The following is a 57671-nucleotide window of genomic DNA, read 5'->3' as shown; positions in this document are numbered from 1 at the left end:
AAAACGGCGGGGATCACTCCGAACATGCGCAAATTCAAAGGTTCAGCCGTCTGCTTTAACTCTCAACAAGAGGCGATTGCGGGGATCGTAGGGCATAAGGTCAAAGCGGGCGACGTCGTTGTTATCCGCTACGAAGGGCCGAAAGGGGGCCCTGGGATGCAGGAGATGCTCGCCCCTACGGCCCTCATTATGGGGATGGGACTAGGAGAGAGCGTTGCCCTCATCACGGATGGACGATTTAGCGGTGCGACCCGCGGAGCCTCTATCGGTCACGTCAGCCCTGAAGCGGCAGAGGGGGGATTGATCGCTCTTATTGAAGACGGTGATGAGATCGAACTGGATGTGGATACCCATCTGTTGCAGCTTAATGTGGGGTATGAAGTGCTCGAACAGCGACGTCTTCACTGGAAACCGGTCAAAAAAGAGATTACGTCCAAATGGCTCAAACGCTACAGCCTTCTCGTCTCCAATGCTTCGAATGGAGCGGCGTTAAAAACAGAGTTATAAAAACTCATTTACCGGAGGGTTGAAACTCCGGTACGATCTTTTGCAATCCTTCCGTTACGTTCTCACTCATCATTAATTTTTCAATATTTTTTTTCAGTTCTTCAATCGGATAGAGGGTTGGACGGGCAATCATGATCGATTCAAACGCCGTTTTTTGTTCACTTTCATTAATGAGAAGTTCTTCATAGAGCTTTTCACCGGGGCGTAGACCGACACTGACGATTTCGATCGGTTGGATTGCGTAGAGACGGATCATTGTTTGTGCCAAATCTACGATCTTTACAGGTTCGCCCATATCGAGGATGAAGAGCTCTCCTCCCCGGGCAATAGCGGCGGCTTGGAGGACGAGCTGGCACGCTTCGCCGATCAGCATAAAATAACGGGTCACTTCCGGATGGGTGATCGTGAGCGGTCCCCCTGATTCGATTTGCGATTTGAATTTTGGGATAACACTGCCGCTGGAACCCAATACGTTTCCGAAACGGACCGAGACGATTTCACTGTTTCGGGGATCGATGTTTTGGGCATAGAGTTCAACAACCCGTTTGGTGGCCCCCATGATGTTGGTCGGACGGACCGCTTTGTCTGTCGAGATGATGACGATTTTGGCAACATCATGCGCAATGGAGCTGTCGATAACGTTACGGCTGCCGATAATGTTGTTCATAACGGCGGTATGGGGATTGGTTTCGCACAGGGGAACGTGTTTGTAGGCGGCGGCATGGATGACGATATCGGGGTGAGAATCGCCGATGAGGCGATCGAGGGTTTCATAATCGATGATGTTGCACAGGGTAAGGAGGGCTGAGGGGAGTTTTTCCCCGATTTGGTAGAGATTGTATTCGCTGTGATCGATTAAAATCAGCTTTGAGGCGTTAAATCGGTGGCATTGGAGGGCTATTTCAGACCCGATACTTCCCCCCGCACCGGTAATTAAAACGGTTTTCCCCCGTATAAACTCTCCGATCGTTTGGGTATCAAGATCTTTGGGATGACGGGCGAGAAGCTCTTCGATCGAGAGTTCTTCGATTTTATTGATTCTCTCATCCAATAAATGGGCACGTTTGATCTCACGAATCCCTGTATCGCTCAGGTGTTGATAGGCTTCGCGAAGGTACTCATTGGGGAGTGATCCGTCGATAATGGCGGCACGGATATTTTTGGATTTGACCAAATCTGCGATCTCCGCCATCCCCGATATTTTGATATTGTTGAGATACGAGCCGATCATGTTATGATTTTTTTCTTGTGCCGCAATAATACCGACAGGAAAATATTCATGGGAACCGTCAAGGGCGCTTTTAATAAGGTTGACGCTATTGGGAGAAATACCGATTAGAAGGGTGGCTTTAAGATGGTTATGATGCAGTCCGAATCCGAACAGCAACCGTTTTAACAGACGCAATCCCCCCAAAAAAACAAAAGAGAGAAACAGATCGATAATAATGACACTGCGGGGAAACGGAAAAAAAAGATGGGGAAACGCCGTGTGGATAAGGGCAAGCATCCCATAGGTCAGGGTCAGGGCAAACAAGAGATTTTTAGCCTCTTCGAGACCGTAAAAACGCCAAATGATGGCGTAGTTTTTAAACCGGTGGATAAAAAAGAGTTTTAAAGTGATAAGGGTGAAGGCTACGGTAGAAAACGGTTCTAAAAATTCGGAAGGAATCTCAAAATTAAAACGAAGCAGATAGGCAGCGTAGAGGGTAAAGAGTGATAAAACAATGTCGAAAAAGAGAAAAAACGCTATTCGCTTTGGATTGGTCGGATCGAGCCATCGATTCATCGCAGAGCCTTTTTCAGCAACGCGCAGACTCTTTCCACATCGTTTCGGGACATTTGTGTTCCGCTCGGAAGGCATACCCCTTTTTCAAAGAGGGCCTGAGAGGTGCCGTTTTGTACCCGTATGGCCTCTTTAAAGAGGGGCTGCAGATGCATGGGCTTCCAGAGCGGGCGGCTTTCGATATTTTCCTCTTCGAGGAGGAGTCGAACACGGGTTGGATCCGAATGTTCGAAAGTGAGAGCGCTCAGCCATCGATTCCCCTGCGTATTCGGAAGTTCGGGCATAAAGGTGATTTCGCGGATATCGGCTAAACTCTCGCGGTACCATTTGAAAATTTGCTGCCGTTTTTGGATGCGTTCGGTTAAGACTTCCATCTGGGCTACTCCGATGGCGGCAAGAATATTGCTCATGCGGTAATTGTAGCCGTAATCGGTATGCTCGTAATGGGGTGCATCGTCGCGTGCCTGGGTAGAGTAGAAACGGGCTTTGTCGATCAACTCTTGGTTGGGCGATACCAGCATTCCACCCCCCGAGGTGGTGAGGATCTTATTTCCGTTAAAACTGTAGACTCCAAAGGTTCCGAAGGTTCCGGTTTGCTTACCGTGATAGAGAGCACCGAGACTTTCAGCCGCATCTTCGATCAGTGCGATGCCGTGAAGGTCGCACAGGGCGATAATTTTTTCCAAATCGGCACATTGCCCGTAAAGGTGGGTCAGAATAAGGGCTTTCGGCTTTTTGGGGGATGCGTTGATTGCCTCTTCGATAAGCAAAGGGTTGAGATTCCAGCTCACGGTGTCACTGTCAATAAATACGGGAATGGCATTTTGGTAAAGGATGGGAGCGATGGAACCGATAAAAGTAAACGTCGATGCCAATACCACGTCACCCGCTCCGACACCGAGAACCCTCAGGGCGAGATGGAGTGCTGCTGTCGCTGAGGAGAGGGCGAGGGAATGGGGTACGCGTGTATAATCTCGGATGCTTTGCTCGAAACGATCCACCATAGGCCCCAAAGGGGCAATGTAGTTGCTTTCAAACGCTTGGGAAATGTATTCCTGCTCACGCCCGCTCATATGCGGCGGCGAGAGGAAAAGACGCGGGTTTTGCATGGTGTCATACTTTCAGTTTATAGACTTTGCTCATCGGATCAAGAATGACGGGTTCGAATAATTTCGGATCGTAACGATCAAAGACAAACATTTGAATGTATGCGGAGTTCAGATAAAAATCATCCAGAATCAAAAAGCGGCCATAACTTGCCATGAAAATGACATTGAGGCCGTCCGAAGCAAATTGCTGTTCATTGACTTGCAGTTTTTGAGTCGAATCGTAGCCCACTTGGTAAAAGCTTTTGATGGTTGCCTCTTGATTGCCGAGTTTGAGAATATTTTTATCTTTGATGATCGAGATACCGTTGCCGAGTTCAACCGTTTTATCGGTCTCTTGAATCTGTTGGGTTGCGTAAAAAAACGGCTGTTGCAGCGCGTTATCGGGATTTTTGAGATCGAGATAGCTAAAGAGGGTCACCGTAGGGAGAATGTCCATCATCCGCAGCGGCAGATACAGATAGACATCACGCGTCGCTTTCGGAAGAGATTCGGGATGAAGCTGAGCAGTCACCATGAGATCATCGACGCTTTGGGCTTGATAGCTTTTGAGCATTTCGGCAATAAGGGCACTTTTGTTACTTTCATACCCTTTTTCGGTATATTCGACACTCAAACGGGCCATAAAAGCAGCATTCTGCTGCGGTTGCGTGAGGATGTAACTGGCGGGATAGTTGACATCACCGCTGTGTTTTCCCCCATCGACGAGGGTTTTTACGTTGCTGTAATAACGGAGTGGATACCCGTAATCCCACCATCCGATGACATAGTCCTCTTCTTTGGAAAGTTCGCCGAGGTGTGTGAGCGTTGCCACCTCCTTGGTCGTCAATACGGTCGGGGTCATGTACTCTTTGATATGGAGATAGTTCGGATAAAGGGCAGCGGTTGTGAAAAAGAGCAATGCAACGGCACGGAGCCACCCTTTTTCGATCGGTCGGGTAATGAGCAGTAAAAAATATCCAAATCCGATGGCCATCGGGGCTACGGCATAGATGGTAAAGCGCAAGCCCGCAGACATCGCGATAAATCCGAGTCCTACCAGAGGAAGGGTAATTAAAAGGGGACGATAGGCGATAATCGCGAGGAGATAGCCGATGAATCCTATCGCAAACGTGACGGTATGTCCGCTGATCCGTTCGGCAAAAACCGTAAAGGGGATATTTCCCGCTTCCCGGACCGTTTGGGCGACGTTGTAAAAATGGAGTCCCCCCTCTTCGCTGGAGAGGCTTTCACGGAAAAGGTAGCTTTTGAGTTGTGCCCAGATAGGATCGACTCCCCCTGTGGCAAAATAAAGGGTCACAATCGCCCCGAACAGAGGCCAAAACCATTTTTGATCGAGTTTCGGCTGAAAGTGGAAAAAAGCGAATACGGCTATTGCCGCGGTAATGTTGATCCAAATCGGGAGTGATAAAATACCGATAATAATAAACAAAGCTATTTTATAAAAATAATGATTTTTACGTTCAAAGAGGAGGGCATAGGCTAAAGTGGTGAGCAAAAGAGCGGTATTGAGCGAATAACTCTGAGGATACCACCATTGATTCAATGCAAAAGAAAGGGTAATTGGGATGAGAAAACGGTTGCGCTGATGGGTGATCGCCAGGATAACAAAATAAATGGCGAAGAGAGGAAGCACGACGGTGAGCATATCGGTATCGTAGTACCCCGTCATGGTACGATTGTAATAGCTATTGGCAACCCCGGCGATAAGGGCACCTATAAATCCGATGCGGGTTTGACCGAGCGTATGGCCGATTAAAATAATCGGGATGACAATAAGCGAACCGATAAACGAAGGCATATAAAGGATGAGTGTTTCAAAACTGACCGGGATAATTTTAGAGAGCCACGCGGTGAGCAGTGAAATCGGCTCGTTCACGGGAGAAAGGTCGTTAGGCTGATGTGCACCGTTGAGTATATCCCGTGCCCCCTCGGCAAAAAAGTAGCCGTCATTCGTGTTGATCATCAGCTCATTGTTCCAATGAAACTGCTCCACCCCTTGTAATTCGGCTACCCAGACATAGCGCATTGAGAGAGAGAAGAGATAGGCGATAATCAGAAAAATAAAAAGTATTTTGAGGTTGGTCGTGTCTGATTTAAGTTGAAGAAATTTCATGGATAGTATGACTGCCTTCTTTATGTATTTGTGTTGTCAAAAAACGGATTTAAGTGTATCCAATCCAACCTCTAAAAACACTTTTAAGAGGTTTTAAGAACGGATGATATTCGCGGGTACCCCTACGGCGGTGCAGTTGTCCGGCAAATTGTCGATCACCACGGCACCGGCTCCGACGATGGTATTCTGGCCAACCGTAATATTTTGAAGGATAACGGAGCCTATTCCGATATGGGTAAAGTCTCCTACGCTAACCCCTCCGGCGAGGGATGCATTGGGTGAAATATGGGAATACGCGCCCAGGATACAGTCGTGTTCGATAATCGCTCCGGAATTAACGATGGTCCCTCTGGAAATCATCGCATTGGCATTAACGACGCACAGGGGCATGACAAGGCTTCCTATCCCGATCGTTGCTGAGGGGGAAATAATTGCCGAGGGATGGATAAGCGGAGGAAGGGTATGCCCTGCGAGGATGATTTTGTCCGCTATGCGTGAACGGGTACGATTGTCTCCTATCCCCAATGCAATCGCACCGTCGGTATGCAATCGCTCAAACGTCTCCCAGTTGGGAACATCGTTGGTATCCGCGTCATCAATCCAGCCTGCAATCGTGTATCCGCAGGCTAAAGCGACATCCGCAACGACACGGCCGTGTCCGCTCATCCCGTAAATGTAAATCTCTTTAGTTGGTTCCATTGAATTTTTCCATCGTCACATTTCCCTCTTGGGATATCCCCTCTTTTTTAAAGACCTTCAGGATCGTCAAAAAAATGATTTTGAGATCAAACCAAAACGAAATCTTCCGGGTATATTCGACATCATACCGAAATTTCTTTTCCCAGCTTATTGCATTGCGTCCGTTGATCTGTGCCCATCCGGTGATACCGGGCTTGACGTTGTGACGCTGTTTTTGTTCGTCATTATACAATTCCACATAGTCGACCAATAAAGGTCTCGGTCCCACAAAACTCATCTCGCCCCGTAGGACGTTCCACAGCTGAGGAAGCTCGTCGAGGCTCAGACTCCGCACGATTTTGCCGACCCCTTTAAGACGCGCAGCATCGCTGAGAAGTTCGCCGCTGCTGTCTCTGTCATCACTCATGCTCCGAAATTTATAGATGGTGAATATCTTTCCCTGCAGTCCGGGGCGTTTTTGGGCAAATATGACAGGGGTTCCGAGGGTAAGGGCAATGAGTATGGCCGTGAGGAGTATTAGCGGTGACAAGAAAATCAGGAGCAAGAGTGCCGCGAGCCGGTCGATGAGAGGTTTGATGAGGTTAACGTACACGGCGTAATCCATACACTTCAAGATGTTGATCGACAATGGTAGCCACATCGAACTCCCGAATCGCTTTTTCTCTCCCGGCACGTCCCATTTGTTCCCGTAAGATCGGATTGAGTATCAGTTTCTCAATCGCTTCCGCGAGCGCGGCCGCATTTTTCGGCGGAACCAAAAAACCGTTAACCCCGTCCTCTACTGTCTCACGGCATCCGACTGCATCGGTGGTGACGATCGGCAGACCCATACTCATTGCTTCCATCGAGGTACGCGGCAGCCCTTCACGATAGCTGGGGAGGACAAAAACGCTGCTTTGAGAAATAATATGCCGAATATTATCTTGCTGTCCTAGATAATGGAGGTGAGGTTGGTTTTTCATAAATTCTTCGGTGACGCTAAAAAGGTTCCCCCCGTCGGGTGAACCGACAAATTGAAATGTAACCTCCGGATATTTTTCGCCGAGGATCGCCGTCGCATCGATAAACTCATGAACCCCTTTATGCTTTATCGCCCGGGCGATCATCGTGACGCGGATCCATTCATCCTCTTTGGGTAAGGGCTTCCATTCATCGGTGTCGATTCCCACCCCTTTGATGATAAATACTTTTGCGGGGTCAACAATTTTTTTGGAGATCAGATAGGCCGGATCATCCTGATTGACGAACATCACCGTATCGGAGAGGTGAAAAATTCGGGCGTAGAGGAATTCGATGATTCCCCTGACGATACGGCTTTTGAGATCCTCTTCGAGATAAAAACTTCCCAACCCTTCGACGAGGTTGATGATGCGGGGGACTTTTGCCGATTTTCCCGCAATCGTTCCGTAAATATTGGGCTTGGCGGTAAAGGTGTGCAGGATATCGAGACCCAGCGGTTTAATGGCCTTGTAGATATTGTGAATGGCACCTAACTCTTTAAAGGGGTTGAGGCTGGACCGGCTAATGGTATAAGGGACGTGGCGTATGCCGTGCTCGGCAAAGGAGTTGCTTACTTCTCCATTTGGGCAAATGGCATATACGGTGTGCCCCTGCCGTACGAGCTCTAGCATGATGGGGAGGCGAAAAAGCCAGAGGTTGAGATCGAGATGAGAAAGGAAACCAAAAATCATTTTTGCTTCTCTCTTGAACACACTAGCAATACCACGAATTTTACAATATCTTTGAAGTCACTCCATGATAAAAAACGGTGGCGGAGAAGATGAATGGCTCTCAAAAATCTATTTTGCTTTAAAATGGCACCAAATACCTCTAGGATACCTATTTGCTTATGTGTCAGGATTGTTTGGTACCGGTCTAAAAAACTTTTGCTTTGAAGGATCGCGTTCTTCAGTATCGCACAATACGTGAGCCCTTTTTTTAACAGGGGAAAAAGCTTTGTCCCTTTGGGCCCGGATACATTTTTCTCATGCTGGCGATAAAGAAGGGTCGGTTGTGTCAGTAACGTGATTTTTCCTAAATAGAGTGCGACCAATGCTGTCCACCAATCATGCATAACGGCTTCTTTTGGAAAAGGAAGGGCTTGATCGATCAATGCCCGGTTAAAGATCATCGTATTTCCCGTGGCGTTATTTTGAAGCAATGCTTTGGTGTAATCGCATGGGAGATGCGGATTGATCTTTTGGTATTCCCAAAACGAATCGTGTATTTTGATTCCCTCCGCATTGCAAACGGATAAATTCGTATACACAAGAAGCGGTATGGGGGAGGGATAGCGTTGCTCCATCTGATGCAAAGCCTGTAAGCTTTTTTCGATTTTGTCAGGAAACCAAATATCATCCTGATCGCAAAACATTACGTAGGGTGCATTCGAATGTTCCATCAGCCGTTCAAAATTATGAGTTACACCGAGATTCTTATCCGTATCATCGATTACGACGATTTTATCGGGATAGCGCTGAAAGAAGTCCGTGATAATCTGTCGTGTTGCGTCGGTTGAACCGTCATCCCGAATTAACAGTCTCCACTCGTCAAACGTTTGTGCGAGGATCGAGTTGATCTGTTCGGCTAAGAAGTTTTCGCCGTTATACGTCGCGAGGAGGATGTCAATCATCATGATAACGGCCTTTTTACCTAAAGATACTAAACACTATTTTGTAGTAGATAAGTTTGAGAATATTGATTGGAAAGTCCAGAGCTTTGAGCATATGCCAAACTTTTTGATTATTGCCAATCGTTTGTGAAACTTGAAAAAGCTTTTGGATGAAAAATGTGGTGTCGTTTTTGTGAAAACCTATTTGATTATTGCCGTGCTGGCGATAAAGAATCGTCGGAATATCAATAGAGACAATAAGTCCTTTTTTGATGACGTTCAGCGCAATCCACCAGTCGTGCATGACAACTTCAAGCGGAAAGGGAAGGGATATGGCAAGGCTTTCGCGATTCATGAGTAATGTACAGCCGGTAACAAAGTTGTGAACGGCAACCTGCTCAGGGTATGTATAGAGATGAGGGAAATTTTTTTGTTCATTCCACATAGAAGAGGCCAGTCTTTTTCCGGTCTCATCGATCAGGCAAAGATCGGTATGGACGAGAACCGGAATACCGGGATGGGTTGCCGTAGTCTGCAGCATGTGCTGCATACAAATTTCAATTTTTTGGCTAAGCCAAATGTCATCTTGGTCGGACAATGCAATAAACACCCCTTTGCATTTCGAAATTGCCGTTTCAAAATTTTTAACGGTGCCGAGATTTTTTTTATTTTGAAAAATTTGAATACGGCTGTCAGTACGAGCGTATTCTTCCAAAATAGGCCAAGTGTCATCGGTAGAACAATCATCGCAAATGATGATTTCAAGATTCGTGTAGGTTTGCTTTGCAATGGAGTCGATTTGTTCGCGTAAAAATCTTTCTCCGTTGTAGGTGGCCATTGCGATTGATACAAGACTATTTTCCATAGCGCCCTACAATAAAATGAAATATACCCCGTAATACATTGATTAAACGTAAAATTTTTTGGTCATCATAAATCAATGCAAAAATAATTGCTTTGAATATCTCGAAAATTCGTTTATTGACAAAATCGGGAAAAGCATGCCGATGTGCCTGCCACATATACAAACTGTTTCGTGTGATGTAGTAAAAACGTTGCGGAGAATGGGTTCTGAACGATATCTCTTTGCCGTGTCGTCGAATAATTTTAGGTTCGCCCAGCTCATGATTAAGGAGAATATTTTGAAACTGAAGAATTGAAAAGCCTAATTTTTTTGCTTTAAGACAATAGTCGTGATCAACACCATCAATAAAAAGTTTTTCTTTAAATCCTCCAATTTCTGGATACGTTGAAAGATTAAGAAGATTACCCGATGTCATTACAATAAGTTGAGAAGTGCTTTCACACTGTTGGTTATTGATAGCGTTTAGGCCAACAAAGTCGTGTGAAGGTGAAAAAATAGCAATCTTTTCTTTTGATTTATAGTGTTGAAAACATGCAAGAAAAGCAATAATCATCTCATTGGAAAAGCTGCTGTCTTGATCCATCGTCAAAAGCCATTGATATCCAGCTTCGATTGCTTTTATAGCAGCAAGATTAAGAGCATTGGCAATCCCTTGATTACCATCATTGTCTAAATATTGAATTTTTGCTATTTTTGATAATTTAGTTACGATAGTAGGATCTTTTTGCTCAGAGTTATCTACAACGTAAAGAAGATCGATATGATTGATGTAAGAAAAAATATTTGTCAATACGGATAAATCAGGATTGTATAAAACAACTACTCCACAAATTTTTTTCATCCGATAATATCCAATAAAAAATTTTTTAGATACAGATAGTTTTTATGTGGATAAAGTATTTTGTGGTATTTCAATCCTAAGAAGAATGTTTTTATATGTATTTGATTATCGAGATAGTTGTCAAAATAAAGCATTGCGTCATCAATAATTAAAGAGTGTTCACGGATACAGTCTATGTTCTTAATTGCATGTAGATTTTGTTTTTGCTTTCGATATACTGTTGCTCTATGAAAATCAGTATTTTTCAATCGATTAATAACATTATGATAAATATCTCGTAAGAGTGAGGGCTTGCGATTGGATCCTATACCTGTATTCTGTTCACTATGCTGCCGATATCGAGTTAATGATTTTTTTGTATAACAAATTTTTTTATCTTTTGCAGCACATATTGCTAGCCACCAGTCATGGTAAGCAATGTTTTCAGGAAAAGGTAATGCTGTTTTAAGTAACTCTTTTTTTAGGAGTATTGTACATCCTGTAACCACATTTTTAAAAAGTAAACTTTTGATATCTAGTAAATCTCCACTATCTTTTTTCCATTGTAAACTCAGGACGTTATCTTGATCATCAATGATTGAACAATCGCTGTGGATTAAGGAATTAGGGCCTATTTCACTAATTAGTATTTCCAGTTTGTTTTTTTCCCATATATCGTCTTGATCCGCTAGAGCAATATATTGTCCATTACAAAATGACAGAGCTTTTTCAAAGTTTTTTACAAAACCTATATTCGCCATGTTCAAAAAAAATTTAATACGATCATCTTTTTTGGCATATGTTGATAAAATATCTTGTGTTTTATCTTTCGATGCATCATCGCAAATGATAATTTCAAAATTCTGATGTGTCTGAGCTAATATGGATTCAAGCTGTCTAGGCAAAAATTTTTCACCATTACAGGTAGCCATTGCTATCGAAACGAAATGGTTGCTCATATATTAGTGTCTTTAATACAATGATCAAGTAATGTGTAAATTTTTCCGCACCCCTCTATCGTACTGAGCCGATGTGCAATGACAATCAAGGTTTTAGTCTCACTTATTTTATAGATTTCTTCCATAATCTTTGCTTCGGTATCGGTGTCAAGTGCACTGGTCGCTTCATCCAAAACCAGAATTTCCGGCTCAGAGTAAAGGGCGCGGGCAATGGCGATCCGTTGACGCTGGCCGCCGCTGAGTTTGATTCCGCCATCGCCGACCATGGTATGGAGGCCGTCGTGATCCGTTTCTAAAAAGTCCAGAATATTCGCTTGACGCAGCACGTGTCTAATTTTTTCTTCATCGACTTTACGTCCAAATGCGACGTTTTGGACGACAGTGCCGTCAAAGAGATAGATGGTTTGGGGAATGTAGCCGATTTTACTGCGCCATGCTTTGATGTTGCTTTCATTTAAAGGTACCCCATCGACCGTAATGGTGCCGTGTTTAGGACGGTAGAGGCCGATGATGAGGTCTATAAGGGTCGATTTGCCGCTGCCGCTTTCGCCGATGAAAGCGATTTTCTCCCCTTTGTGAATTGTGAAGTTGATGTCACTCAAGACAGGTTTGGACTCGTCGTATTCGAAGCTGATATGATCAAGCTGTAGGGATTGGTTAAAAAGGATAGGGGTGTCTTGCAGTTTTTCCGCATCATACATTAAATCGTTGTGGATAATATCGAGAGAACTTTTGTAAAAAAGGATTTGATTGTAGCCGCTGAGGATACGGTTGGCAGAGGGCATTAGGCGATATAGTCCCAATATAAACATCGAGATCAGGGGTAAGGCTCCGGAGATATCCGCTTGGTATTTTAAGACGAGATAGATGACCATAAAGATAATAATTCCAAACCCAAGTGCTTCCAAAAAAAGTCTGGGAAAATGGGCAAGGGTCTCATTCCGGATATTAGCTGACGCATAGCCCGAACTGGCGTGGTCGAATTTTTCGAGAACCGATTCGGTATTGGAGGTGAGTTTCATCATTTTGAAATTACCGAGAGAGCTTTGGATGATCTCATAAAACTTCTTTTGGTGTTTTTCGCGCCGGATACCCGATTTTTTGATGGCACGAGAGACGGTTGTGACCAAAAGAACGGCGTTGACGATGAGAATGATACTGATGAGAAGGGTGATTTTCCAGTTAATGATGAGCATGATGGCATAAATGAAAATCACGACAAACATTTCGCTGAGCATGAGCAGCAGACCGGAAATGAGATTGGTCATATTCTGCGCTTCATTGATGATCGCTTTACTAAGATCCGCACTGTTTTTATCGATAAAAGAACGATAGCTCATTCCCAGATAGTTTTCGAAAAGACGGTAGGCGAGGAGATGGTACCGCCCTTTGGAAAACTTTGCCAGAAGGTAAAAATAGCCAAGATTGAGAAGCGAACGTAAAAAGTAAAAGAGCAAAAGAGCAATACCCAGGGCTACGACAAAATCGATCTCGTTTTTAAAATGAAAAAAACGGTAAAGTGATTCGATATAGGGAGTCGAATGGATGGTGGAAAAATCACCGGCGATGGTGATAAAGGGGAGAATGACCCCAACCCCGATCATCTCGACAAGGGAAACGGCAATCGAGATGAAAATTAAAAGTAAAAGGAATTTTTTGTCGTGTCGTGTCAGGATAGAAAAAAGTTTAGTAAAAAAAAGACTCATTTTTCCCCTGTATGATTACAATGTATTTCCGGGTTATGATAGCGTATAATTGCGAAAAAAAAGGTTTGATGTGTGCGGTGTATTCGGGATTATCGGTGATTACTCTCCTCTCAAAGCGCGTGATGCGCTAGAGAGGTTGAGCCATCGTGGACGGGATCATTGCGGTGTGGTAGAACGAGCTGGGTTCTTTCTCGCCCATCAGCGTCTTTCCATAACTGACATCCATAGCAGATCTCATCAGCCGATGCGTCGCGGCACTCTTCTGATCAGCTTTAACGGAGAAATTTATAACCATCATGAAGTGCGAGAACGCTTGTGTATTTCGCACTGGGAAACATCGAGCGATACCGAAATAGTATTGGCCGCGTATGAAAGATGGGGAATCGGGTGTGTGGAATACTTATCCGGGATGTTCGCGTTTGCCCTAATGGATGGGGATAAGCTCTACCTCGTACGGGATCGCTTCGGAAAAAAGCCCCTTTTCTATCATCAGGGGAAAGATATCTTTGTATTTGCTTCGGAGATCAAAGCGATTAAGCCTTTTTTATCCTCAGTTAAAATGAACGAAGAGGCGTTGCACTCCTATCTCTCTTTTTTGGCACCTTCCCCGCCCCATACGTTTTATCAAGGGGTTGAAAAGCTTGAGAGTGGGGAATGGCTCTGCTTTGAGCAGGGTAAAATCACCAAACACCGCTACTATGATCTATTCACTATAGCCTCTTCGGTGATAACAGATTCGATGGATGCATTGCAGCGGATCGAAGCTGAACTTCATCGCTCCATTGCCGTGCGTCTCGATACGGAAGTACCGACTGCGGCTCTTCTCTCCGGGGGGGTGGACAGTGCGATGATTTGTGCGGTTGCTGCACGTCAAGGTAAAAAGCTCCCTGTTTTTACCCTGGGGTATGATGAGTACGGCAGTTATGATGAACGTGTAAATGCCCGCAAAACGGCTGAATATTTAGATCTGAATCATACTGAGGTGGTTATTTCACAAGATGATTTTCATGAATCGCTTGATGCATTACTGACACACATGGATGAACCGCTCAACGATCCTGCGGCATTGCCGCTCTATTTGCTGATGAAAAAAATCGGCTCAGAGGGATACAACGTTGTTTTGAGCGGGGAAGGTTCGGATGAGTTATTTTTAGGATATCGGCAATATTTCGAATATCTTGATATCGAAAAGGCGGCCTCGTTGCATCACAAAAACTGGCTGAAAAAGTATTTTCATGCCCATTTTTCGATGAACCGGGAGTGGGAATGGTACAAGCGGGTTTTTGACGATACGCTGTTGTTTCGGACTTCGGGGGAAAAATTTACCGATTTGCAGCAAAACAGGCTTTTTCGTCGCAATATTCGGGATAACGAATCGTTGCGATTTTTGCAGAGCTACCGTCAATCGTTTGAAGGTGCACATCGTGACCCAAGTTTATGGTACAGCATGATTGATTTGAAACTCTTTGTCGGAGAACATTTTCTGACAAAGCTTGATCGGGTTTCGATGGCCCATACCATCGAAGCGCGGACACCGTTTTTGGATCATCAGTTGGCTGAGACAGTCTTATCGGTTGATCCGGCTCTCCGTATCGGAACGGGGTCAACCAAAACGCTTCTTAAGCAGATTGCCCGCAACTATCTTAGTGATGAAATCATTGATCGTCGTAAAAAAGGATTTGCAAACCCCTATATGGAATGGCTGATTGCTTCTGGGCGCATTGAGCTGATACGGGAAGTGAATGAGAAAACGGGGCTATTTTATCCCGAAGTGATTGAAGAATATTTAGACTTAGCGCGTCGAGGAAAATTTAAACAACATGTGTGGGGACTTTACGTCCTCAGCCATTGGATAAAGCGGGAGTTGTTGTGATATGTCGTCATACCAGGGCGTAAAGCGTTAAAAAAAAACGATAACTGCTTATCATTTTTAGATTGGATCAATGTATGTAACACCGATGTCACTGAAACCAGCTAGATTCCCGTCTTCACGGGAATGACGGAGAGTAGAATTATTTTTTCTCCATCAACAATGCCAGTTCCAATGTTCCGCTCACATAGTTGGCAAAAAAGCTCATTATCCCTTCATCTTTTTCATTAAAATCGCCATTGTATTTGTTCAGCATCTGAATGACCCCGATAACCTCCTGACGGGAGTTGAAAATAGGAACGGCGAGAATATTGCGGGTGACAAAGCCGCTTTTTTCATCGATTTTAGCTAAAAAACGGCCATCTTCATACGGATGATTGACTAACTGGGTCGTTTTCGAACGTACGGTTTCCCCAACAATCCCCGAATCGATTCCGATGGCGATACGCCCAATCCCATCACTCAATTTTGTCCAGAGCATACCTCCGTTTTGATCTACAATGAAGATAGAACACCGCTCCGCATTGACAATTGCTTTAGCCTCTTCGGAGATACTGGGCAAAGCCTCTTCAATATGTTCGAGGGCACTGAGCCGTTTGCCGAAATCGGCAATCCGTTTATAGATTTCCAAACTCATTCTTCCTCCTTGTTCAGAAGCGAAGCTTCATCATCGAAAAGCATGGCAAGTTCGAGATAGCCGCTGATATAGTGTGCAAAAAAAATCATAAATCTGACATCCTCCCGTGAAAAACCTCCGGGTTTGTTGAGGAGTTGAAATACACCGATCACATTGCGTGATGAGTTAAAAACCGGGATAGAAGCGATATTTTCAGTAACGAACCCCGTCTTTTGATCGATGGTGTGCAAAAATCGAGGGTCGTCATACGGATCATTCACCAAAATAGGTTTGGCCTCTTTGAGTGTATGCCCTACGATGCCGTCGTCTTGATGGACCATGAGTTTCTCTACCCCGTCAGCCAACGTTGTCCAGAGCATTTTAAGTTTTGGGTTGTAGATAAAAATAGAGCACCGTTCGGCACCGCTAACCTGTTTAGCGTATTCCGATATCATGGGAAGCCCCTCGGAGAGGGTCGGACGTTTCAACAAAGAGCGTCCGAATTCGGACAATGCGGCGTACGAAGTGGTAGATATCATTCAATTACCTCTTGGGTGAGTTCACGAAAACGTAAATCGTATCCATTTAAAGCTAAAAAGTAAATCAACATAGAGGAAAAATGGGGAAGAAGAAATCTCCCGCACAGGGGAGAGGAAGGATGAAACTTAGAGGTTGTTCTCTTTTTTGTATTCGATAACCATGGCATATGCTTCGTCTTTAAGCAATAATTTCTCTTTTTTGAGTTTTTCAAGCTCAAGATCACTCAACGGAATTTCGCCGTTTTCAGCTTTGGTAATTTGGTTGTCAAGATCGTTGTGACGATCAAAAATTTTCAAAAAGTGGGCATTTGCCGCATCATTTTGTTTCATATGGGTGATTACATCGCGGTATTCGTGCAACATTAAGTGTCCTTGCGTGGAAATTTATCGCAATTGTACCACTAGTTAATTTAAAATCCGCGGAAGGGTTATCCCCTCTTGTCCCTGATACTTACCGCTTTTATCTTTATAACTGGTTTCACACATCTCATCTCCTTGTAAAAAGAGGACTTGCGCTATCCCTTCATTGGCATAAATTTTTGCCGGAAGAGGGGTAGTATTGGAGATTTCGATCGTAATATGACCCTCGAATTCAGGTTCAAAAGGGGTGACGTTCACAATAATGCCGCAGCGGGCATAGGTTGATTTACCCAAACAGATAGCGAGGACGTCACGAGGAATTTTAAAATATTCGACGGTTCGTGCCAAAGCAAAAGAGTTTGGCGGGACGATACAGACATCTCCAACGAAATCAACGACATTCATATCATCGAAGTGTTTCGGATCGACAACTGTGGAGTTTAAATTGGTGAAAATTTTAAATTCATTCGTCACGCGGATATCGTAACCGTATGAACTAAGGCCATAACTGACGACGCCAACCCCCACCTGATCCTCACAAAATGGGGAAATCATCCCCTCCTTTAATGCCATTTCTCGAATCCATCCGTCGCTTTTGAGACCCATCTTCATATCCGTTGTTAATTTTATTTGTGGTAGTATAACACATCTATTAACCTACTTTTAGGAGCATTTTCCGATGGATATGAAACAAATCAAAGCACTTTTGCAAGAGTTTGACGCAAGTACTCTTTCAAAATTAAAAATTACTCAAGATGCTTTTTCGATTGAACTTGAAAAAAATATCGGTGTCGTGAGCGCACCGGTAATGGCAGCTCCGATTGCGGTAGCAGCAGCTTCGGTTGCACAACCGGCTGCGGTAGAAACTGCAGTTCCTGCGGTGGCAGTTCAGACCGGTGATATGATCGTTTCTCCGATGGTCGGGACATTTTATTCTGCCCCTTCTCCTGATTCGGCTCCATTTGTAAAAGTGGGTGACCGTGTTAAGAAAGGGCAGGTGATTGCTGTTTTGGAAGCGATGAAAATTATGAATGAGCTTGAAGCAGAATTTGATTGTGAAATACTTAATGTATTGGTATCGGATGCTCAGGCTGTTGAATACGATATGCCACTTTTTTCTGTTAAGAAGCTCTAAGTCATGGCGGAAATCAAACGTATTTTAGTCGCGAATCGCGGTGAAATCGCGCTTCGTGCCATCCGTACAATCAAAGAGATGGGTAAAGAAGCGGTAGCGGTCTATTCAACTGCCGATAAAGAGGCTTCGTATCTCAAATTGGCTGACGCTGCAATTTGCATCGGCGCAGCTCCTAGTTCTCAAAGTTATCTCAATATTCCTGCTATCATCGCAGCGGCTGAAATCAGTCAATGTGATGCGGTATTTCCGGGATACGGGTTTTTGTCTGAAAATCAACATTTCGTAGAAATTTGTACCCATCACGGGATAAAATTCATCGGACCGACTCCTGAAGTGATGGTGATGATGTCCGATAAATCAAAAGCCAAAGAGGTTATGATCGCGGCAGGTGTTCCGGTTGTTCCGGGATCTGACGGCGCTATCAAAGATATCGCGGAAGCAAAAGTTCGTGCCAAAGAGGTTGGTTATCCGGTTATCCTTAAAGCGGCAGCCGGCGGCGGCGGACGCGGGATGCGTGTGGTTGAAGATGAGAGTTACATCGAAAACGCATTTTTGGCCGCAGAAGCGGAAGCCATCGGGGCATTCGGCGATGGAACCATTTACATGGAAAAATTCATCAAAAATCCTCGTCATATCGAAGTACAAGTGATTGCCGACAGTCACGGAAATGTACTTCATATCGGTGAGCGTGACTGTTCGATGCAGCGTCGTCACCAAAAATTGATCGAAGAGTCTCCGGCTGTCGCTTTGACCCCTGAAATTCGTGCCGAATTACATGCTTCGGCAGTCCGTGCCACCAAGTATATTAAATATGAAGGGGCTGGGACATTCGAATACCTTCTCGATGCTGATAAAAAGTTCTATTTTATGGAGATGAATACCCGTCTTCAGGTAGAGCACTGTGTCTCCGAGATGGTAAGCGGACTCGATTTGATTGAGATGATGATCCGTGTAGCTGAGGGTGAAGCTCTCCCTGCTCAAGAGAGCGTTGTCCTTACTGGTCATTCCATCGAGTGCCGTATTACGGCCGAAGATCCGATCAAATTTTTGCCGTGTCCAGGAAAAATCACTCAGTGGATTGCTCCGGGCGGGCGTAATGTGCGCGTTGACTCACATGCACACGGGGGATATATTGTTCCTCCAACCTATGATTCGATGATCGGGAAGCTGATTGTATACGGTAAAGATCGTAACGATGCCATCGCACGGATGCACCGTGCATTGAGTGAATTTACGATTACCGGTATTAAAACAACCATCCCTTTTCACATGAAAATGATGAAAAATCCCGATTTCATCAACAATAACTTCGATACCAAATACCTCGAAAAATACAACGGCTAAGAGCTGTTGTATCCGTTGCTATAGCCCTTCTTCATTATTCACTTTACGCAAATTTTACATTAATGCGATATTCTATTGTAGGAAAAATATGACAATGAAAAGGTACTTATGAATCATCTTAGTATTGCGCAGAAAGTACATGTTCCGCTGATTGCATCGATTATAATCGGGTTTATTGTGGTTGTGATCAATTATTGGATTTCACTGGATCAGATTCGTGAAGATATTTATGCTTCTCAATCCAAAGAGATGACGACGATCTTTGATGAGGCGATAGAGGCTAAAAACAGTGTCGGCATTACGAATGCCATCAGTATTGCAAAAAACAGTGCCATTGTTAATGGCCTTGCCAGTGGTGATCGTGAGGAGACTCTTAAAAATCTAAAATCCCTTTCAAAAGAGTATAAAGAACATACCAAATTCGGAAACATTAAAATCCATGTCCATGATCGCAATGTCCACAGTTTTATTCGTGTATGGAAACCTGAAAAGTTCGGTGATGATTTGAGCGGTTTTCGCAAAACGATTCTTGCGGTTAAAGAGACTCAAAAACCTCTTGTGGCCATTGAAATTGGAGTGGCCGGATTAGAGCTTCGCGGTATTGCACCGGTTATCTCCGGCGGAGAGTATGTGGGGTCGGTTGAGTTTATGCAGGGGCTTAATTCGGTTATCAAAGATATGCGCAAGAATTTCGGAACCGAGTTAGTCATAGCGCTGGATAATCGTTATTTGGAGAATGCGAAAGAGCTTCAAAAAGCTCAGCAAGTAGGTAAAAACTTTACACTGGCTGTCAAAGAAGATGTCGTTGACAAGGAATTTTTGGCTGAATTGAACGAAGCTGAATTTGACCCGAAAGCCGGCTCATTTACGACTGAAAACTACTACGTAATGCCGATAATGATTAAAGATTACTCCGGTGAAGCGGTTGGATACGCGTTTTCGGCCAAAAAGCTTGAAACAGTCGAAAACCTGATTAGCCAAGCGGAAGATTCCTTATTGCGTCAAGTGGTTATTATGACGCTTATGGATGCCATTATCCTTATATTACTCATCGTCATTATCCGCCGTGTTGTGACGGAACCGATAAAAAATCTTGACATGATTGCGCAAGAATTAGCCAGTGGAGATGCTGATTTAAGCAAGCGTTTGCGCATTACATCGAATGATGAAATCGGAAAAGCGGCAATGAGCTTTAATATTTTCATTGACAAAGTTGAAAAGATTGCCAGGGTAGCCGAAGAGCGGGCTGAAGAAGCGATGCGTTCAAAAGCAAAATCTGAAGAGCAGATGGAAAAAAATGAGATGTCCTTGACCTTGGCACGCCAAATGATTCAAGGCTCCGTTCATAATGCCGGAAGCCTTAGGAACTCATTGGAAGGCAACATTAAGAATCTCCATAGCGTGAACAGCTTGAATTATGATACCGGAGAGGTTGTCGATAATGTGAGTGCTCAAACCGATGAGATTATGGCGAGTATGTCAAAAATTACGGAAATGATTAATGATTCCCGTGCCAATTCAGAACAACTCAACCATAATGTAAGTGAAATATCCAATGTTATTACTTTGATTAAAGATATCTCCGATCAAACCAACTTGTTGGCGCTCAATGCGGCAATCGAAGCGGCACGAGCGGGTGAGCACGGTCGCGGGTTTGCCGTCGTTGCCGACGAAGTACGAAAACTGGCGGAGCGTACCCAAAAAGCGACGAGCGAAGTGGAGGCGAATATCAGCGTTCTGAAACAAAATTCGGTCGGAATGCTGGAAAATAGCGAGCGGGTTGAAGAGTATGCTTCCGATTCATCCCAAAAACTCGATCAATTTAAAACGGTTTTGGCCCAATTAATCCGCAATGTCGAACAAATCAAAGATGATAATCAGTCTATCAGTTATGAGATATTTACCAACATGGCAAAAATTGATCACATGATTTTCAAAAATAATGCCTATGCTGCCGGTTTCGAAGGAAAAGTCAGTCATGAATTCAATGATCATCACGCATGTGCACTCGGAAAATGGTATGAGAGCGGTGATGGAAAAACGATATTTTCTTCAACGGCCGCCTATGCAAAAATGTTAGAACCGCATAAAAAAGTGCACGAAGAGGTTAAAAAAGCGATGCAGTTGTTGAATGATGATCCGATCCGTCATGCAAAAGCGATTGCAGCTTGTTTTGAAGAAGCGGAACGCGCAAGCGTTGCCCTTTTCGATATTCTAAATGAGATGGTGGCTTCTTAAGCCGCCCCTTGAACGTTTTTCAAGGAAGTCGTAAAATTTTAATGTCCGCGCTGAGCCGCAATTTCGTAAAATAGTCATTCAGAACCTGGTTGCGTTTATCGCCGATAATGGCATTTGCGATTTGGGGGCGTACGGAATCCAAACTTTCAGTGATGATGTTTTGTTTATCCCGCATGTAAAAACTCATAAACCCGTTTTTTCCGTTGGGGAGAATGGGACTAAAGCTTCCGTTGGGTGTTTTATTGAGAATCTGAGCCAACTGAGGATTGATTTTACCGAACGGAATATTTTCTTCTTTCGTCTGAATTGCTTCCATATGGCGCATCGGATCAGAAATTTGAGCTGCTAATGTCTCTTGAGAAGCTGAAAAATAAGTGGTTACGTCAAAACTTTCCGGACGTGAAAATTCATCCAAATGGAGCTGATAGTATTCGGCTTCTTCCTCCGCCGTGGGCTGACCCATTTTTGAAAAAGCGATAGCACTATAGAGTTTTTGCCCTTTGATCGTCTCTTCTACCTTGGCTTTAAGATCTTTTTCGCTGAGACCTCGAACATTTTGCATGGCATTAAGAAACTGTTCCATTGTAAGATTGTTTTGCGACGCCATGCGGTTTAATTCTTCGTTGATTTCCGTTGACGTAACGGTAATCTTTTTCTCTTCGGCTTCGAGTTGTTCCAGTTTTTTGCGGATTAACGTATCGGTACTCTGCGTAGCATTCGTACCGCTTTGTTTCATCTCTTGGCTCACCTCATAAAGGGTAATAGGACTGTTTTTGACCAATACGGCCACTCCGCCGATGGGGGCACTCCATAAAAAAGTGGCTAATAAAGTCGAAAGGGTTAAAGAACGCATCGATGCTCCTTGGTAAAGTTTCCTATTTTACCCGCTTTTAACATAGCCTCAACTAAAATTGCGCAATTGCATCCAAGAAGGATTTTACGATGGTAGTAACCAGATTTGCCCCAAGCCCGACAGGGTATCTTCACATCGGCGGATTACGCACGGCTCTGCTCAGTTATCTCTGGGCACGGCGTAACGGCGGAAAGTTTTTGCTCCGTATTGAAGATACCGATTTTAGCCGCAATGATGAAGCCGCGGCGCGTGCCATTGTCGAAGCGTTTAAATGGGTCGGATTAGAGCACGACGGAGAGATCGAATACCAATCGAGCCGTTTGGGAATCTACCAAGAGTACGCCAAAAAACTTTTGGATTCGGGTAAAGCCTACAAATGTTATATGTCCAAAGATGAGCTGGATGCCTTGCGCGAAGAGCAGACGGCCCGTAAAGAGCGTCCTAAATACGACAACCGTTACCGGGATTTTACAGGGGAAGCTCCTGAGGGGCGCGAAGCGGTTATCCGGATCAAAGCTCCGTTGGAAGGGTCGATTACGGTACATGACGGTGTTAAAGGGGATGTGGTTTTCAATGTTGCCGATATTCTGGATGATTTTATTATCGCCCGTGCCGATGGTACCCCTACGTATAACTTTGTCGTTGCGGTAGATGATGCATTAATGGGAGTTACCGACGTAATCCGCGGAGACGATCACCTCTCTAACACCCCAAAACAAATCGTGGTATATGAGGCCCTCGGTTTTCCGATCCCCCGTTTTTTCCATGTACCGATGATTCACAATCACGAAGGGAAAAAGCTCTCCAAACGTGACGGGGCAACCGACGTGATGATGTACAAGCAAATGGGGTATACCCCCGAAGCATTGCTTAATTTCCTTGTTCGTTTGGGATGGAGCCACGGAGATCAGGAGATTTTTTCGATGGCGGAGATGCTGGAGCTTTTCGATCCGAGCGACATCAACCGCTCCGCATCGGTTTATAATGTTGAGAAGCTCGATTGGCTCAACAGCCACTACCTCAAAAATATGTCCAACGATAAACTGTGCGAACTCTTGGAGTTTCACGGTGTGATGCTCATCAGTCATGATAAGCGTGAAATCCTCCTGGATGCTCTCAAAGAACGGGCAAAAACGTTGGTGGAGATGGCGAATCTTATCGGTGAAATTTTGGTTCGTCCCGCTGAGTTTGATGAAGCGGCATTGAAAAAAGGGTACAAAGAGGAGAGTAAAGCGATTTTAGAAGCTTTTGCCGAGGCACTCAAAAACAGCGGTGAGCTCCATTTGCCAACCGATTATCACCATGTGATGGAAGCGGTCGTGGCACAACTCGAAATCGGATTCGGGAAAATCGGTCAGCCATTGCGTATCGCGTTGATGGGAAAACTCAGCGGTCCGGGACTCGATACCGTTATGGCGATCATCGGCGTGGATGAGACGTTGGCACGCATCGAAGCACTTTTAAATCACTAATACCTAATCTTTCCGAGAGAGGGGTTTAATCCCCTCTCTTTCGCCTCTCTCACAAATCTTTTATACCCTTTTTCCTCTTTCGCACCCACTTTGTAACTGATAAATTTTAAATAATGGGTGATTTGCGACGGAGAGAGTCCGCTTTGATGAGACGCTTCCATCAGCATATAATAAGGAATTTTCACCTTTTTGGAGACAAATGCGCGGCTGAGTCGTCTCAGTTCATCGGTGTGGTAGTGGGTACACAGCAGGGCAAAGACAAACGGCAATCTTGTTCGTTCATACCACACTTTCCCAAGATCGGTATGTTCTCCGCCGCTGTAATAGTAGCGAAGTGCCTTATCACCGATCAGCACCTCACCGTGAATATCGAGGAGACGGGCAAGGAGATTGGAGGTTGCAGAATCGGTATCGGCTTTATCGGGATTGGGAAGTGATAAAACGCTCAATACTTCTTGTTTAGCGACAATTCCTACACCGAAATGACGGCAGTTTTGCGCAGTGATACTGGAGATAAACGCCGCGTCGATTCGACGCATGGCAAAATCGCGATTGAGTGCCGAAGGGACCCCTTTGTGGTAATAGAGGCTTTGGTGGAAACGGGTGCTGCGTGCATAGCGTTTGATAAAAACGTGAAAGGGGAGGAGATTTAAAAAATCTATTTTTCCGAAAATCACACATTCTCCCTCGTAAATAAGAGTTGTATTATACTTAACCCAAAGTAAATAAGGGAGGGAAAGGGCTCTTTTGCTATAATCTCATCTATATGAATATGAGGATATCGCGATGGTAACCGTAGAATTTTTAGGACCAATTCAAAAGGCCCCGTTAACATTGGAAGCGTCATCTTTACGTGATGTTGCTGGAGCATTAAAAAGTGACAGTGAATTAGCACAGTGGCTTGAGAACTGTGCAGTGGCGGTCAATGATACGCTGGTAGCATCACTTGATACACCGTTGAAAGATGGGGACAAAGTATCTCTCCTTCCTCCGGTTTGTGGCGGATGAGCATGTTGGAACTCTATACGGGAGCGTTAAACGTCCCTGAAATCATAACGCGCTGGTATGCGGAGGAGACGGACTATAACTACGGAGCGTATATCCCCTTTATCGGGACGGTTCGGGAGGAAGACGGGATTGACGGCCTTAGTTTTGACGTGTATGAACCGATTCTGAACGGATGGTTCGAGGCGTGGCAAACTAAGGCGGAAGCTCTCGGTGCAAAGCTCAAAATGGCACATAGTCGGGGTGATGTTTTGGTACATGAAAGCTCGTATATCGCGGCGGTTTTTTCACCGAAACGGCGTGTGGCGCTGGAGACGATTGAGCGGTTTGTCGAGGATTTTAAAGCCTCCGCACCCATCTGGAAGTACGATCTGAAAAACGGAGCGAGAATTTACGCACGTGAGCGTTCAACTCCGATTAGCGGTGCGGGACTGTTAGGGAGCGATGCATGATCTCGTATGAAACTTCTCAAAATATGATCACTCTTTTGAGTATGGGTAAGATCCGAAGTGAGCGGGTCTTTTTGACCTCTGCCTTGGGCCGTATTTTGGCGGAAGATATTATCGCTGATAGAGACTATCCGAGTCATCCGACCTCGGCAATGGATGGGTATGCGGTACTGCACAGCGATTTTGGCGAGTTTGAATCACTCGAAATTTTGGGGGATAATCCTGCCGGTGCCGATGAAATCGGCGGTGTCATGAGCGGAACGTGTATCAAGACGTTTACCGGTTCGCTGATGCCCAAAGGCTCCGATACCCTGATCCCGATCGAAAACGTCCGTGTTGAGGGTGAGCAGATTGTCATCGAAAAAAGGGTTCCGGCCGGTTTTGCCGTCCGTCCTGTCGGTGAGAGTTATCGGGAGGGAGAAATTCTCATCGCCAAGGGGACGAAACTCGGATTCGCCGAGATCGGTGTTTTAGCGGGGATCAATCGGGTGATGATCCGTGTTGCTCAGCGTCCAAAAGTCGCCATTATCGCGACCGGAAGTGAAATCCTTGATATCGGTGAAAGCTCGCGCCATGCGGGGCAGATCCGAAGTTCCAACAGCTATACCCTCCAAGCGCTCGTCGATGCTCTCGGAGGTGAGAGCGTTCAAATGGGAATTGTCGGGGATGATAAAAGTGCCATTATGGAACGGTTCGAAGAGGCGATCCACTCGTGCGATATTATCGTCAGTACGGGTGGGGTGAGTGTCGGGGATTACGATTTCGTCAAACACATCGTCCCGCGCCTCGGTGCTGAAGTGATTTTCAAAGGGGTCAATATCAAACCGGGACAGCATGTGATGGTGGCACAGCGGGGGGAGAAATTTATTGTCTCCTTACCGGGATTTGCCTACTCCTCAACCGTCACATTTATCCTCTATGCCGCACCCCTTATGGCCCGGATGATGGGGATTGAAAACCCGTATGAGGTCATCGAAGCGACCCTCAAAGTGCCGTTTGCCAAACGTTCGAATAAAAGCGAATTTACCGCATGTAATTTGACGTTTGAAGAGGGGCGCTATTGGGTCGATTTCGAGGGTAAAAAAACGGGAAGTTCGGCGATTCTCACCAATTTGCTCGGCAATACGGGACTGATGATCTGCGGAGAAGAGGATGGGGACTTGGAATCGGGGACACTGGTAAGAGTCATAAAACTTTAATTCTCGTCATCCTGAACTTGATTCAGGATCTTAGATTGCGGATCAAGTCCGCAATGACCAATTATTTAACGATTTTCGCTTTAATTTCTTCTTCTTCAACCTTATCTTTACGGTATTTAACCGCAACAATATTTTCGGTCTCATTGATATACCACTCCGCGATATGCTCATGCTCCAAGTTATTTAATTTCTCCATATCTACATGATCTACTGAGATATAAAGATGCGAATAGCGGTGAGGATTTGACATTTTAAATGTCCACAACAGCCACAATGTACTTACAACGATCAAACCGATAGCCAGTGTCTCACGGTCGGAGTATTGTAGCGCGATACCGGCAACAGCTCCCCCGATAAAGGTCATGAAGTAAGCAACACCGTTGGCAATCCCGAGAGCCGCCCCTTTTTGATGGACGCGGGCATACTTGGAGATCATGGACTGTACCAACGGTTCCATCATATTAAACGCCATGAAGAAGCTGATAACCCCTACGACAAATTCCCAGCTTTTCGTCGCAAACCCCATCAGGGTAAAGGCGACGATAAAAAGGACGATCGAGAGTAAAAAGATCTCACGCGGCTTGTTGTATTTTTCACCAAATACCGCTGCGGGTCCCATTGCGAGAAGGCCGAGAACCATAGCGGGAAGATAAACCTGCCACAACTCTTTGGCTTCCCATTTGAATACACCTGCAGTGTCCAAAAGCAAGATCGGGATCAGGACGAAGGCGACCGTCATCAGCCCTTTTTGCATGCCGTTCGTGATAATCATGCTGAGCAAATTAGGATCTTTTAGAATATCTGCAGTAGTAGTGGTTGAATGGTAGATATGGCGGATGCGCGGAGGGGTAGGTACCTTCGTAAATAAAATGAGCATGGCTAAAATCGATAAAACTGCCGTAATCCAAAAAAGCGATACCGTACCGAAGTAGGCACTGATCACCGGACCGAGAGCCATGGCGAGAGCGAAACTGATCGCGATGGTTCCTCCCATAAGGGCCATCGCTTTTCCACGCGCCTCTTCATGAACCAAGTCGCTGATCATGGCCGGGATAACGGCACCGATGGCTCCGGCACCTTGTAGAAAACGTCCTGCCATCAGGGTATAGATATCGGTACTGACGGCACAGATGATAGAACCGACCAAGAAAATGATTAATCCGACAAGAAGGGTCGGTTTACGTCCGATTTTATCACTCATGACACCAAAAGGGACTTGGAAAATTGCTTGAGTCAAGGCATATCCGCCGACAATGACCCCGACTAAAAAGGGGGTGGCTCCTTCGATATTCAGAGCATACGCAGAGAGTACCGGAAGAACGAGAAAGAGACCGAAAAACCGCAGCGATAAAATCGCGGAAAGGGGGAGAACCGTTTTAAACACGTTGTCACCTTAAATGAGCTAAAATTTCCGCCATTATAGTACATCTTGTGATGAGGTGAATACGTGAAAGAATATTACTAAGACTAATCTAAGGATACCCGTATGAAAGTTGTGTTGGCCACGTCGAATAAAGGGAAAGTGCGTGAAATTATTGAATTGCTCCACGATCGGGAGGTATTTCCCTATACCGATTTGATGGAGGGATTTGAGATTGTTGAAGACGGGGAAACTTTCAAAGAAAATGCACTGATCAAAGCGCGTGCCGTCTATGCGGCGTTAGGGGATACTGAGGCGATTGTGATCGCGGATGACAGCGGCATCAGTGTGGATGTACTGGATGGTGCTCCGGGGATTTACAGCGCCCGTTACGGCGGTGAGGGGGCGAGTGATCGGGATAATCTCCTAAAGTTGGTGGAGGCGTTAAAGGAAAAAGGAGTCGATTCTTCTCCCGCTCACTATACGGCGGCAATCGCTATTGTTTCGAAGGAGGGAGAGAGCTGTGTGCACGGATGGATGTACGGGGACGTGATTACTGAATTGCGTGGTGAAAACGGATTCGGATACGATCCGGTCTTTATTCCGAGCGGATACACGCAAACGTTGGGAGAATTACCGAATGATGTGAAAAAAGGGCTTTCGCACCGTTCCAAAGCATTGGAACTAGCGAAAATTTTGATCGATCAGATTAAGTTCTTACGTTCTCACGCCGGAAGCATTGCCACCAAATAAAAGAAGATTACTCCGACAACGATTCGGTAAATCGCAAACGGGGTAAACGTGTGACGGCTGACGAAAGCGACGAAAAGTTTGACCGTTGCGAGGGCAAATACAAATGCCGTTATAAACGCTATCGTGAGCATAAAATAATCATCCACGACCATTTCGTTACGATGCTTAATCAGATCGTAGGCCGTAGCGATGATCATTGTGGGGATAGCGAGGAGAAACGAAAACTCTGCTGCACTTTTTCGGCTGAGCCCCATCACCAATCCGCCGATAAGGGTGGCACCGGATCGGCTGGTACCCGGGATCATCGAGAGGCTTTGAAAGACACCGATAGTAAAAGCTTCTTTGAAACTCAGCTCGCTGATATCTTTTCCCGCATCGATGGGTTTATCACGTCGAAGATACTCAAAAATGAGAAAGACGATCCCCCCCGCAATCAGCATAATACTAACCGTTTCAACGCCGAATAAGGCTTTGATCTGCTTATAAAATAAAAATCCCAAAGCACCTGCCGGTAAAAAAGCGACACCGATTTTAAGCCACAACATTTTGTCTTTCAGTAACCGTTGAGCATATAAAAAGAGGACGGCGAGGATACTTCCCAGCTGGATGGAGACTTCAAATGCTTTATGGGCGTTGGTCTGCTCCAAACCCAAAAGTTGTGAAGCTAAAATCAGATGCCCCGTCGAGGAGATGGGGAGAAATTCGGTTACCCCTTCGAGTGCCCCGAGAATCAATGCGTCAAATAATGTCATAGCAAAGCTCTTTTTTTGGTGCAATTGTACCATAGCCTCTCCCCTTAAACCTCCCCTAACCTCAACTAGGATAAAATGCGCGGATTTATGACACTTTCCATTAAGGAATTTTTGAATGTTACTTTTTACCCCCGGACCTACCCCGGTACCTGAATCGGTACGTATCGCTATGGCAGGTGAGACGCTTCACCACCGTACCCCTGAGTTTGAAGCGATTTTTGAGCGTACACGCGCATTGTTGTTTGAACTGCTTGGGATGGACGAAGTACTGATGCTTGCATCCTCCGGTACTGGTGCGATGGAAGGGGCCGTGATCAATCTTGCCCACTCAAAACTTCTCTCAATCAATTCGGGAAAATTCGGTGAGCGTTTCGGCAAAATTGCCGTGGCACACGGGATTGCGAATGTTGAGATTAAACACGAATGGGATACTCCGGCTACGGTAGAGGAAGTTCAAGCGGCATTGAATGCCAACCCGGACGTGGATGCGATTGCGATTCAAATCTGCGAAAGCGCGGGCGGTCTTCGTCACCGTGTAGAAGCTATTGCGGCGGCAGTGAAAGCCCATAACCCATTGATCATGGTCATTGCCGATGGCATTACAGCCGTGGGCGTCGAAAAAATCGACGTTACGAACATCGACTGCTTGATCTCAGGGAGCCAAAAAGCGTTGATGCTCCCTCCGGGACTCGCGATTATGGGTCTCTCCAATGCGGCGATTGAGAAAATCGGAAGCGGCAAAGGGTATTACTTCAACCTTGCCACTGAGATTAAAAATCAGCGCAAAAATACGACGGCATGGACAGCGGCAACGACGATCACTATCGGATTAGAGTCTATTTTGAACCGTATCAAAGCCGAAGGCGGTTTGGATAAACTCTACGCCGATACGGCGCGCCGTGCGCAAGCGACTCGCGAAGCGATGAAGGCAATCGGTCTTTCTATTTATCCAACAGCTCCTGCTGATTCGATGACGACGGTAGGGGACGCGGAAGCGAAAAAAATCCGCTCAACCCTCAAAGCGTTCGATATAAACGTCGCCGGTGGACAAGATCATATCAAAGATTCGATTTTCCGTATCAACCATATGGGGCTTATCTCTCCGTATGAAGCGTGTTGGGCAGCTAACGCGGTGGAATTGGCACTCGATAAAATGGGTCGCCGCGCATATGACGGAACCGCAAACCGCGTGTTTAATACCGTCTATTTCGGACTCTAAACCAATGGTATTTGAACACGAAATTCCGGAAGGATCAAAGCTTTACTTTGCGGCAACGGCGAAGACGAAGCGTACCATTGAAACTAAAGCGAGTACCTTGCTCAGTGATGCCGGATTTGAAGAGATTTTAACACCGCTTTTTTCGTATCACCAGCATATGAGCGTCTGTGATCAGCGCGAATTGATTCGTGTCAACGACAGTGAAAATCATCCGATCAGTCTCCGTGCCGATTCTACGATTGATGTGGTCCGTATCGTCAACAAGCGTCTGGGCGGGAATACGGAACATAAAAAATGGTTCTATATTCAGCCGGTTTACCGTTATCCTGCTGATGAGCAGTACCAAATCGGAGTCGAGATCATCGATGAGCCGAATCTTTCCGTAGCACTTACCCAAGCGACACGGATTTTGAACGTATTGGAAATGACGCCGCTATTACAAATCTCCAACATCAATATCCCTCGACTTTTGAGCGACATGTTGGATTTGAATTTGGATGATTTTCGTCATGTGAATATTGAGAAGTTTTTGTCCCTTAAAATCGACTGGTTGACCCGATTGGTCTATATGCAGCACGCCGATGAGATTGATGCCGTTGCCGCAATCGTCCCAGATGCAATCAAGCCGGAGCTTTTGAAAATCAAAGAGCTTTGTGAGGGGTTAGAATATCCGAATGTGGTTATAGCCCCTTTGTATTACGCTAAAATGCTCTACTATGACGAGCTTTTTTTCCGTGTTATCGAAGGTAACGAAGTCTATGCAATGGGCGGACGCTACAAAAGCGACGAGACCGTTTCCGTCGGATTCGCCATTTACACCGATGCGTTGATTGACGCATTACACCAATAAACTAAAGTAGGATTATTTATGAAAGCGGATTTAATAGTAGGGATTCAGTGGGGAGACGAAGGAAAAGGGAAAATCGTTGATTTACTCGCGCAAAAGTACGATTGTGTCGCCCGTTATCAAGGGGGGCATAATGCCGGTCATACCATCGTCGTTGATGGCAAAACCCATGCTCTTCACCTTATCCCATCGGGGATTTTGAACCCGAAAGCGGTCAATATCATCGGTAACGGTGTTGTTGTTTCACCCGAAGCACTCATTAAAGAGATGAAACAGTTTGACAATCTTCTCGGACGATTGTTTGTGAGCGAATCGGCCCATATGATTTTAACGTTTCACGCGCTGATCGATCAGGCTAAAGAGATTCTTCGCGGTGAAAAAGCGATCGGTACGACGGGGCGCGGTATCGGGCCGGCCTACAGCGAGAAAATCGCCCGTGCCGGCTTTCGTTTGGGTGAATTGCGTGATATTGAAACGCTTTCGACTCGCGTTATGGACTATTTTGCCGAAAACAAAGCGATTTTTGAAGCGATGAAAATTGCCTTGCCATCACGCGAAGAGTTAGTGGCTGAACTAAACGGTTATGCCGAAAAATTGGTACCGTTTTTAGCCAATACGACGCAGATGGCATGGAAAATGATGGACGAAGGGAAGAAAATCCTTCTCGAAGGGGCTCAGGGAACGATGCTCGACATCGACCACGGTACTTATCCGTATGTTACCAGCTCATCAACGATTTCAGCGGGTGCATGTACCGGTCTTGGGGTAAACCCGAAAGACATCGGTAAAGTAACGGGGATTGTAAAAGCGTACTGTACCCGTGTCGGAAACGGCCCTTTCCCGACGGAAGATCATGGTGAGATCGGTGAGCGCCTCCGCAAAGCGGGGCACGAGTTCGGAACGACAACCGGACGTCCTCGCCGATGCGGTTGGTTTGACGCTGTAGCGTGCCGCTACGCAAGCCGTTTGAACGGATGTGATGATCTCTCTATTATGAAACTTGACGTACTCGACGGATTTGATGAAATCCAAGTGTGTGTGGGATATGAAGTGAACGGTGAAGTGATCGATTATCTGCCGCTTGATTTGGAAAATGTTAAACCGGTTTACAAAACATTTCCGGGTTGGGATAAAACAGAAGGGGTGCGTCGTTTTGAAGATCTTCCCATCACAGCACAACAGTATCTTCGTGCGATTGAAGAGTTGACCCAAACCAAAATCGGTATGATTTCTACCTCGCCGGATCGAAACGATACCATTTTAATTTGAACGCCAACGGAACAAAGTCCCGCTTGGCTACGCTTGCCGCTATGGCACTAAAGCTTGCCTCATAATGAGGCAGAGGTAACGGAAATATGAAATCAAAATATGAACCGTTGGTCAAACTCAAAAAAAAGAGTCTTGATACTGCTGAACGTGCTCTCATTGGTGCTAATAATGCCCTTTCTTCTGCCTCTGATAAGCTTAACCGTGCTTATGAAGAGCTCTCCCATATGACATTGCCGACACAAGGTTCGGTCGGCGAATTTACCCAGGCAACGGCGATGATCCACGCACAACACCAAACAATTGAATACTGTCAGCAAACGTTGCAAACGGCTCAGCATCGTCAGATACAAATGAGAGAACGTTTTAAAGAAGCGATGATTGATTACGAGAAGTTTAAATATTTAGAAGTTCAGGAAATGAACGCCCATCTCAAACAGATCAAAGAACAAGAGGCTAAAATGCTTGATGAGATCGGTACTATGACCTATAAAAGAGAGACTGTATGAATATTATCTGGGGTATAACGCTGCTGGGTGCTGCATTGCTTTACGGTGCACCGGCTACGAAATCGTATGAATGTACAAAGATTTTTGAAGACCGCAAAAATGAGTTATTGGTCGAGCTTGAACGGATTGATGAGCAGAAACAATCGCTGGATGCGCTGAAAAAAGCTACAGAAGATCTTTTACGTAAAAAAGAGGCACTGGTCAAAGGGAAAGATACCAAAGTTGATCAAAAACTTTCAGAGATCAAAGCAAAAGAAGTCTCCATTAAAAAAATGTTGGATGAGAATAAAAAAGTTTTAGAAGAGATCAAACAATTGAAATCGGATAAGGTTTCTCAAGCATTTTTGAAAATGAAACCGGCTGCAGCAGGACAAATCCTTTCTCAAATGAGCGCATCCGATGCCTCTGAGATTTTAATGACACTCAACAGTAAAGTTGTCGGTCAAATATTGGCAAAGATGGATCCCAAAAAAGGGTCTGAAATTACCGAGAAAATGCGTAAACTTCCCGAGTCTACTAAATAGAATGCCAAAGAAATAAAATCTCTTTGGCTACGCATGAGGCTGTGGCACTGAAGCTTGTCTCATTCTGAGAGAGATTGATTCTATCCCTTTGTATCTCTAAGCGATTTGAGAGGTATTTTAGAGTAAAATGCAAAAAATTTCACTCAGGGCTGGCAATGAAGGTTTCACTGACACACGTACCCCACATCGCGACACGAATTGCTGTCGATCTTAGCCGCAGCGGTTTGGTAACCATGACCAAAGGGCTCGAGAGTACCGCCAAAGAGGCTGAAAAGGTTTTGACTGCCAACATTAAAAAAGAGATCGCTTTGGAAGAGAAAGTCAAAGAGATCGTCAATGCCAATGAAGAGCAGATTGATTTCTACCTCGCCGATGAGCGACAACTCTTTTTCATGATCAAAAAGAAACTGGCACCTGAATATGGTGTTGTCCTTTCGTATGAAGAGCGTTATTCCGATATTGCACACCAGATCCTTGATGCTCTTTATGAAGAAGATTTGATAAACTATGATGTGAGTGAAAACCGTATTAAAAATATTATTTACGATGCGATTACCGGTTCTATTGCCGATTCAAGTGAAATTGAATCAGCGGTATTTCAAAAACTAAAAAGCTACAAGCGCAATCTGATTCCGGGAACCGATGAATACGAGATTGTGTATGAAAAATTGTATAAAGATGAATTGGTGCGAAGGGGGATGGCATAATGCGTGATGTTTGGATTTATCTGGAAAACGGGACGTATTTAAGTGCGAAAAGTTTTGGTGCCGATACGACAGCCGTAGGGGAAATTGTTTTTAATACCTCCATGAGCGGTTATCAGGAAATTATTACCGACCCTTCCTATGCGGGCCAGTTTGTCACGTTTACGATGCCCGAAATCGGAAACGTCGGAGTAAATGACGAAGATATGGAGAGCAGCCGTGCTCACTGCAAAGGGATCATTGTCCGTCAGTACCAAAGTAACTACTCTTCGTTCCGCGCCCAAGAAGCGCTGCACACCTTTTTAGAAAAACACGGCATTATCGGGATCACGGATATCGATACCCGCTATATCACCAAAATGCTCCGAACCGAAGGGGCGATGATGATGATCGCTTCGACGCAGGTAAGTGACAAAGACGAACTCAAAAAAATGCTGGAGAGTTCACCCCGTATCGAAGAGATTAACTATATCGAGGAAGTGAGCACCAAAACGTCGTATGTTCATCGCAACGGCATTTATGATCCGTTCAACTTCCGCTATAACGATGCACCTGACCCAAAAGCGAAGATTGCGGCAATTGATTTCGGGGTTAAACGTAACATTCTCAACGAACTTACCGAAGCCGGGTTGGAAGTTGAAGTTCTTCCCAATACCTTTAGTGCGGATGATCTGATTGCCCGTTACGATGCCAAAGAGATTGACGGTGTTTTCCTCTCCAACGGTCCGGGGGATCCTTTGGTATTGAAACGCGAACAAGAAGAGATCAAAAAACTCATTGCTCGCCGTATTCCGTTATTTGGAATCTGCTTGGGGCATCAGCTTCTCAGCATTGCACACGGATACGATACGCATAAACTTAAATTCGGCCATCACGGCGGAAACCATCCGGTTAAAAATGTCCAAACGGGAATGGTAGAGATTACGGCTCAAAACCATAATTATAATGTTCCTGAATCGGTGCGTGAAATTGCGACGGTAACCCATATTAACCTTTTTGACAACACCATTGAGGGATTGCGCTACAACAGCGGCCATGTTTTTTCGGTTCAACACCATCCTGAATCAAGCCCGGGCCCTAAAGAGAGCCGATACATTTTCAGCGAGTTTCTTCAACTTCTTCAACGCTAAGTCAAAATTGGGGGATCCCATTTCCTCCAATGACCGGTGAACGATCTTCAAAGTGTTACTTTTCTACTCCTAATTCTGTAAATAATCTTAAATTTATCGTTAAGTTTCAATAGTGAGAAAAACATTTAAAAATTTAAGAATCCTTAAATACTCAGATTGCTATCATTAGAGTGTCTAATAGCCTACTTTTGTTACAAAAGTGTTAAGGGCACCTCTTATTTCATCGGTCCTGTGTGAAATAAAAGGTGCCCTAATAGGCTCTTATGCTTTGAATCTTTAAGGAGGTCGTTAATGGAGAATCGTCCATTGGAGTATGATTACACGGTCGCTAAGATGTTTATGCTTACAACCGTGTTACTCGGTATCGTTGGGATGCTGGTCGGCGTTATTTTGGCGTGGGAGCTTGCATTTCCTGCTGTTAACACGATGGCAGGTGAAGGATTGGCAGAATATACCAATTTTAGCCGTTTGCGTCCATTGCACACCGATGCGGTAATCTTCGGTTTTACCCTCAGTGGTATTTGGGCTACATGGTATTATGTAGGTCAACGTGTATTGAAAGTATCGATGGCAGAATCAAAATTTTTGATGGCCCTCGGTAAATTACATTTTTGGTTATATCTATTGGTAGTTGTTGCCGTTGTCGGCTCATTATTGCTTGGTATCACTACGTCAAAAGAGTATGCTGAATTCGAATGGCCTATTGATATCGCGGTTGTTGCGGTATGGGTTATTTGGGGTATGGGTCTTTTTGGTTTGATCGGTATTCGTCGTGAAAAATCATTGTATATCTCTATCTGGTATTACATCGCTACTTTCTTGGGTATCGCTATGTTGTATCTTTTCAACAATATGGCTATTCCAACGTATTTCGCGTCAGGCGGAGTCGGTGCATGGTATCACTCGGTTTCAATGTACTCCGGTACAAATGATGCGTTGGTACAATGGTGGTATGGACACAATGCGGTTGCGTTCGGATTTACTGTACCTATCGTTGCAATGATCTACTATTTCCTTCCAAAAGAATCAGGACAAGCGGTTTATTCGTATAAATTGTCTCTTCTTGCTTTCTGGGGATTGATGTTTGTATATCTATGGGCTGGCGGACACCACTTGTTGTTCTCGACTGTACCGGATTGGATGCAAACGATGGGTTCTGTATTCTCGGTTGTATTGATTCTTCCTTCATGGGGTTCTGCGATCAATATGCTTTTGACAATGAAGGGTGAATGGCAGCAAGTAGCATCGAGTCCGTTGATCAAATTTATGATCTTGGCTTCTACGTTCTACATGTTCTCTACACTTGAAGGTCCGATCCAAGCGATCAAATCGGTCAATGCATTGGCTCACTTTACAGACTGGATCGTCGGTCACGTACATGACGGTGTTCTTGGTTGGGTTGCATTCATGATTATGGCTGCATTGTTCCACATGGCACCACGTGTATTTAAACGTGAGATTTATTCTAAATCATTGATGAATACACAATTCTGGATTCAAACTCTCGGTGTTGTATTGTATTTCACCTCTATGTGGATCGCAGGTATTACACAAGGTATGATGTGGCGTGCTCATGATGAATTCGGTAACCTTGCTTACTCATTCATCGATACGGTAACCGTATTGCATCCGTATTACACTATCCGTGCGGTTGGTGGTACATTGTATCTCTTAGGTATGTTCTTGTTCGCGTACAACATGTACAAAACAATGACAAGCTCTCGCCGTGTTGAAGAGAGTGAACTTCAAAACGCATCGCCTATGGGCGCTTAATAAGGAGGGGAAAAATGTTTCACTGGTTAGAAAAACACCCGTTCTTTTTCGCGGTAGCTGTCTTTGTTGTAATTTCGTTTGCAGGTCTTATTGAGATTCTGCCAAATTTTGCTCAAGCGTCTCGTCCGGTTATCGGCACGAAACCTTACAGCACACTTGAATTGGCTGGTCGTCACGTTTACATCAAAAATAGCTGTAACGCGTGTCACTCACAATTGGTTCGTCCGTTTAAATCAGAAACGGATCGTTACGGACACTACAGCTTGAGCGGTGAATATGCGTATGACCGTCCATTCCTTTGGGGTTCAAAACGTACTGGTCCGGATTTGATGCGTGTAGGTAACTACCGTACAACGGATTGGCATGAAAATCACATGAAAGATCCTGCAGCGGTTGTTCCGGGTTCAATCATGCCGGCATATCGCTGGATGTTCAAAAATACAGCGGATATCGACACTGCTTATGCAGAACAAGTAACCGTAAATAAAGTATTTGCGGTTCCATACAACACTGAAATTCCAATGGCAGACGGCACAAAAGCAACTGTTGCATTGGCAGCGACATTGGATGAAGCAAAAGCTTCTGCTTTGGAAGAAGCAAAAGCAATTGCGGCAGATATGAAAGATCAAGACGTTAAAGATGCGGTAGCAGCAGGTCAAGTTCCTGAAATCGTCGCACTTATTGCGTATCTTAACAGTTTGAAATAAGGGGTTCAGCGTGGATATCGGTACGATTCAGGCGTATGCTTACTTTTTCTTCACAGGGTTCTTGGTTGTGGTATTGTATGCGTACATCTACCACCTCTACAGTTCACAGTGGAAAGGGAAGCGCGATTATGAAAAGTATGGAAATATCGCGCTCCATGACGAGATTACCGATCAACCGATCGAAACGGTCTCGAAAAACGATGATAAAAAAGTAGGAGGCATAAATGAATAAGACAGTACTTGCTGCTATCATAGTTGTAATTGCAATGCTTGGCTTTACTTACGCTGCTGTCGGAATGGCTGGCGGAATGGGTGGAGAAGGTGACTGGGTTAACAAACTTGCGATCGTTGGTGCTGCAGTCATAGTTATTGTTGCAGCATTTGTTGTGACAAAATATGTCCGTCAAATGCAAAACGACCGTGCAGGCGGTAAACTTGCGGACGAAAACTGGGATGGAATCGGAGAATATAAAAACGAACTTCCTTTTGGATGGGCGATTATTTTCTTGGGCCTTACCATTTGGGCGATCTGGTATTTCCTTGCGGGATATCCGGTTAATGCGTATTCACAAATCGGTGAATATAATGAAGAAGTAGCGGCTCATGACGCAAAATTCGAAGCGGAACATGCTAATATGGATGAAGAAACACTCAAAGAGATGGGTGGATCAATCTTTATTGTACAATGTGCTCCATGTCACGGTCTTCAAGCGGACGGTATCGACGGTAAAGCGGCGAACTTGAATGTACGTTTGGAAGAAGCAACGGTTAAACACGTTATCAATAACGGGTCAAACAATCAACTTCTCGGTATGGAAATGCCGATGCCGGATCGTAATGGATTACTGAATGCTAACACCGGTGCATTGATTACTGATGCCGAGATTGATGCCGTTGCTAAATATGTAGCTGGCGGAATGAAAAGTACTGAAGGTGCTGATGTGTTTGCCGGAACCTGTGCGGCTTGTCACGGACCGGATGGTAAAGGTATCGATATGGTCGGACCAAGCATTGCTGAGTTTAACCCAACGTTGGTTGCCAATGTTCTTAAACATGGTAAAAAAGGTTCAATCGGTGCAATGCCTGCATTCAACAACTTGACAGAAGCTCAAGTTAAAGCGCTTGGTGCTTATGTCACCGATCTTAGCAAATAAGGAGATCCAGAATGGAAAATCGTAGTATTTTTGCATTGGACGGTATCACTGGAATGTTGATCGCGACTGTGTTGCTCCTCTCTATCCTTGCCGGTTTAACCGTGTGGGGTCTTGGAGTGCAACAAGGCAGTGCAGCGAACTTCTACCAAGTAGAAAATGAAAAAGACATCAAGATGATTAGCGTTGATAATGCTAAACATGTTGTTGATGTTAAATAAGGAGTTTAGGATGGCAAGTATCATGGATAAACTCATCACAATCGCTTTAGTGGTTTCTGCAGCGGTCACGTTGTGGGCGGTTATTACACCAAACCACTTATACGTCGGATAAGGGTAGCGTTTGTTACTCTCACGAGGGCTGGCGGCCCTCATCCTCATATTCTCTTTTACCCTTTCTCTCAATGCCGAATATTTATATAAAGATGACGTTGTCAAAAATCCTCAATTCGCGGAACAAATCAATGCAATCGGTACGGAACTTAAAGCTAAAACCGGCGTATCGCTTTATTTGGTGATGGTGCGTGATCTAGAGGAAAACCAAACTATCGCTGATTTCGAAAAACAACTGGCATCTGAATTAAAAGAGCCCGCTGTCATTATGACGTTTATCGAACTCAAACAAAAAGTGGATATTTTAGCGCGGCCCGTCTCTTTATACGAATATTTTAACAAAGCTCAAGTATTAAGTCCGAATGCAACCTTTATCGGTTCCGTTGTCAGTGCGGTGATGTTTGCACGCAGTTACGATGAAGCCAAAGAACTTATCAGTAATCGCGGCGGAACTATTTTGCCGATTTTGGCTGAGCGTGCCAAAGGGGATGAAATTGTTTCAAAATATTCCGTTGCCATGTTTAACGGATATGCCGATGTGGCAGAGCAGATTGCGGCGCATCACGATGTCACCTTAAGTTCATCTGCGGGCAGTGGAAGTAAAAACTTTATCGATATTCTCCGTGTAATCTTTTACGGTATCATTCTTTATGCTATCATCGTCTATGTGCGAGGAAGATATTTTCGTAAAAAAGAGGATTCTTTAAATGTTTAAAAACCCCGGAACGAAATGGCCGATTATCATTGCACTCTCCATTGTCGGTATTATTGGTGCGTGTGTGGTGACGATCAAAGTTGCTCTGAATAATCCGGTCGAGATGTCCAATTACGGGATGCAAAATTACCATGAATATGATGATAACGTTAATGATATCATCGAAGCAAAGATCGCTTTTGACCAAAATTATACGGTATCGTTTTTAACGCCGCAAATTACCGAAAAAGGTTCTGTAATTGAGTATAAAGTGAGTGATAAAGAGGGAAAAGTGATCAATGACGCTAAAATAGAGGTGATCCTTACCCGTCCCGATCTTAAAGAATACGATATGAATTTAAGTAATCCAGCGGTAAAAAACGGTACATACACCTTTAATTCCGTAGATCTCCCTAAAGCAGGGCGATGGGACATTATGGCAAAAGTGTCTGTCGGGAATCTCCAACGCTACTATAACCTCAAAGCCGATACCCGCAATCCGAATACTTTCGAATTTTAAGATACAGATGTATCTCTTCTCCTCTTTAGGGGAAATCCACTACAATGCCCTCATCCAACCTATAAGATCGTGGTTTTGCCCCGGTTGCGTTCAAAAATAGAGCTATAAGAACTCTAATGAATAAAAATCTAGGAAAGTCATGAATGAATAAAGAATGTATCGTCTATCCCACTGCTCGTTGTGTCAGGGATGCGGTGAGTACCGCTGCTGAGAGTTTTCTCCCCTCTATCATGACAATGGGGGAGTTTCTATCCCGGGCATATGTGTCGGTGGGAAAAGTCGTTCCGGATGAGGATCTGCGGCTTTTAGCTATGCATGAGGCAAGCGATTTTTCGGCTTTTAACGCACTCAATATCGAGCGCAACTTTTTCAGTTTTATTCAAAATTCGGAGTATCTGTTCCGTTTTTTTGAAGAGCTCTCTTCGGAACAAGTCTCGGTAGAAACACTCCAGTCCGTCGATGTTTATGGGGAGTATGAGGAACATATTGCCATTCTTAAGCGATTGCGCGAGCGGTATGGCGAAATATGCAAGCGTGAAGGGTGGGCGGATAGGATATTCAGCGCTGAAAATACGGTTATTCAATACGATTTTCTCCATAATTTTGAAAAAATTACTATTATGGTTGAGGGGTATTTGAGCCGTTATGAGATTGCACTTTTACGGGAGTGTACGAACCAAGTCGATATTATCCTGCTCTATAATACAACGGCGTATAACCGTAAAATGACAGCACGGCTTGAGGAGATGGGATTTGAGCTCAAAGAGGGGATGGAATATCGGTTATCGCTACATGATATACGGATAATCGACGAAAAGGCACTGTCGGCTAATCGTGCGGTGACGTGCGAAGTATTTCATACGCGGCTTGCGCAAATCGGATTTATTAAAGCTTCAATCGAGAGGTTTGTCGAAGAGGGGATCGCACCGGAAAAGATTGCGGTCATCTTGCCCGATGAGGCGGCGGCATCAATGATAAAAGAGTTCGATACGGAAGGTAATTTCAACTTCGCCATGGGGGAGCCGTTTGCTAACAGCGCACTTTACCGCGAGTTGGAGAGTATTACCCTCTATCTGGATGAGTCTACGGTCCTCAATCGTGCCCGTATCCAAAACATCAAAACATCAATACTCGATTGGTTCCGAGTCCAGAACCCAAAAGCCTTTCACTTTTCACAGCTTGAAGCTTTAGTCCTCTTGCTGGAGGGGCATGAGGAGGCGTCAATCGAAATGCTCCGCGATGAGCTGCACCGCTTCGGTCATCTTTCCCATGCCCTTGAAAAAATGGATTTTCGAGCGGTATTTCGGATATTTATGAACCGTCTGCGTCAGCAAAGTATCGATGACGTAGGGGGAGGGAAGATCACCGTTATGGGATTATTGGAGACGCGCGGTGTGGCGTATGAAGGGGTGGTTATCATCGATTTTAACGAAGGGTATGTCCCCCATAAAAGTGAAAAAGATCTCTTTTTAAATACCAAAACGCGCGAATATGCAGGATTGCCGAGTGCGCATGATCGTGAATCACTCCAAAAACATTACTATTCAATCCTGTTTAACCGAGCCTCGAAAGTGGTGATCGGATGCGTCCAAAATGCGGAGTCGGTTCCGTCGAGATTTTTACTCCAGTTAGGTATCAAGAGTATACCCTCCGTATACCGTTATGAAGAGGTGCTCTTTCCTGCACCGAGTTTCAAAGAGCGTTATGTCGGCCATTATGAGAGTGAATACGATTTTACGGCCTCTCCTTTGTCGGCGAGCGGGATTAAAAGCTTTTTGACCTGCCGGCGACAGTTTTATTACCGTTACTGTGCACGTATCCGAGAGCATGAACTGCCGCGTGATCTGTCGCAGGAACGGGATATCGGTAATGCGCTGCACAGTACCCTGGAGACTCTTTTTACTCAGCAAGATCGGTTTGCATCCGCAATACAAATCAAAGAGGCCCTTCGCACTCTATGGGAAGAGAAGAAAACGGATGACCCGCTGGAACGCCATATGAAACGGCTATGGCTTGATAAACTGGATCCTTTTTATGCTCACGAGGCGTTTCGTTTTGCTGCGGGCTCGCGGGTTCTCTATACGGAAAAAGAGGCGAGTGTGAGGGTGGAGGGGATAACCCTGAGCGGGCGGATCGATCGGATCGATGAAAACGGCGGTGAGCTTGAAGTGATCGATTATAAAAGCGGAAAATTTCCCGATACCGATAAAGAGCCCAAAGAGGGGGATGTTGATTATCAACTCAGTGTGTATGCCCTTCTCGCCGGAGAGCTGGGGCGTGTAGCGCGATGCGGATATTATGATCTGGGTAGAGGTGAGCTCAAATATGAGCAGTTTTTGGAAGCAAAAATAACGAAACTGAAAGAACTGTTGGCTTTTCTTGCCTCCCAAAAAATATGGGTATGGGAGATGTGCGAGGATTTAAGCCGTTGCCGTATTTGTCCATATGTCTATCTGTGTCATCGGGAGGCGATGCGTGGAATTTGAACCGTTTTTAGCTTTTGAAGCGAGTGCGGGGAGCGGGAAAACATTTAACCTTGTCGTTCGCTATTTGAGTCTCCTCTTTATGGGGGAATCCCCATCGTCTATCGTTGCATTGACCTTTACGAATAAAGCGGCCAATGAGATGTTGGAACGGGTCATACTCACGCTTGAAGAGCTGCCGCGGCGGAGTGAACTTGCCCAAATCGCACGTCTCAGCGGACTCGATGAAGCCACTATTTTAGAAGAGCGTCCAAAGGTGCTTTCCCGATTTCTCCGTTCTGATATCCAAATCTCTACGATTGATAAATTTTTCGGTCGCATTTTACGAAAATTTGCCCTTAATGCAGGGTTGATGCCCACCTTTAAAACGGTTCAAAATCACCATGAAGTCAAGTTGTTGGAGCGGTTTTTAAACGAAGTAGAGGTATCGCATTCTGCGGAGGCCCTGGTGCATCTGTCGATTTTGAGCGATAAGCGGCTGAGTGACCTGTTTGGGCTTCTTTCGGGATTGTATTCCAAATACAAGGAACTCGATTTGGAAGCGTATGAGGGGGTCGTGGCTCCGGAAGATTCCATCGAGGATGCCATGAGGCTGGCACAGGAACTCTCAACGCTTGTTCTGTCTAAGCCGCTGAGTGATCGTGCCCGCAAAACGATGCAGTGTGAGAGTTTTGAAGGATTGTTGGAAAAGACATGGCTATTGAAGCCGAGTTTGGAGTATTGGGATTTTAAAAAAATCTATGAACCCAAAATGGATGAACTCCTCCACGCACTGCAAAATGCGGTTGCTTCTCAGATGCGCCGCCGGGAAGTACTCTATTTTAAAGAGTTGTTTTGGATTTTAAAACTGTACATCAAAAGCCGTCACGCAATGGTACAGCAAAGCAATGAACTTAGTTTCGATGATATCACTCTGAACGTCCATACGCTGTTACGGGAAAAACTGGAGAGCGAATTTCTCTATTTCCGCCTTGATTCGCGCCTTAAACATCTTCTCCTCGATGAGTTCCAAGATACCAGCGTGATCCAGTTCGATATCCTACGGCCGCTGATCGAAGAGATCCGTTCCGGTGTGGGAGTGAATGAGGGGGGAAGTTTTTTCTTCGTCGGAGATGTTAAACAGTCGATTTACCGTTTTCGCGGCGGGGTGAGTGCCCTTTTTCATCAAGTCGCCGAATTGTTCGATGTGCGGGTAGAACCGTTACGGGTTAATTACCGCTCCCGCAGTGAGATTGTCAATTTCGTCAACCGTTCTTTTGAGGGGAGGATTCCGGGATACATTCCTCAAATGTCTCCCGAAGCGTATGCGGGAGGATATGTTGAAGTGGTAAGTACCGCCGATCTCCTCGATACATTAAGTGTACGTGTCGCATGGCTTCTTGAAAAAGGGGTTATTCCTGAGGAGATCGCGATTTTGACGGCAACCAACAAAGACGGTAGTGCGGTGGAGGAGCGGCTGAGTGAGTGCGGCTACGAAGTGGTTACCGAAACTACGGCGCGGCTGGTGGCACAACGGAGTGTCCGCGCGATCATCGAGTATCTGCGTTATGGCTATTTTGGCGAGTCGATTTACCGTTTCAATTGTGCGGCACTGCTCGGTATTGACTACAAGCAGATCGAGCGTACACATATCACGGATGTGAATACGGCGGTAATTGCGTTTGTCCGAAGGTACGGGATTGCCGATAAAAGTGCGTTGATGTTTATCGAAATAGTGGGGGGATACCGTGATATCGAAGAGGTAGTCTATGAGATCGATCGGCTTGATACCTCTTCACCCCAAAGTGACCTCAAAGGGATTCGGATTATGACGGTCCATAAATCCAAAGGGCTGGAGTTTGAACACGTCATTGTTCTCGATAGGCTTGGAAATGCACGATCCCATAATGATCCTATTGTCTATGAATATACAGGGGCACAGCTGCGGGGATTGCACTATCGGATAAAAGGGCGTGAAACACTTGATCCGCTTTACGAAAAAGCACTTGAGGCAGAAAAAAAGGCCTCGGATGAGGATCAGCTGAATGCTTTGTATGTCGCATTGACCCGGGCCGTTGAATCGCTTATGGTGATTCGTAAAGAGAAAAACTCGTGGTTTTCTCCTTTGGAATTGCTCCCTTTCCGAAGTGGCGAGTTGCGGGTTAAAGAAGGTAACGCGAAGGTTCTCATTCCCCTTCAACCCCCCAGATTCAAAGCCCTTCAGTTCGGGCGGCAGGAGGAGACACTTCGTTCTCCTAAAGAGGCTACGCATGATTATGCTGCGGTCCAATTTGGATTGGCTCTGCATTATACGCTGGAGATGATGGGGGATTTTACCACTGTATCATTGGAAATTGCGCTTGAATCGACACGTAACCGCTATGGTTCCGTGCTGCATTCAGAAGTGATAAAAGAGATAGAAATACGTTCAAGACGTTTGATCGAAGATGAGACCTTTTGTCGCCTTACGCAGGGAGAATGGCGTAAAGAGCAGATGATACGCCATAATGGTTCCTTGGGGGTGCTTGATCTGTTGGTCCGGCGCGATGAGGGGTGGGTGATTATTGATTATAAAAGCGGCCGTGAAGAGGAAGAAAAACACCAAGATCAGGTGAAGCGGTATATGGAAGCGATACATACATTGACCGGCGATAAGGTTCAGGGATATTTGTGCTATATCCTGGAGGAGCGGATCGAATGGAAAGAGTGCTTATAGAAAACTTAATTTAAGTATATTATAAGTTTATATTGGTACAATTGCGCCACTATTTATAGAGACTTTAAAAGGAGACTCAAGATGAAATTTACTAAAATTGCTTCACCTGAGCAAATCGACCGTAAATGGGTTTTGATCGATGCGGAAGGGAAAACTTTCGGTCGTTTGATGACGGATGTTGCTACTCGTCTTCGTGGAAAAGATAAACCTTATTTTACCCCAAATGTTGACTGTGGTGACTTCGTTGTTATCGTTAACGCGTCTAAAATTGTTATCAACGGTAACGGTAAATTGGCAACAAAAGCGTATCACACACACAGCGGTTACTTCGGTAGCGTTAAAAGTGAAAAATTGACAGAGCTTTTGGCTACTAACCCAGAAAAACTCTTCAAACTTGCAGCTCGCGGTATGCTTCCTAAAACAAAATTAGGTCGTGCGATGTTGAAAAAACTAAAAGTCTATGCAGGTGCTGAACACCCACACTCTGCACAGATCGCTAAGTAAGGATAAACCATGGCAAAAACGTATGCAACCGGCAGAAGAAAATCTTCGATCGCTAAAGTATGGCTTGCTCCGGGTACAGGTAAAATCACTGTAAACGGTCTTTCACTCGATGCATGGCTCGGTGGTCTTGAAGCAAAAAAATTGCGTGTTACTCAACCGCTTTCTTTGACAAAACAAGACACATCAGTTGACATCACTGCGACAACCACCGGCGGTGGTTTCTCAGGACAATCCGATGCACTTCGCCACGGTATCTCACGTGCTCTTTGTACGTTCGATCCTGCATTCCGTGCAGTATTGAAACCGTTTGGTATGCTTACTCGTGACTCACGTATCGTTGAACGTAAGAAACCGGGTAAACGCAAAGCGCGCCGTTCTCCTCAATTCTCAAAACGTTAATCGTTTTTCTCTCCTCTTGGAGAGAGAATTTTCCTTACTTTTTTCTCCCAAAAAATCCATTTTTTATTTATTAAGTAGCCTATCAGCTCCTACCCAATATGATTGCCCGTTAATGTACGAATCAAAGGGGACTTTTTATGTTTTTCAACAGTGCAAAAATTGCAAGATTGGAAGCGGACAATGCGGCTTTACAGCAACAATTAAATGACTTTCGTCACCAAAATGCTCAGCTAGAGGACGAGTTGTCGTTGTTCCGTTCGAATAGTGAAATGGAACGTTCTCAAAATAGCAAAAATAAAGCGATCGCTGAACTCTACAATGTTTTGCTTGAAGCGTATGAGGATGGGATGCGTTTTGTCCAGAATATCGTAACCAACAACGTTAAGAGTTTGGATGAAGTAAACCAGCTAAACGAAATAACCACAGCCAAATCGAGTGAAATTTCAGCAAAAACCGATGAAGTTATGACGTCAATGCAAAAAATTGAAGAACTTACGGGCGGATTGCAAGGGGAAACCCAAACGCTTAACAATAACGTACAATCCATCTCTGAAATCATTAATCTGATCAAGGATATTTCGGATCAAACCAACCTTCTGGCTCTGAATGCCGCCATCGAAGCGGCACGTGCGGGTGAACATGGACGGGGATTTGCCGTCGTCGCCGATGAAGTGCGTAAGTTGGCCGAGCGTACGCAAAAAGCGACGTTGGAAGTGGAAGTGAATATCAATGTATTAAAACAAAGCTCGTCAGGGATGATGGACACCAGTGAGGTGTTTACGGCCGAGGCGCGTCACGCGATTGAAATTTTGAGTGATTTCGAAGATCGGCTGGAGGAAGTGGGCAATAATGCACACGCTATTGCGGACAAATCTAAAACGGTAGCGGACAGTATCCATATCACCAATGGAAAAATTGATCATATCCTCCTTAAACTTGAAGCGTATGAGGCATTGGTTACGAACAAGGGCACATCGATTCCTGATGAAAACAGCTGCCGCTTCGGTCAATGGTACGGTGGGGTGAGAAACACACTGATTCGTAACAATAAAGCGATGAGCGATATCGAGCAGCATCATAAACTGGTTCACCAAGGGGTTAAATCGGCCATAGAACTCTTCGCGGAGGGTAAAGATTGGGACAAAGCGATCGGTATTATGAAAAATGTTGAACATTCCAGCAAATCCGCCTTTGAAACGCTTTTGGATTCACTCCATCGTTAGAGAGGGAAAGAAGATCAAAAATCATTTGATCATGCTCAATGTCATAATCTTTTAGCTCGATCACTTCATCAAAACTGTTTTTCCTATCCCAGCCGCGCATAGTGTCAAATCGCCACGAGAAGCTCGGCTTCTCATGATTTTCTCATCCATTGTTCTTATAATACTAAAATAAGAATCTGATTATGCGAGGTAAACCATGAAAGTCATTCCACTGCTTTCTCTCGTTTTTGTCTCTTTTGCTTTGCAAGGAGCAATGGGCTCTTCGGTAGAAATTCCGGTACGAGAACATATAAAATATACGTTTGGGAATCATAATGATCATCCTGTCCAAAAGCAGGAAGAAGAGCGTTATCTCCAATCTTTGGCTCCGATGCAAAGCGAAGAGATACGCAGCCGTTTCGTACAGCAAGGGTATACGATAAGTCATATACAATTGCGTGATATCACTTCTGAACTTGTGTATGAAATTTATGCTACGGATACGGCGAAAAATCGGATAAAAATGTATGCGGATCCGAAAACGGGATCAATTTTAAAAACGGAAAAAAATCAATGAAATATCTCATTTTAGGTATGTGGGTAACGCCGATTTTAAGTTACGCAATGAGTTTTAATACATTAACGGAACGTGCTTATGACGTATCGGGCGAAATGATACAAAAAGCCGGTTACGCGAATGCAATTCCGTATGAAAAGGCATCTGCACTGGCACACGATCCTCTGCGTATAGAGGGATCGGCCCGTAAAATCCGTGGAGATGACCCCGTCGATTCCGGGATGGAATATGGGGCAATGGTCGATTTCTCAGTCAAGATGCCGGGTTTTCGAAATGCCCAAGGAAGAGAGTATGACCTCCTATCATCGATGGCTGAACATGAGATAAAATCGGAGCAGGGACGCATACAGGTAGCGTTGAAACGCGATTGGCTGTTGGCAGAGCTGGAGAGGGAGAAAGTGAAAATCCTGACCCAGAAATTGGCGTTATCACGAGATGCTTACACGATCGGAAGCAAAAAAAATCAGGCCGGTCGGATGTCGCAGATGGAGCTGCTCCGGCTTGAGACCGAACGCCATAATGCCGAACAAGAGTATGCTGCAGCAAGGATGGAGTATGAACATGCACAGCATCGTTTGAAAGAAGCCATTATGAGCCATGAAGAAGTGGTTGTGGATGATCTGTCGTTTGCGTTTGTCAGTAAGGAGCAGGTGCATGAGCGCATTGATAAAGCGCTGATGATCCAGACGTTGAATCTGCGTATTGAAGAACTCGACGCGCAGATAGAGACCACACGGCGTTCGACTTTCGAATCGCTCTCCATGGGGATCGGAATGACCCGGGAGCCGACACAAAACAGTGCCGATTTTCGTGTGAGCATCCCCTTGTCGTGGAGTGAAAAAAATGAAAAGAAAATTGCGGCACTTATGAGCGAACGGAGTGCACTTGTCCAGCGCAGGGATGTGAGCACTCAGAGGTTGCGATTGAGTGTGGATGCTTTATCAGACCATCTGGCCGAGCGCGAACAGCGGATCAAAGAGATCGTATCTACAGAAAAACAGTATGAAACACTGTTTACGATGGCGCATAAAGGGCTTGAGGGAGGCGTTGTTACGCAGTTTGAATATCTGTCAACCAAAAATGCATTTTACGATCACCGTTTACGTGCACTGGAACTCAAACGCAGCTATATCGAAGAGATGAGTACAATTGAAGAGAAAATAGGGGGGATTTTGTAATGAAGCGGAGTGTATTACTGCTACTAATAACAGCAACGGCAGCGATGGCGCAAATCACAATGAGTGAAGCGCAAATGAAAAAATTGGGGATAACAACACAGAATCTCCAGGTCAGAAGTACAGCCCTCATTGGGCCGCTCATCGCGAAAATCGATTATGATGAAGATAAGTCCAAAAGCTATTTTCTCGATCAAGAAGCCTCCATTACTGCCCTCAATGTCCGGCAGGGTGATCGTGTCCAAAAAGGGCAAACCTTGTGCTCTATCGCATCTCCTTCATTGATAGCAAAGAGTTTTGAGTTGGGAGAGCTCCGCAACCGCTATCGGGCGATGCAAAACAACGCCGCAAAAGATGCAACACTCTACAAAGAGGGGGTGATTTCGTATCGCGATTACCAAACCAGCGCACTCGAAGCCTCCAGCCTACGTTCTCGTATTTCTGCGCTGGAGAGCCAATTTAGCATCGCAGGGGTTCGTCCCGGCACAAACGGTACCTTAAACGTCATTTCTCAAAAAACCGGAATCGTCACCGATGCCCCTCTCGCCGTAGCTGAGAGAATCACTCCGTATCAGCCCTATTTTAGAATTTCAGACTCGAATGCTATGGTGGCGATGATTAACGTCTCTCCCAGCCTCATTTCATCGATTTCTAAAGGAGACACCGTTCTTTCCAAGGATAATAGCCGTCCCATCGGGACGATTCTTTCTGTCTCCCCCTCCATAAGCGGTTCAACGAACTCCGCGATTGCCATTGCCCGTGTTCGTGATCCGCAGCTGCGTGCAGGGACAACGGTCGGAATGTTTGTTTCTGCCTCAAAGCCCACCACCTCTATTTTAATCCCTTCTCAGGCATTGGCTCAGTTTGGCGGAAAAACCATCTGTTTTGTCCGAAATTCGAAAGGCTTTATAGCCCAAGAACTTCGGGTTTCAGCAACGACTAAAGAGGGAATTTTGGTACGACAGAAGGGAATTGATGCCAATACCAAAGTTGCTATCAGCGGGTTAGTGATTCTAAAAGGCGCAATGAGCGGATTGGGTTTTGAGTAATGTTGCGCTCCATTATCGAGTTTTCACTCAAACAGCGGATTGTTATTTTACTGATGGCCTTCGCGATCCTCATCGCAGGGGTCTATTCGTTTCTTAAGATCCCTATCGATGCATTCCCCGATATCTCTTCAACGCAGGTAAAAATCATCCTCAAAGCTCCGGGGATGACTCCCGAAGAGGTAGAAACCAGAGTCGTTCGCCCATTGGAAGCAGAGCTGATGGGGCTGGAAAACCAGAGTATGCTCAAAAGTACCTCCAAATACGGTATTGCCGATATTACGATCGATTTCAAAGACGGAACCGATGTTTACCGCGCCCGTGCACAGGTCTCTGAAAAGCTCTCATCCGCGATGAGCTCACTCCCCACAGGGGTCAACGGAGGGATGGCACCCATCACGACTCCGCTGGGTGAGATGTTTATGTTCACCATCGAGGGAAATATCTCTCAGCAAGCCAAACGCGAATTGCTCGATTTTACCATCCGTCCCGCGCTGCGCGGAGCCAAAGGGGTTGCCGATATCAATGCTCTGGGGGGTGAAGCGCGTACCATCACCCTCGTTCCCGATGTCAGTGCTATGGGACGATTAGGGATCACCATCTCTACGCTTGAGCAAGCACTTTCCGAAAATCTCAAAAACGACGGTGCGGGGAGGCTTGACCGGGGCGATGAGGGGTATCTCGTCAAGGTGCAAAGCGGCGTCCAAAGTAAAGAAGAGATCGGAAACATCACGATCCACTCCCATAACGGTCCTATACGGATCAGCGATTTTTGTGCCGTTACCGAAGAGTCGCGCACCCGGATGGGATTCGTGACCAAAGACGGCATCGGAGAGACAACCGAGGGACTTGTCATGGCACTGCGCGGAGCAAACGCCAAAGAGAGTATTATCGATATCAAAGAACGTCTTAAACTTTTAGAACCTACCCTTCCTAAAGGGGTCACGATCGTCCCTTTTTACGATCGCAGCGAACTCACCCAAAAAGCGGTTGATACCGTCTCCAAAGCCCTCACCGAAGCGGTTGTATTGGTCGTCATCCTCTTACTCCTCTTTTTAGGAGACGTGCGTGCAGCCATCAGCGTAGCGGTGATCCTCCCGTTGGCGCTCTCCATCGCCTTTATCCTCATGCGCTACTTTGGAATCACCGCCAATCTCATGAGTTTGGGCGGCTTGGCCATTGCGGTGGGGATACTGGTAGATTCGGCGGTCGTGGTTGTCGAAAACACCTTTGCGGCATTGGGTGAAAAAGATCAAAAACTCCCCAAACTCCACCTCGTTTATCGCGCCACCAAAGAGGTCAGTGTTTCGGTATTCAGCGGATTGCTCATCATCTCCGTCGTCTTTTTACCGCTACTTTCACTGGAAGGGTTAGAGGGAAAACTCTTTGCTCCGGTTGCGATGACGATCGTCTTTGCACTGATGGGCTCACTGCTCCTTTCACTGACGGTCATTCCCGTCGTGGCTTCGTTGCTGCTCAAATCAACGCCGCACCATGAGACACGGATCGATTTGTTTTTTGCCCGTCTTTACAAACCGTTGCTCTCCTTTGCCCTTAATCGAACCAAAACACTCTTTATTGGGGCGATTATTTTCCTCATACTCAGTTTTTCCCTCTTTACGCTGGTGGGTAAAACCTTTATGCCTACTCTCGATGAGGGGGATATCATTCTAGCCGTCGAGCCTATCCCTTCTATCTCGCTCGAAGCGTCCAAAGAGCTCAACCTCGCCATTCAAAAAGAGCTGTTGAAAAACATTCCGGAGATCAAAACCATCGTCGCTCGTACCGGGACGGATGAGATGGGTCTGGATCCGATGACGCTCAACCAAACCGATACCTTTTTGATCCTCAAACCTAAAGAGGAGTGGAAAGCGGCTTCCAAAGAGGAGATACTCCACAATATTACCCTGGCGCTCAAACCTTTTACAGGGGTAGGATTTAGCTTTACCCAACCCATCGATATGCGTATCTCTGAGATGCTTACCGGCTCGCGCGGCGATTTGGCCATCAAAATTTTCGGCCCCGATATCAACACCCTGAATACCCTCAGTGCTCAAGTGGGAAGTCTTCTGGAAAACATTCAAGGCTCCAGCGAGGTGATCGTCACCCTCAATGCGGGGATCAATTATCTCACCGTAACCCCCGATCGCTTTGCCACGGCCAATACAGGGGTGAGCAGCGGTGAACTGCAGCAATTTCTCAAAGCTTCATTGGAGGGGATTATCGTCGATACGCTGAGTGAGGGGAATATCCGTACCCCGGTCATGATCCGGCTTGAGAGTGACATTGCCAAAGATTATGACAAATTCAGCGCACTCGAGATTCCTCTCATGGAGGGGGGAAGCGTCCCCCTTGCCAGCGTTGCGAATATCACCCAAACCGAAGGGCCCGTACAGGTCATTCGTGAAAACAATGAACGGCTGAGTGTGGTGCGCTCCAATGTAGAGAACCGGGATTTGGTCGGATTTGTCGAAGAGGCAAAACAAAAAATCAACACGACTATTAAACTTCCCGATGGCTACCACATCACCTACGGAGGGCAGTTTGAAAATCAGCAGCGCTCTTCGGCACGATTGATGGCGGTGGTTCCCGTGAGCATCGTGGTGATTTTCTTCATCCTCTTTTTTACGTTCCGTTCCGTGAGCAACACCCTGCTCATCTTGCTCAATATCCCTTTTGCGATTACGGGGGGAATTATCTCCTTGTTTATCAGCGGAGAATACCTCTCTGTCCCCGCATCGGTCGGATTTATAGCCCTCTTTGGGATTGCCGTACTCAACGGGGTCGTTATGGTGAGCTACTTCAACACATTGCTTGCCAATGGCTACACCATCGACGAAGCGGTAGGCGAAGGAGCACGCAGACGGCTTCGCCCCGTACTGATGACGGCGTTTATCGCAGCACTCGGACTGCTGCCGTTGTTGTTTGCCACCGGGGTCGGAAGCGAGATCCAAAAACCGCTTGCCATCGTAGTGCTGGGAGGATTGGTCACTTCAACGATTCTTACCCTCCTGATTTTGCCGCCTGCCTTTAAAATGATCTACAATCGAGGACAAAAATGAGCTTGAACGGAATGGATATTTACTTTGAAATCGCCAATAAAGATACATTGGTTGATTTATTGCTGGAAGAAGGATATGATGATTTTTACTTTTTCCCATGTAAACGCTACGGTGCCGGAGCCTTTTTGGTCAGCACGGAAGAACAAGTAAGCGCGAGACGGGATTTTGGATTGTTTCGCCTTTTTCTGCAAAAAGCGGAAGCGATCGTTCTCGCGTCTGCTATCAAAAAAGAATTAAAAGACAAAACGATCAAGATATTCATAAATGAGGTAAAAGAGCTGTAAATGCGTATTTTAATTGCCGACGATGAAAAAGAGTTATTAGCATTACTGCAGCTGTCCCTGGGCAAAGATTGGGTTGTGGATACCGCATCGGAAGTGGATGAGGCAAAAGGGTATATTGACGCATTTAACTATGCGGTGGTTATCCTGGATCGGACATTTCACGGAGTCGATCGGGTCAAAGAGCTGATTGAGTACACTAAAATGAAAAACTCCCAAACGGCGGTCCTGGTGGTGAGCGCTCTTGGGGAGGTCGATGATAAAGTGGAAGGTTTCGGATACGGTGCGGATGACTATCTCGAAAAACCTTTTGACATTAAAGAACTGCGTGCGCGTATCAGTGCCCTTTCCCGTCGTTTTGTCGTGCACCACGTTGAGATCGAAGGGATTGTGATTGATCCGACGCATCAGTCGCTGAGCAAAGAGGGTGAAGCGATTATTTTGAGCAAAAGCGAGCATGAACTCTTCTTTTACCTTCTTTCTAAAGCGCCTCAAATCGTTTCGCGGGAAGAGATTTTAGACGCTTTGTACGATAATCCTCAAAACATCACCTCGAATGCCGTGGATGAGTTGGTTGCACGTCTTCGCAAAAAATTGGACCCGAAAGTGATAAAAACCGTTAAAACACGAGGATTTGTGATTGAAATTTAGCTATTTTAATTCGTTAAAACTCAAAATTACTCTCATATTCTCATTTTTAATGGCCATTGCTTTTTGGATCAACTGGCAGGTAGCGATTCAGACCATTCATGATGAAAAAGTGGAAGACTTGGAACAAGTACTGAGCCATTTGCTGATTGAGAGCCGTGATGAATATATTCTGGAACCCCTTAGTGCTACGAGTGATTTGCATTTTTTGCATACGATACCGCATAATGTGTTGATTTTAAAAGATTCAGAAGCGAGTCAGGTCCGTTTTTTGGTTAAGTCGATTCCCTATACTCCTGAAAAAAATGAAGTCAGCGTTTCGATTCCTTTAGAAAATGGGGTCTATTTGAACGCTATTAGCAATCACGCCAAAATTGATGCGTCGGTGGCCAAATACGGGTCCAAATTGATGGTCCGTTATCTGACATCCCTTTTGGTTATTCTCATTATAAGTTTCATTTTGCTTCAACGCTATATGCGCCCTTTAGGGATTTTGGCTGAGCGCTCACGCGGATGGAGAAGCGGGGATACGTTTGAATTTTCGATCCATAATGCGGGTCAGGAAATCGATGAACTCTCACAGGCATTTTCCGCTTTGGTGCATCGGCTGGAAGGGTTTCGCGCAAAAGAAAAAGCACTTTTTAAAGAGATGGCGCATGAGCTTAAAACCCCGATTGCTTTGATGCGGGCACGTCTGGATGTTTACGAGAGCAGCGATCATTTCACCAAAGATAAAATGCTTGACGAATTGGGCCATGATATTGAACGGCTTATGTCGGAACTTAAAAATGTGCTGTTTTTTGAAAGTACCGATTTTGAGGACCCTCAATCTTTTGAGATGGCGGATATTTTAGCTGAGGTTATTAAGAAAGTTGACATTCTTTCCCAGCGGCGCAGTTTAAAAATTATTCTCTCTCCCGAGAGTTTTCATCTCCACGCACCGCGTAAAATATTTTTGAAAGTGATTAGAGCCTTGATCGAAAATTCACTGACCTACGCAAAAGAAGAGAGTGAAATTATCATTAATGTGGATCCCGTCAAAAAATCATTGACTATCAATAATCGAAAAGGGGGTGAAAAATACCTCTTTAGTTCTAAAATAGGGCAAAAGATGCTTGATCGAGTGAGCCCGGAAATTGGAATAGGCTACCAAATATGTGACGAAGAAGAGTGGTATCGTGTCCGCGTATCCATTTTATAGCTAAATCTTATTGAATAATACTTATAATTGCATTTATATAAAGGAAAATAAAGATGTTCAAATGTTTTAAGAACCCCTGCCGAAGTCGTACCGTTATTATTGCGGTCGCGTTATTTTTAGTCTTATTTACCAACAGTGCATTTTTTAAACATGTCCTCCAAATTTATCCGCTAACGTGGAGCAGCGCACCGATGATTGTATCACTCGGAGTGGTTCTGATGGCGGTTCAGGTGGTTCTATTCACCCTTCTGGGCTCCCGTTATCTCCTCAAACCGCTTTTGATTACGGTCTTGCTCTTATCCTCATTGGTCGCCTATTTTATGAATACGTACGACATTGTTGTCGATACCCATATGATTCAAAATATTTTGGAGACGAATATCAATGAATCGATGGATTTGTTGAGCATTCAGCAAGTCCTTTATTTCTTGCTATTGGGGGTTGTCCCCTCGATTATCGTTTACCGGGTGAAGATCAAGCCGTTGCCGCTAAAAGCTTCCCTTCTTGATAAATTGAAAACAATCAGTATCGCCTTGGCCGTTATTGTGGTGGTTGTTTTTGCATTCAGCAAATTTTACACCTCTTTTTTCAGAGAACACAAACCGCTCCGTTTTTACACCAATCCGACATTTTATCTTTATTCGATCGGGCAATACGTCAACCAGTCCTTTTCTCATGAGATGAGCGGAATTCAGCCGATCGGGCAGGATGCACGGATTGCGGAAGATGATGGCCATCGGGAACTGGTGATTTTAGTCGTCGGTGAAGCGGTCCGGGCGGATCATGTTTCCCTCAACGGCTACTCCCGAGAAACGACGCCGTTGCTCAAAAAAGAGGATATTATTAATTTCCCCCATTTTACCTCCTGCGGTACGGAAACGGCGATTTCCGTCCCCTGTATGTTCTCCTCTTTCGGGCGGGAAGATTACGACAAAGACATTGCCAAACATACCGAAAACGTTCTGGATGTTTTGAAACGGACGGGTACTCACGTTCTGTGGCGCGATAATAACTCCGATTCCAAAGGGGTTGCTTTAAGGGTGACCTACGAAGATTTCAAGTCTCCCGATAAAAACACGATGTGCGAAGAGGGAGAGTGTCGGGATGAGGGGATGCTGGTAGGACTCCAGGAGTATATCGATGCCCATCCAAAAGGGGATATCGTCATCGTCTTGCACCAGATGGGCAATCACGGCCCGGCCTATTACAAACGCTATCCCAAAGCATTCGAAAAATATACACCGGTATGCAAAACGAATCAGCTCGAAGAGTGCTCTCAAGAGGAGATTGTCAACGCATACGATAATGCCATCCTCTACACCGACTATTTCCTCTCCAAAGTGATCGGTTTGCTCAAACAAAATGATCCGAAATTTGAAACGGCGATGTTTTACCTGAGTGATCACGGCGAATCTTTGGGGGAAAAAGGGCTTTACCTGCATGGATTTCCGTATGCCATTGCCCCTGAGGCGCAAAAACATGTTCCAGCTGTAATGTGGTTTGGAAAACAGTTTGCCGTCGATAGAGAGGCATTAAAACGCCATGCGACACAGAAATTTACCCACGATTCGTTCTTCCATACGATACTGGGATTTGTAGAAGTAAACAGCTCGGTATACCGTTCCGAACTCGATATCCTCCATGGTGCCCGCTAAACACGTTTGGCTCACGGCCGCCGTATTGGTCGCAGCTGTCGTGTTTTTTGGAATAAGCGGGGTGGATGTTTGGGTGCAGAAACATTTTTACAATCCCTTTTTGAATCAGTGGCTTGTCGATTCGAATGACCCGCTCCCTAAGCTTCTTTTTTATGACGGTCTTAAACGGCTGTTGATCGTGATCGGCATCTTTTTGCTGTTTGGATCCATTGTCGCATGGAAACGCCCTTTTTTCAAGCCGTATCGGCAT

Annotated in this window: 57 protein-coding genes and 1 pseudogene (2 of these 58 cut by a window edge); 39 read left to right on the top strand and 19 right to left on the bottom strand. The window is 45.3% G+C overall.

Annotation, left to right across the window (positions count from 1 at the left end):
- Positions 1–507 carry the 3' portion of a dihydroxy-acid dehydratase gene (gene ilvD, locus WB308_RS02445; protein ID WP_424188633.1) on the top strand. 1182 nt of this gene lie to the left of the window's left edge, so 507 of the gene's 1689 nt are visible here — the last part of the coding sequence; its start codon lies off the left edge, out of view; it ends in the stop codon at positions 505–507.
- Positions 508–511: 4 nt separating this feature from the next.
- Here ilvD and WB308_RS02440 read toward each other — a convergent pair whose 3' ends face one another.
- The 11 genes from WB308_RS02440 to WB308_RS02390 form a co-directional block, all read right to left on the bottom strand.
- On the bottom strand, positions 512–2293 hold the full coding sequence (locus tag WB308_RS02440; protein ID WP_424188631.1) for a UDP-N-acetylglucosamine 4,6-dehydratase family protein: 1782 nt from the start codon (positions 2291–2293) through the stop codon (positions 512–514).
- The gene (gene pglE / locus WB308_RS02435; protein ID WP_424188629.1) at positions 2290–3399 is read right to left on the bottom strand and encodes a UDP-N-acetylbacillosamine transaminase; all 1110 of its coding nucleotides are present in this window, start codon (positions 3397–3399) and stop codon (positions 2290–2292) included. The genes WB308_RS02440 and pglE overlap by 4 nt, the downstream gene beginning before the upstream one ends.
- Positions 3400–3403: 4 nt before the next feature.
- Entirely contained in the window at positions 3404–5512 is a 2109-nt protein-coding gene (locus WB308_RS02430; RefSeq protein WP_424188627.1) for an STT3 domain-containing protein, read from the bottom strand.
- Between the two features lie 93 nt (positions 5513–5605).
- Positions 5606–6211: an acetyltransferase gene (locus tag WB308_RS02425; RefSeq protein WP_424188625.1), complete on the bottom strand. Its 606-nt coding sequence runs from the start codon at positions 6209–6211 to the stop codon at positions 5606–5608.
- The gene (locus WB308_RS02420; RefSeq protein ID WP_424188623.1) at positions 6198–6815 is read right to left on the bottom strand and encodes a sugar transferase; all 618 of its coding nucleotides are present in this window, start codon (positions 6813–6815) and stop codon (positions 6198–6200) included. The genes WB308_RS02425 and WB308_RS02420 overlap by 14 nt, the downstream gene beginning before the upstream one ends.
- Entirely contained in the window at positions 6793–7902 is a 1110-nt protein-coding gene (locus WB308_RS02415) for a glycosyltransferase family 4 protein (RefSeq protein ID WP_424188621.1), read from the bottom strand. Before WB308_RS02415 ends, WB308_RS02420 begins: the two co-directional genes overlap by 23 nt.
- Positions 7899–8846 (bottom strand): glycosyltransferase family 2 protein, encoded by a 948-nt coding sequence (locus tag WB308_RS02410; protein ID WP_424188619.1) that lies wholly within the window; start codon positions 8844–8846, stop codon positions 7899–7901. The genes WB308_RS02415 and WB308_RS02410 overlap by 4 nt, the downstream gene beginning before the upstream one ends.
- 13 nt (positions 8847–8859) lie before the next feature.
- Positions 8860–9687: a glycosyltransferase family 2 protein gene (locus tag WB308_RS02405; protein WP_424188617.1), complete on the bottom strand. Its 828-nt coding sequence runs from the start codon at positions 9685–9687 to the stop codon at positions 8860–8862.
- Positions 9677–10528: a glycosyltransferase gene (locus WB308_RS02400; protein WP_424188615.1), complete on the bottom strand. Its 852-nt coding sequence runs from the start codon at positions 10526–10528 to the stop codon at positions 9677–9679. Before WB308_RS02400 ends, WB308_RS02405 begins: the two co-directional genes overlap by 11 nt.
- Positions 10525–11466 (bottom strand): glycosyltransferase family 2 protein, encoded by a 942-nt coding sequence (locus WB308_RS02395; protein WP_424188613.1) that lies wholly within the window; start codon positions 11464–11466, stop codon positions 10525–10527. The genes WB308_RS02400 and WB308_RS02395 overlap by 4 nt, the downstream gene beginning before the upstream one ends.
- Entirely contained in the window at positions 11463–13172 is a 1710-nt protein-coding gene (locus WB308_RS02390) for an ABC transporter ATP-binding protein (protein WP_424188611.1), read from the bottom strand. The genes WB308_RS02395 and WB308_RS02390 overlap by 4 nt, the downstream gene beginning before the upstream one ends.
- Before the next feature lie 49 nt (positions 13173–13221).
- Here WB308_RS02390 and asnB point away from each other — a divergent pair, with 49 nt between their 5' ends.
- Positions 13222–15045 (top strand): asparagine synthase (glutamine-hydrolyzing), encoded by a 1824-nt coding sequence (gene asnB / locus WB308_RS02385; protein WP_424188609.1) that lies wholly within the window; start codon positions 13222–13224, stop codon positions 15043–15045.
- A 139-nt stretch (positions 15046–15184) separates the two neighbouring features.
- On the opposite strand, the gene WB308_RS02380 is transcribed toward asnB, so the two are convergent.
- From WB308_RS02380 to dcd, 4 genes are all read right to left on the bottom strand, one after another.
- The gene (locus WB308_RS02380) at positions 15185–15679 is read right to left on the bottom strand and encodes a GAF domain-containing protein (protein ID WP_424188607.1); all 495 of its coding nucleotides are present in this window, start codon (positions 15677–15679) and stop codon (positions 15185–15187) included.
- Positions 15676–16197: a GAF domain-containing protein gene (locus WB308_RS02375; RefSeq protein WP_424188605.1), complete on the bottom strand. Its 522-nt coding sequence runs from the start codon at positions 16195–16197 to the stop codon at positions 15676–15678. Before WB308_RS02375 ends, WB308_RS02380 begins: the two co-directional genes overlap by 4 nt.
- A gap of 126 nt (positions 16198–16323) precedes the next feature.
- On the bottom strand, positions 16324–16560 hold the full coding sequence (locus tag WB308_RS02370; protein WP_424188603.1) for a YdcH family protein: 237 nt from the start codon (positions 16558–16560) through the stop codon (positions 16324–16326).
- Positions 16561–16602: 42 nt separating this feature from the next.
- Entirely contained in the window at positions 16603–17163 is a 561-nt protein-coding gene (dcd, locus tag WB308_RS02365) for a dCTP deaminase (protein WP_424188601.1), read from the bottom strand.
- A gap of 73 nt (positions 17164–17236) precedes the next feature.
- On the opposite strand from dcd, the gene accB reads away from it, so the two are divergent.
- From accB to WB308_RS02350, 3 genes are all read left to right on the top strand, one after another.
- Positions 17237–17692 carry an acetyl-CoA carboxylase biotin carboxyl carrier protein gene (gene accB, locus WB308_RS02360; protein WP_424188599.1) on the top strand — a complete coding sequence of 152 codons (456 nt, stop codon included), beginning with the start codon at positions 17237–17239 and terminating at the stop codon, positions 17690–17692.
- Positions 17693–17695: 3 nt separating this feature from the next.
- Positions 17696–19036 (top strand): acetyl-CoA carboxylase biotin carboxylase subunit, encoded by a 1341-nt coding sequence (locus tag WB308_RS02355; protein WP_424188597.1) that lies wholly within the window; start codon positions 17696–17698, stop codon positions 19034–19036.
- 108 nt (positions 19037–19144) lie between these two features.
- The gene (locus WB308_RS02350; protein WP_424188595.1) at positions 19145–21274 is read left to right on the top strand and encodes a methyl-accepting chemotaxis protein; all 2130 of its coding nucleotides are present in this window, start codon (positions 19145–19147) and stop codon (positions 21272–21274) included.
- Positions 21275–21293: 19 nt separating this feature from the next.
- Here WB308_RS02350 and WB308_RS02345 read toward each other — a convergent pair whose 3' ends face one another.
- Positions 21294–22127, bottom strand: coding sequence for a peptidylprolyl isomerase (locus WB308_RS02345; protein WP_424188593.1), 834 nt, complete (start codon positions 22125–22127; stop codon positions 21294–21296).
- An 89-nt stretch (positions 22128–22216) separates the two neighbouring features.
- Between WB308_RS02345 and gltX the strand changes: the two genes are divergently transcribed.
- Complete coding sequence (gltX, locus tag WB308_RS02340; protein WP_424188591.1) at positions 22217–23599, top strand: glutamate--tRNA ligase; 1383 nt, start codon at positions 22217–22219, stop codon at positions 23597–23599.
- Here gltX and WB308_RS02335 read toward each other — a convergent pair.
- Positions 23596–24276 (bottom strand): MqnA/MqnD/SBP family protein, encoded by a 681-nt coding sequence (locus WB308_RS02335; RefSeq protein ID WP_424188589.1) that lies wholly within the window; start codon positions 24274–24276, stop codon positions 23596–23598. The two genes, gltX and WB308_RS02335, sit on opposite strands and share 4 nt — an antisense overlap.
- Positions 24277–24385: 109 nt before the next feature.
- On the opposite strand from WB308_RS02335, the gene WB308_RS02330 reads away from it, so the two are divergent.
- The 3 genes from WB308_RS02330 to glp are packed head-to-tail and all read left to right on the top strand — an operon-like array spanning position 24386 to position 26252.
- Positions 24386–24607 (top strand): MoaD/ThiS family protein, encoded by a 222-nt coding sequence (locus tag WB308_RS02330; protein WP_424188587.1) that lies wholly within the window; start codon positions 24386–24388, stop codon positions 24605–24607.
- Positions 24608–24609: 2 nt separating this feature from the next.
- On the top strand, positions 24610–25056 hold the full coding sequence (locus tag WB308_RS02325; RefSeq protein WP_424188586.1) for a molybdopterin synthase catalytic subunit: 447 nt from the start codon (positions 24610–24612) through the stop codon (positions 25054–25056).
- Entirely contained in the window at positions 25053–26252 is a 1200-nt protein-coding gene (gene glp, locus WB308_RS02320) for a gephyrin-like molybdotransferase Glp (RefSeq protein ID WP_424188584.1), read from the top strand. The genes WB308_RS02325 and glp overlap by 4 nt, the downstream gene beginning before the upstream one ends.
- 61 nt (positions 26253–26313) lie before the next feature.
- Here the strand turns inward: glp and WB308_RS02315 are convergent, their stop codons facing one another.
- Entirely contained in the window at positions 26314–27636 is a 1323-nt protein-coding gene (locus tag WB308_RS02315; RefSeq protein WP_424188582.1) for an MFS transporter, read from the bottom strand.
- 102 nt (positions 27637–27738) lie between these two features.
- Between WB308_RS02315 and rdgB the strand changes: the two genes are divergently transcribed.
- Positions 27739–28365, top strand: a complete 627-nt coding sequence (rdgB, locus tag WB308_RS02310; RefSeq protein ID WP_424188580.1) for an RdgB/HAM1 family non-canonical purine NTP pyrophosphatase — start codon at positions 27739–27741, stop codon at positions 28363–28365.
- Here rdgB and WB308_RS02305 read toward each other — a convergent pair.
- Positions 28338–29117 carry an undecaprenyl-diphosphate phosphatase gene (locus WB308_RS02305; protein WP_424188649.1) on the bottom strand — a complete coding sequence of 260 codons (780 nt, stop codon included), beginning with the start codon at positions 29115–29117 and terminating at the stop codon, positions 28338–28340. The two genes, rdgB and WB308_RS02305, sit on opposite strands and share 28 nt — an antisense overlap.
- 115 nt (positions 29118–29232) lie before the next feature.
- Between WB308_RS02305 and WB308_RS02300 the strand changes: the two genes are divergently transcribed.
- From WB308_RS02300 to WB308_RS02160, 29 genes and pseudogenes are all read left to right on the top strand, one after another.
- Positions 29233–30336: a pyridoxal-phosphate-dependent aminotransferase family protein gene (locus WB308_RS02300; RefSeq protein ID WP_424188578.1), complete on the top strand. Its 1104-nt coding sequence runs from the start codon at positions 29233–29235 to the stop codon at positions 30334–30336.
- A gap of 4 nt (positions 30337–30340) precedes the next feature.
- Positions 30341–31186 (top strand): ATP phosphoribosyltransferase regulatory subunit, encoded by an 846-nt coding sequence (locus WB308_RS02295; protein ID WP_424188576.1) that lies wholly within the window; start codon positions 30341–30343, stop codon positions 31184–31186.
- Positions 31187–31204: 18 nt separating this feature from the next.
- Positions 31205–32452 carry an adenylosuccinate synthase gene (locus tag WB308_RS02290; protein WP_424188574.1) on the top strand — a complete coding sequence of 416 codons (1248 nt, stop codon included), beginning with the start codon at positions 31205–31207 and terminating at the stop codon, positions 32450–32452.
- Positions 32453–32538: 86 nt separating this feature from the next.
- Positions 32539–32958, top strand: a complete 420-nt coding sequence (locus WB308_RS02285; protein ID WP_424188572.1) for a flagellar export protein FliJ — start codon at positions 32539–32541, stop codon at positions 32956–32958.
- Entirely contained in the window at positions 32955–33482 is a 528-nt protein-coding gene (locus WB308_RS02280; RefSeq protein ID WP_424188570.1) for a MotE family protein, read from the top strand. The genes WB308_RS02285 and WB308_RS02280 overlap by 4 nt, the downstream gene beginning before the upstream one ends.
- A gap of 155 nt (positions 33483–33637) precedes the next feature.
- The gene (locus WB308_RS02275) at positions 33638–34189 is read left to right on the top strand and encodes a DUF507 family protein (RefSeq protein WP_424188568.1); all 552 of its coding nucleotides are present in this window, start codon (positions 33638–33640) and stop codon (positions 34187–34189) included.
- The gene (carA, locus tag WB308_RS02270; RefSeq protein WP_424188566.1) at positions 34189–35316 is read left to right on the top strand and encodes a glutamine-hydrolyzing carbamoyl-phosphate synthase small subunit; all 1128 of its coding nucleotides are present in this window, start codon (positions 34189–34191) and stop codon (positions 35314–35316) included. Before WB308_RS02275 ends, carA begins: the two co-directional genes overlap by 1 nt.
- Before the next feature lie 291 nt (positions 35317–35607).
- A complete protein-coding gene (gene ccoN / locus WB308_RS02265) occupies positions 35608–37089 on the top strand; it encodes a cytochrome-c oxidase, cbb3-type subunit I (protein WP_424188564.1) in 1482 nt (493 codons plus the stop codon).
- A 14-nt stretch (positions 37090–37103) separates the two neighbouring features.
- Positions 37104–37796, top strand: a complete 693-nt coding sequence (ccoO, locus tag WB308_RS02260) for a cytochrome-c oxidase, cbb3-type subunit II (protein ID WP_424188562.1) — start codon at positions 37104–37106, stop codon at positions 37794–37796.
- Between the two features lie 10 nt (positions 37797–37806).
- On the top strand, positions 37807–38028 hold the full coding sequence (locus WB308_RS02255; RefSeq protein WP_424188560.1) for a cytochrome c oxidase, cbb3-type, CcoQ subunit: 222 nt from the start codon (positions 37807–37809) through the stop codon (positions 38026–38028).
- Positions 38021–38950: a c-type cytochrome gene (locus WB308_RS02250; RefSeq protein ID WP_424188558.1), complete on the top strand. Its 930-nt coding sequence runs from the start codon at positions 38021–38023 to the stop codon at positions 38948–38950. The genes WB308_RS02255 and WB308_RS02250 overlap by 8 nt, the downstream gene beginning before the upstream one ends.
- Before the next feature lie 11 nt (positions 38951–38961).
- The gene (locus WB308_RS02245) at positions 38962–39168 is read left to right on the top strand and encodes a DUF4006 family protein (protein ID WP_424188556.1); all 207 of its coding nucleotides are present in this window, start codon (positions 38962–38964) and stop codon (positions 39166–39168) included.
- A 121-nt stretch (positions 39169–39289) separates the two neighbouring features.
- Positions 39290–39994, top strand: coding sequence for a 3-dehydroquinate dehydratase (locus WB308_RS02240; RefSeq protein WP_424188554.1), 705 nt, complete (start codon positions 39290–39292; stop codon positions 39992–39994).
- Positions 39987–40493, top strand: coding sequence for a FixH family protein (locus tag WB308_RS02235; protein WP_424188552.1), 507 nt, complete (start codon positions 39987–39989; stop codon positions 40491–40493). Before WB308_RS02240 ends, WB308_RS02235 begins: the two co-directional genes overlap by 8 nt.
- Positions 40494–40636: 143 nt before the next feature.
- Complete coding sequence (locus WB308_RS02230; protein WP_424188550.1) at positions 40637–42979, top strand: RecB family exonuclease; 2343 nt, start codon at positions 40637–40639, stop codon at positions 42977–42979.
- A complete protein-coding gene (locus WB308_RS02225) occupies positions 42969–45671 on the top strand; it encodes a RecB-like helicase (protein WP_424188548.1) in 2703 nt (900 codons plus the stop codon). Before WB308_RS02230 ends, WB308_RS02225 begins: the two co-directional genes overlap by 11 nt.
- Before the next feature lie 81 nt (positions 45672–45752).
- Entirely contained in the window at positions 45753–46175 is a 423-nt protein-coding gene (gene rplM, locus WB308_RS02220) for a 50S ribosomal protein L13 (RefSeq protein WP_300008205.1), read from the top strand.
- 9 nt (positions 46176–46184) lie between these two features.
- On the top strand, positions 46185–46574 hold the full coding sequence (gene rpsI, locus WB308_RS02215; protein WP_424188546.1) for a 30S ribosomal protein S9: 390 nt from the start codon (positions 46185–46187) through the stop codon (positions 46572–46574).
- Positions 46575–46711: 137 nt separating this feature from the next.
- Positions 46712–47482 (top strand): annotated as a pseudogene (locus tag WB308_RS02210) (methyl-accepting chemotaxis protein); the annotation flags it as partial.
- Positions 47468–47797, top strand: coding sequence for a CZB domain-containing protein (locus WB308_RS02205; RefSeq protein WP_424188647.1), 330 nt, complete (start codon positions 47468–47470; stop codon positions 47795–47797). The pseudogene WB308_RS02210 and the gene WB308_RS02205, both read left to right, overlap by 15 nt.
- 196 nt (positions 47798–47993) lie before the next feature.
- Positions 47994–48353, top strand: coding sequence for a PepSY domain-containing protein (locus WB308_RS02200; protein WP_424188544.1), 360 nt, complete (start codon positions 47994–47996; stop codon positions 48351–48353).
- Complete coding sequence (locus WB308_RS02195) at positions 48350–49531, top strand: TolC family protein (protein ID WP_424188542.1); 1182 nt, start codon at positions 48350–48352, stop codon at positions 49529–49531. The genes WB308_RS02200 and WB308_RS02195 overlap by 4 nt, the downstream gene beginning before the upstream one ends.
- On the top strand, positions 49531–50577 hold the full coding sequence (locus WB308_RS02190; RefSeq protein ID WP_424188540.1) for an efflux RND transporter periplasmic adaptor subunit: 1047 nt from the start codon (positions 49531–49533) through the stop codon (positions 50575–50577). Before WB308_RS02195 ends, WB308_RS02190 begins: the two co-directional genes overlap by 1 nt.
- The gene (locus WB308_RS02185) at positions 50577–53636 is read left to right on the top strand and encodes an efflux RND transporter permease subunit (protein WP_424188538.1); all 3060 of its coding nucleotides are present in this window, start codon (positions 50577–50579) and stop codon (positions 53634–53636) included. Before WB308_RS02190 ends, WB308_RS02185 begins: the two co-directional genes overlap by 1 nt.
- The gene (locus WB308_RS02180) at positions 53633–53920 is read left to right on the top strand and encodes a DUF3240 family protein (RefSeq protein WP_424188536.1); all 288 of its coding nucleotides are present in this window, start codon (positions 53633–53635) and stop codon (positions 53918–53920) included. The genes WB308_RS02185 and WB308_RS02180 overlap by 4 nt, the downstream gene beginning before the upstream one ends.
- Positions 53921–54568, top strand: coding sequence for a response regulator transcription factor (locus WB308_RS02175; protein WP_424188534.1), 648 nt, complete (start codon positions 53921–53923; stop codon positions 54566–54568).
- Positions 54558–55766 carry a hypothetical protein gene (locus WB308_RS02170; protein WP_424188532.1) on the top strand — a complete coding sequence of 403 codons (1209 nt, stop codon included), beginning with the start codon at positions 54558–54560 and terminating at the stop codon, positions 55764–55766. Before WB308_RS02175 ends, WB308_RS02170 begins: the two co-directional genes overlap by 11 nt.
- Positions 55767–55819: 53 nt before the next feature.
- Positions 55820–57421, top strand: coding sequence for a phosphoethanolamine transferase (locus WB308_RS02165; RefSeq protein WP_424188530.1), 1602 nt, complete (start codon positions 55820–55822; stop codon positions 57419–57421).
- On the top strand, positions 57408–57671 hold the start of the coding sequence (locus WB308_RS02160; protein WP_424188528.1) for a phosphatase PAP2 family protein. Its footprint extends 435 nt past the window's final position; only the first 264 of its 699 coding nucleotides appear in the window; the start codon lies at positions 57408–57410; its stop codon lies beyond the right edge, outside the window. The genes WB308_RS02165 and WB308_RS02160 overlap by 14 nt, the downstream gene beginning before the upstream one ends.

The sequence above is a fragment of the Sulfuricurvum sp. genome (assembly GCF_049587615.1).
Lineage (GTDB): Bacteria > Campylobacterota > Campylobacteria > Campylobacterales > Sulfurimonadaceae > Sulfuricurvum.
This window is presented reverse-complemented; position numbering and strand designations above follow the sequence as displayed.

Bases quoted from the DNA above. Each gene is read 5' to 3' on its own strand.
- WB308_RS02440 (WP_424188631.1), bottom strand. From the start codon at position 2,293: ATGAATCGATGGCTCGATCCGACCAATCCAAAGCGAATAGCGTTTTTT.
- pglE (WP_424188629.1), bottom strand. From the start codon at position 3,399: ATGCAAAACCCGCGTCTTTTCCTCTCGCCGCCGCATATGAGCGGGCGT.
- WB308_RS02430 (WP_424188627.1), bottom strand. From the start codon at position 5,512: ATGAAATTTCTTCAACTTAAATCAGACACGACCAACCTCAAAATACTT.
- WB308_RS02425 (WP_424188625.1), bottom strand. From the start codon at position 6,211: ATGGAACCAACTAAAGAGATTTACATTTACGGGATGAGCGGACACGGC.
- WB308_RS02420 (WP_424188623.1), bottom strand. From the start codon at position 6,815: ATGGATTACGCCGTGTACGTTAACCTCATCAAACCTCTCATCGACCGG.
- WB308_RS02415 (WP_424188621.1), bottom strand. From the start codon at position 7,902: ATGATTTTTGGTTTCCTTTCTCATCTCGATCTCAACCTCTGGCTTTTT.
- WB308_RS02410 (WP_424188619.1), bottom strand. From the start codon at position 8,846: ATGATGATTGACATCCTCCTCGCGACGTATAACGGCGAAAACTTCTTA.
- WB308_RS02405 (WP_424188617.1), bottom strand. From the start codon at position 9,687: ATGGAAAATAGTCTTGTATCAATCGCAATGGCCACCTACAACGGAGAA.
- WB308_RS02400 (WP_424188615.1), bottom strand. From the start codon at position 10,528: ATGAAAAAAATTTGTGGAGTAGTTGTTTTATACAATCCTGATTTATCC.
- WB308_RS02395 (WP_424188613.1), bottom strand. From the start codon at position 11,466: ATGAGCAACCATTTCGTTTCGATAGCAATGGCTACCTGTAATGGTGAA.
- WB308_RS02390 (WP_424188611.1), bottom strand. From the start codon at position 13,172: ATGAGTCTTTTTTTTACTAAACTTTTTTCTATCCTGACACGACACGAC.
- WB308_RS02380 (WP_424188607.1), bottom strand. From the start codon at position 15,679: ATGAGTTTGGAAATCTATAAACGGATTGCCGATTTCGGCAAACGGCTC.
- WB308_RS02375 (WP_424188605.1), bottom strand. From the start codon at position 16,197: ATGATATCTACCACTTCGTACGCCGCATTGTCCGAATTCGGACGCTCT.
- WB308_RS02370 (WP_424188603.1), bottom strand. From the start codon at position 16,560: ATGTTGCACGAATACCGCGATGTAATCACCCATATGAAACAAAATGAT.
- dcd (WP_424188601.1), bottom strand. From the start codon at position 17,163: ATGGGTCTCAAAAGCGACGGATGGATTCGAGAAATGGCATTAAAGGAG.
- accB (WP_424188599.1), top strand. From the start codon at position 17,237: ATGGATATGAAACAAATCAAAGCACTTTTGCAAGAGTTTGACGCAAGT.
- WB308_RS02355 (WP_424188597.1), top strand. From the start codon at position 17,696: ATGGCGGAAATCAAACGTATTTTAGTCGCGAATCGCGGTGAAATCGCG.
- WB308_RS02350 (WP_424188595.1), top strand. From the start codon at position 19,145: ATGAATCATCTTAGTATTGCGCAGAAAGTACATGTTCCGCTGATTGCA.
- WB308_RS02345 (WP_424188593.1), bottom strand. From the start codon at position 22,127: ATGCGTTCTTTAACCCTTTCGACTTTATTAGCCACTTTTTTATGGAGT.
- gltX (WP_424188591.1), top strand. From the start codon at position 22,217: ATGGTAGTAACCAGATTTGCCCCAAGCCCGACAGGGTATCTTCACATC.
- WB308_RS02330 (WP_424188587.1), top strand. From the start codon at position 24,386: ATGGTAACCGTAGAATTTTTAGGACCAATTCAAAAGGCCCCGTTAACA.
- WB308_RS02325 (WP_424188586.1), top strand. From the start codon at position 24,610: ATGTTGGAACTCTATACGGGAGCGTTAAACGTCCCTGAAATCATAACG.
- glp (WP_424188584.1), top strand. From the start codon at position 25,053: ATGATCTCGTATGAAACTTCTCAAAATATGATCACTCTTTTGAGTATG.
- rdgB (WP_424188580.1), top strand. From the start codon at position 27,739: ATGAAAGTTGTGTTGGCCACGTCGAATAAAGGGAAAGTGCGTGAAATT.
- WB308_RS02305 (WP_424188649.1), bottom strand. From the start codon at position 29,117: ATGACATTATTTGACGCATTGATTCTCGGGGCACTCGAAGGGGTAACC.
- WB308_RS02300 (WP_424188578.1), top strand. From the start codon at position 29,233: ATGTTACTTTTTACCCCCGGACCTACCCCGGTACCTGAATCGGTACGT.
- WB308_RS02295 (WP_424188576.1), top strand. From the start codon at position 30,341: ATGGTATTTGAACACGAAATTCCGGAAGGATCAAAGCTTTACTTTGCG.
- WB308_RS02290 (WP_424188574.1), top strand. From the start codon at position 31,205: ATGAAAGCGGATTTAATAGTAGGGATTCAGTGGGGAGACGAAGGAAAA.
- WB308_RS02285 (WP_424188572.1), top strand. From the start codon at position 32,539: ATGAAATCAAAATATGAACCGTTGGTCAAACTCAAAAAAAAGAGTCTT.
- WB308_RS02280 (WP_424188570.1), top strand. From the start codon at position 32,955: ATGAATATTATCTGGGGTATAACGCTGCTGGGTGCTGCATTGCTTTAC.
- WB308_RS02275 (WP_424188568.1), top strand. From the start codon at position 33,638: ATGAAGGTTTCACTGACACACGTACCCCACATCGCGACACGAATTGCT.
- carA (WP_424188566.1), top strand. From the start codon at position 34,189: ATGCGTGATGTTTGGATTTATCTGGAAAACGGGACGTATTTAAGTGCG.
- ccoN (WP_424188564.1), top strand. From the start codon at position 35,608: ATGGAGAATCGTCCATTGGAGTATGATTACACGGTCGCTAAGATGTTT.
- ccoO (WP_424188562.1), top strand. From the start codon at position 37,104: ATGTTTCACTGGTTAGAAAAACACCCGTTCTTTTTCGCGGTAGCTGTC.
- WB308_RS02250 (WP_424188558.1), top strand. From the start codon at position 38,021: ATGAATAAGACAGTACTTGCTGCTATCATAGTTGTAATTGCAATGCTT.
- WB308_RS02245 (WP_424188556.1), top strand. From the start codon at position 38,962: ATGGAAAATCGTAGTATTTTTGCATTGGACGGTATCACTGGAATGTTG.
- WB308_RS02235 (WP_424188552.1), top strand. From the start codon at position 39,987: ATGTTTAAAAACCCCGGAACGAAATGGCCGATTATCATTGCACTCTCC.
- WB308_RS02230 (WP_424188550.1), top strand. From the start codon at position 40,637: ATGAATAAAGAATGTATCGTCTATCCCACTGCTCGTTGTGTCAGGGAT.
- rplM (WP_300008205.1), top strand. From the start codon at position 45,753: ATGAAATTTACTAAAATTGCTTCACCTGAGCAAATCGACCGTAAATGG.
- rpsI (WP_424188546.1), top strand. From the start codon at position 46,185: ATGGCAAAAACGTATGCAACCGGCAGAAGAAAATCTTCGATCGCTAAA.
- WB308_RS02200 (WP_424188544.1), top strand. From the start codon at position 47,994: ATGAAAGTCATTCCACTGCTTTCTCTCGTTTTTGTCTCTTTTGCTTTG.
- WB308_RS02195 (WP_424188542.1), top strand. From the start codon at position 48,350: ATGAAATATCTCATTTTAGGTATGTGGGTAACGCCGATTTTAAGTTAC.
- WB308_RS02190 (WP_424188540.1), top strand. From the start codon at position 49,531: ATGAAGCGGAGTGTATTACTGCTACTAATAACAGCAACGGCAGCGATG.
- WB308_RS02185 (WP_424188538.1), top strand. From the start codon at position 50,577: ATGTTGCGCTCCATTATCGAGTTTTCACTCAAACAGCGGATTGTTATT.
- WB308_RS02180 (WP_424188536.1), top strand. From the start codon at position 53,633: ATGAGCTTGAACGGAATGGATATTTACTTTGAAATCGCCAATAAAGAT.
- WB308_RS02175 (WP_424188534.1), top strand. From the start codon at position 53,921: ATGCGTATTTTAATTGCCGACGATGAAAAAGAGTTATTAGCATTACTG.
- WB308_RS02165 (WP_424188530.1), top strand. From the start codon at position 55,820: ATGTTCAAATGTTTTAAGAACCCCTGCCGAAGTCGTACCGTTATTATT.